The sequence below is a fragment of the Paraburkholderia sp. SIMBA_054 genome, assembly GCF_046534875.1.
Taxonomy (GTDB): Bacteria; Pseudomonadota; Gammaproteobacteria; order Burkholderiales; family Burkholderiaceae; genus Paraburkholderia; species Paraburkholderia hospita.
The window spans coordinates 114,748-172,418 of the sequence record NZ_JAWRXV010000020.1 but is presented as its reverse complement, the minus strand read 5'-3'; the positions used below and the strand labels follow the sequence as shown (position 1 = coordinate 172,418).

The 57,671-nt window shown below is 60.9% G+C and carries 51 protein-coding genes (2 of these 51 only partly in view); 22 read left to right on the top strand and 29 right to left on the bottom strand.

Annotated elements, in window-relative coordinates:
- Positions 1–643, top strand: partial view of a DeoR/GlpR family DNA-binding transcription regulator gene (locus tag SB822_RS24590; protein ID WP_007587535.1) — the 3' portion only. The gene continues 86 nt to the left of window position 1, outside the view; only the last 643 of its 729 coding nucleotides appear in the window; its start codon lies beyond the left edge, outside the window; the stop codon is at positions 641–643.
- Between the two features lie 798 nt (positions 644–1,441).
- On the opposite strand, the gene SB822_RS24585 is transcribed toward SB822_RS24590, so the two are convergent.
- The 10 genes from SB822_RS24585 to SB822_RS24540 form a co-directional block, all read right to left on the bottom strand.
- Positions 1,442–2,488, bottom strand: a complete 1,047-nt coding sequence (locus SB822_RS24585) for an ABC transporter permease (protein ID WP_079487162.1) — start codon at positions 2,486–2,488, stop codon at positions 1,442–1,444.
- Between the two features lies 1 nt (position 2,489).
- Complete coding sequence (locus SB822_RS24580) at positions 2,490–4,022, bottom strand: sugar ABC transporter ATP-binding protein (RefSeq protein ID WP_079487163.1); 1,533 nt, start codon at positions 4,020–4,022, stop codon at positions 2,490–2,492.
- A gap of 79 nt (positions 4,023–4,101) precedes the next feature.
- The gene (locus SB822_RS24575; protein ID WP_410855811.1) at positions 4,102–5,106 is read right to left on the bottom strand and encodes an autoinducer 2 ABC transporter substrate-binding protein; all 1,005 of its coding nucleotides are present in this window, start codon (positions 5,104–5,106) and stop codon (positions 4,102–4,104) included.
- Between the two features lie 109 nt (positions 5,107–5,215).
- A complete protein-coding gene (locus SB822_RS24570) occupies positions 5,216–6,235 on the bottom strand; it encodes an ABC transporter permease (RefSeq protein WP_007585637.1) in 1,020 nt (339 codons plus the stop codon).
- A gap of 50 nt (positions 6,236–6,285) precedes the next feature.
- On the bottom strand, positions 6,286–7,245 hold the full coding sequence (gene rbsK / locus SB822_RS24565) for a ribokinase (RefSeq protein WP_007585639.1): 960 nt from the start codon (positions 7,243–7,245) through the stop codon (positions 6,286–6,288).
- Positions 7,246–7,250: 5 nt separating this feature from the next.
- The gene (locus SB822_RS24560; protein ID WP_410855810.1) at positions 7,251–7,715 is read right to left on the bottom strand and encodes an RbsD/FucU family protein; all 465 of its coding nucleotides are present in this window, start codon (positions 7,713–7,715) and stop codon (positions 7,251–7,253) included.
- Positions 7,716–7,784: 69 nt separating this feature from the next.
- The gene (locus tag SB822_RS24555) at positions 7,785–10,184 is read right to left on the bottom strand and encodes an aldehyde dehydrogenase family protein (protein WP_410855809.1); all 2,400 of its coding nucleotides are present in this window, start codon (positions 10,182–10,184) and stop codon (positions 7,785–7,787) included.
- Between the two features lie 13 nt (positions 10,185–10,197).
- On the bottom strand, positions 10,198–11,208 hold the full coding sequence (gene deoC / locus SB822_RS24550; RefSeq protein WP_410855808.1) for a deoxyribose-phosphate aldolase: 1,011 nt from the start codon (positions 11,206–11,208) through the stop codon (positions 10,198–10,200).
- A 428-nt stretch (positions 11,209–11,636) separates the two neighbouring features.
- Positions 11,637–12,431: a 4-hydroxy-tetrahydrodipicolinate reductase gene (dapB, locus tag SB822_RS24545; RefSeq protein ID WP_410855807.1), complete on the bottom strand. Its 795-nt coding sequence runs from the start codon at positions 12,429–12,431 to the stop codon at positions 11,637–11,639.
- Between the two features lie 252 nt (positions 12,432–12,683).
- Positions 12,684–13,877: a fumarylacetoacetate hydrolase family protein gene (locus SB822_RS24540; RefSeq protein WP_410855806.1), complete on the bottom strand. Its 1,194-nt coding sequence runs from the start codon at positions 13,875–13,877 to the stop codon at positions 12,684–12,686.
- A gap of 131 nt (positions 13,878–14,008) precedes the next feature.
- On the opposite strand from SB822_RS24540, the gene SB822_RS24535 reads away from it, so the two are divergent.
- Positions 14,009–14,764 carry an IclR family transcriptional regulator gene (locus SB822_RS24535; protein WP_410855805.1) on the top strand — a complete coding sequence of 252 codons (756 nt, stop codon included), beginning with the start codon at positions 14,009–14,011 and terminating at the stop codon, positions 14,762–14,764.
- Between the two features lie 142 nt (positions 14,765–14,906).
- Here SB822_RS24535 and SB822_RS24530 read toward each other — a convergent pair whose 3' ends face one another.
- Entirely contained in the window at positions 14,907–16,007 is a 1,101-nt protein-coding gene (locus tag SB822_RS24530) for a LacI family DNA-binding transcriptional regulator (RefSeq protein WP_410855804.1), read from the bottom strand.
- 577 nt (positions 16,008–16,584) lie between these two features.
- On the opposite strand from SB822_RS24530, the gene SB822_RS24525 reads away from it, so the two are divergent.
- The 3 genes from SB822_RS24525 (at position 16,585) to SB822_RS24515 (ending at position 20,379) form a co-directional block, all read left to right on the top strand.
- Positions 16,585–17,787: a CaiB/BaiF CoA transferase family protein gene (locus tag SB822_RS24525; protein ID WP_410855803.1), complete on the top strand. Its 1,203-nt coding sequence runs from the start codon at positions 16,585–16,587 to the stop codon at positions 17,785–17,787.
- Between the two features lie 127 nt (positions 17,788–17,914).
- The gene (locus SB822_RS24520; RefSeq protein WP_007585655.1) at positions 17,915–19,276 is read left to right on the top strand and encodes an MFS transporter; all 1,362 of its coding nucleotides are present in this window, start codon (positions 17,915–17,917) and stop codon (positions 19,274–19,276) included.
- Between the two features lie 113 nt (positions 19,277–19,389).
- Complete coding sequence (locus SB822_RS24515) at positions 19,390–20,379, top strand: D-2-hydroxyacid dehydrogenase family protein (protein WP_410855802.1); 990 nt, start codon at positions 19,390–19,392, stop codon at positions 20,377–20,379.
- A 228-nt stretch (positions 20,380–20,607) separates the two neighbouring features.
- Here the strand turns inward: SB822_RS24515 and SB822_RS24510 are convergent, their stop codons facing one another.
- The 3 genes from SB822_RS24510 to SB822_RS24500 are packed head-to-tail and all read right to left on the bottom strand — an operon-like array spanning position 20,608 to position 25,575.
- Entirely contained in the window at positions 20,608–21,765 is a 1,158-nt protein-coding gene (locus tag SB822_RS24510; RefSeq protein ID WP_410855822.1) for a CaiB/BaiF CoA transferase family protein, read from the bottom strand.
- Between the two features lie 25 nt (positions 21,766–21,790).
- Positions 21,791–23,539, bottom strand: coding sequence for a hydantoinase B/oxoprolinase family protein (locus SB822_RS24505; RefSeq protein WP_410855801.1), 1,749 nt, complete (start codon positions 23,537–23,539; stop codon positions 21,791–21,793).
- Positions 23,536–25,575: a hydantoinase/oxoprolinase family protein gene (locus SB822_RS24500; protein WP_410855800.1), complete on the bottom strand. Its 2,040-nt coding sequence runs from the start codon at positions 25,573–25,575 to the stop codon at positions 23,536–23,538. Before SB822_RS24500 ends, SB822_RS24505 begins: the two co-directional genes overlap by 4 nt.
- 317 nt (positions 25,576–25,892) lie before the next feature.
- Here SB822_RS24500 and SB822_RS24495 point away from each other — a divergent pair, with 317 nt between their 5' ends.
- Entirely contained in the window at positions 25,893–26,828 is a 936-nt protein-coding gene (locus SB822_RS24495) for a LysR family transcriptional regulator (RefSeq protein ID WP_079487174.1), read from the top strand.
- 34 nt (positions 26,829–26,862) lie between these two features.
- Here the strand turns inward: SB822_RS24495 and SB822_RS24490 are convergent, their stop codons facing one another.
- The 4 genes from SB822_RS24490 to SB822_RS24475 all read right to left on the bottom strand — a co-directional run bounded on the left by SB822_RS24490 (position 26,863) and on the right by SB822_RS24475 (position 31,061).
- On the bottom strand, positions 26,863–27,762 hold the full coding sequence (locus tag SB822_RS24490; RefSeq protein WP_410855799.1) for an MBL fold metallo-hydrolase: 900 nt from the start codon (positions 27,760–27,762) through the stop codon (positions 26,863–26,865).
- Positions 27,763–27,812: 50 nt separating this feature from the next.
- Positions 27,813–28,760 (bottom strand): hydroxymethylglutaryl-CoA lyase, encoded by a 948-nt coding sequence (locus SB822_RS24485; protein ID WP_410855798.1) that lies wholly within the window; start codon positions 28,758–28,760, stop codon positions 27,813–27,815.
- A 43-nt stretch (positions 28,761–28,803) separates the two neighbouring features.
- Entirely contained in the window at positions 28,804–30,171 is a 1,368-nt protein-coding gene (locus tag SB822_RS24480) for an MFS transporter (protein WP_086914392.1), read from the bottom strand.
- A 74-nt stretch (positions 30,172–30,245) separates the two neighbouring features.
- Positions 30,246–31,061 (bottom strand): enoyl-CoA hydratase/isomerase family protein, encoded by an 816-nt coding sequence (locus tag SB822_RS24475; RefSeq protein WP_007585669.1) that lies wholly within the window; start codon positions 31,059–31,061, stop codon positions 30,246–30,248.
- 1,019 nt (positions 31,062–32,080) lie between these two features.
- Between SB822_RS24475 and SB822_RS24470 the strand changes: the two genes are divergently transcribed.
- Complete coding sequence (locus SB822_RS24470; protein WP_007585671.1) at positions 32,081–32,521, top strand: Hsp20/alpha crystallin family protein; 441 nt, start codon at positions 32,081–32,083, stop codon at positions 32,519–32,521.
- A gap of 16 nt (positions 32,522–32,537) precedes the next feature.
- Positions 32,538–32,945: an Hsp20/alpha crystallin family protein gene (locus SB822_RS24465; RefSeq protein ID WP_410855797.1), complete on the top strand. Its 408-nt coding sequence runs from the start codon at positions 32,538–32,540 to the stop codon at positions 32,943–32,945.
- Between the two features lie 73 nt (positions 32,946–33,018).
- Here the strand turns inward: SB822_RS24465 and SB822_RS24460 are convergent, their stop codons facing one another.
- The 5 genes from SB822_RS24460 to SB822_RS24440 form a co-directional block, all read right to left on the bottom strand.
- A complete protein-coding gene (locus SB822_RS24460; protein WP_410855796.1) occupies positions 33,019–34,581 on the bottom strand; it encodes a tetratricopeptide repeat protein in 1,563 nt (520 codons plus the stop codon).
- A gap of 126 nt (positions 34,582–34,707) precedes the next feature.
- Entirely contained in the window at positions 34,708–35,037 is a 330-nt protein-coding gene (locus tag SB822_RS24455; protein WP_236674161.1) for a hypothetical protein, read from the bottom strand.
- Between the two features lie 89 nt (positions 35,038–35,126).
- On the bottom strand, positions 35,127–35,366 hold the full coding sequence (locus SB822_RS24450) for a hypothetical protein (RefSeq protein ID WP_114222427.1): 240 nt from the start codon (positions 35,364–35,366) through the stop codon (positions 35,127–35,129).
- A 52-nt stretch (positions 35,367–35,418) separates the two neighbouring features.
- Positions 35,419–35,787, bottom strand: coding sequence for a nuclear transport factor 2 family protein (locus tag SB822_RS24445; RefSeq protein WP_007585679.1), 369 nt, complete (start codon positions 35,785–35,787; stop codon positions 35,419–35,421).
- Positions 35,788–35,983: 196 nt separating this feature from the next.
- Entirely contained in the window at positions 35,984–36,238 is a 255-nt protein-coding gene (locus tag SB822_RS24440; protein WP_007585681.1) for a hypothetical protein, read from the bottom strand.
- Positions 36,239–36,331: 93 nt separating this feature from the next.
- Between SB822_RS24440 and SB822_RS24435 the strand changes: the two genes are divergently transcribed.
- From SB822_RS24435 to SB822_RS24385, 11 genes are all read left to right on the top strand, one after another.
- A complete protein-coding gene (locus SB822_RS24435) occupies positions 36,332–37,237 on the top strand; it encodes a helix-turn-helix domain-containing protein (RefSeq protein ID WP_410855795.1) in 906 nt (301 codons plus the stop codon).
- Positions 37,238–37,246: 9 nt separating this feature from the next.
- Complete coding sequence (locus SB822_RS24430; RefSeq protein ID WP_086914396.1) at positions 37,247–37,774, top strand: GNAT family N-acetyltransferase; 528 nt, start codon at positions 37,247–37,249, stop codon at positions 37,772–37,774.
- A 380-nt stretch (positions 37,775–38,154) separates the two neighbouring features.
- A complete protein-coding gene (locus SB822_RS24425) occupies positions 38,155–38,490 on the top strand; it encodes a hypothetical protein (protein ID WP_007585686.1) in 336 nt (111 codons plus the stop codon).
- A 123-nt stretch (positions 38,491–38,613) separates the two neighbouring features.
- Entirely contained in the window at positions 38,614–38,994 is a 381-nt protein-coding gene (locus tag SB822_RS24420; RefSeq protein ID WP_007585688.1) for a hypothetical protein, read from the top strand.
- A gap of 4 nt (positions 38,995–38,998) precedes the next feature.
- Complete coding sequence (locus SB822_RS24415) at positions 38,999–39,139, top strand: hypothetical protein (protein WP_007748593.1); 141 nt, start codon at positions 38,999–39,001, stop codon at positions 39,137–39,139.
- Between the two features lie 36 nt (positions 39,140–39,175).
- Positions 39,176–40,567, top strand: a complete 1,392-nt coding sequence (locus SB822_RS24410; protein ID WP_007585690.1) for an APC family permease — start codon at positions 39,176–39,178, stop codon at positions 40,565–40,567.
- Positions 40,568–40,598: 31 nt separating this feature from the next.
- Positions 40,599–41,276 (top strand): hypothetical protein, encoded by a 678-nt coding sequence (locus tag SB822_RS24405; RefSeq protein WP_410855794.1) that lies wholly within the window; start codon positions 40,599–40,601, stop codon positions 41,274–41,276.
- A gap of 37 nt (positions 41,277–41,313) precedes the next feature.
- Positions 41,314–41,559: a hypothetical protein gene (locus SB822_RS24400; RefSeq protein WP_242683973.1), complete on the top strand. Its 246-nt coding sequence runs from the start codon at positions 41,314–41,316 to the stop codon at positions 41,557–41,559.
- A gap of 246 nt (positions 41,560–41,805) precedes the next feature.
- Positions 41,806–42,936, top strand: coding sequence for an aminomethyltransferase family protein (locus SB822_RS24395; RefSeq protein WP_410855793.1), 1,131 nt, complete (start codon positions 41,806–41,808; stop codon positions 42,934–42,936).
- A 106-nt stretch (positions 42,937–43,042) separates the two neighbouring features.
- Positions 43,043–44,683, top strand: a complete 1,641-nt coding sequence (locus SB822_RS24390; protein ID WP_410855792.1) for an APC family permease — start codon at positions 43,043–43,045, stop codon at positions 44,681–44,683.
- Positions 44,684–44,720: 37 nt separating this feature from the next.
- Entirely contained in the window at positions 44,721–45,209 is a 489-nt protein-coding gene (locus SB822_RS24385) for a hypothetical protein (protein ID WP_114222420.1), read from the top strand.
- A gap of 9 nt (positions 45,210–45,218) precedes the next feature.
- Here SB822_RS24385 and SB822_RS24380 read toward each other — a convergent pair whose 3' ends face one another.
- A complete protein-coding gene (locus SB822_RS24380; RefSeq protein ID WP_007585702.1) occupies positions 45,219–47,099 on the bottom strand; it encodes a PAS domain-containing protein in 1,881 nt (626 codons plus the stop codon).
- Positions 47,100–47,165: 66 nt separating this feature from the next.
- Between SB822_RS24380 and SB822_RS24375 the strand changes: the two genes are divergently transcribed.
- Entirely contained in the window at positions 47,166–48,977 is a 1,812-nt protein-coding gene (locus SB822_RS24375; RefSeq protein ID WP_007585703.1) for a histidine kinase, read from the top strand.
- Between the two features lie 12 nt (positions 48,978–48,989).
- Here the strand turns inward: SB822_RS24375 and SB822_RS24370 are convergent, their stop codons facing one another.
- From SB822_RS24370 to SB822_RS24350, 5 genes are all read right to left on the bottom strand, one after another.
- Positions 48,990–50,126: a porin gene (locus tag SB822_RS24370; RefSeq protein ID WP_079487187.1), complete on the bottom strand. Its 1,137-nt coding sequence runs from the start codon at positions 50,124–50,126 to the stop codon at positions 48,990–48,992.
- A gap of 125 nt (positions 50,127–50,251) precedes the next feature.
- Complete coding sequence (locus SB822_RS24365; RefSeq protein WP_410855791.1) at positions 50,252–50,845, bottom strand: dimethylamine monooxygenase subunit DmmA family protein; 594 nt, start codon at positions 50,843–50,845, stop codon at positions 50,252–50,254.
- Between the two features lie 27 nt (positions 50,846–50,872).
- Positions 50,873–52,552, bottom strand: coding sequence for an APC family permease (locus SB822_RS24360; RefSeq protein ID WP_410855790.1), 1,680 nt, complete (start codon positions 52,550–52,552; stop codon positions 50,873–50,875).
- A 155-nt stretch (positions 52,553–52,707) separates the two neighbouring features.
- Positions 52,708–53,778 carry a heme-dependent oxidative N-demethylase family protein gene (locus SB822_RS24355; RefSeq protein ID WP_079487188.1) on the bottom strand — a complete coding sequence of 357 codons (1,071 nt, stop codon included), beginning with the start codon at positions 53,776–53,778 and terminating at the stop codon, positions 52,708–52,710.
- Positions 53,779–53,791: 13 nt separating this feature from the next.
- Positions 53,792–54,748 carry a PDR/VanB family oxidoreductase gene (locus SB822_RS24350; RefSeq protein WP_410855789.1) on the bottom strand — a complete coding sequence of 319 codons (957 nt, stop codon included), beginning with the start codon at positions 54,746–54,748 and terminating at the stop codon, positions 53,792–53,794.
- Between the two features lie 513 nt (positions 54,749–55,261).
- On the opposite strand from SB822_RS24350, the gene SB822_RS24345 reads away from it, so the two are divergent.
- Both SB822_RS24345 and SB822_RS24340 read left to right on the top strand, forming a co-directional pair.
- A complete protein-coding gene (locus SB822_RS24345) occupies positions 55,262–56,374 on the top strand; it encodes an aminomethyltransferase family protein (RefSeq protein ID WP_410855788.1) in 1,113 nt (370 codons plus the stop codon).
- 161 nt (positions 56,375–56,535) lie between these two features.
- Positions 56,536–57,671: the 5' portion of an FAD-dependent oxidoreductase gene (locus SB822_RS24340; protein WP_410855787.1), read on the top strand. 1,057 nt of this gene lie beyond the right edge of the window; the window shows 1,136 of its 2,193 coding nt (coding positions 1–1,136); the start codon lies at positions 56,536–56,538; its stop codon lies off the right edge, out of view.

The window sequence follows — 57,671 nt, the reverse complement described above, 5'->3', positions numbered from 1 at the left end:
GGGCGTATCGGAGATGACGGTACGCCGGGACATTGCTGCGAGCCCGGGGCATTTCACGTATCTGGGCGGCTATATCGTCAGCGCGACGGACGTGCCGAACACGGCTGGCTATTCTCTGGAACAGGAAAAGGACCACTTCGCGCAGGCCAAGGCGGAGGCGTCGGCTGTGGCGGCGAAGCTGATCGGGAACAACGAGACGCTATTCATCGACTGCGGTACGACGCTTACTACGCTCGCGCGGCTGATCCCTAACGATCTGCATGTGACGATTGTCTGCTATTCGCTGAACGTTGCGGAGATTTTGCGGCGCAAGCCCAATGTGCGGATGATTCTTCTGGGCGGTGTTTATGTGCCGTCGTCGGATTCGTTTTCGGGCGAAGAAAGCATCGAGGTGCTTCGGCGCATGGGGATCAATAAGGCGTTTATTTCCGCCGGTGGCGTTGATGATGCGCACGGTGTGACGTGCTGGAATTTTCATGAAGTCGCTCTGAAACAGGCCGCGATGGCGGCGGCTGTCGAGAGTCATCTCGTGGTTGATAGTAGTAAGTTTGGTGTTGTTAAGGCGGTTCGGTTCTCGAAGATCGAGGAGTTTGCTTCGGTTATTACTGAGAAGGGGCAGCAGGTTACCGCGAGGCGGAAGTGAGTTTTTTGTCTGCGACGCAGGGTTGGGTTTTATGGCTTTGCGCTGGCATCCGCGAAGTGTGTTTGCTGCGCACGCTTTGATGTTGCAGGGTTTGGCTTTTTGCTGGCATCCGCGATTTGTTATCGTGCTTCAAGCGTCGCCCCTGTGCGGGGCGGCACCTACTTTTCTTTGCCGCCGCAAAGAAAAGTAGGCAAAAGAAAGCGGCTAACACCACCAATCCTTCTTCCTGCCTGAGGGCCCCCAACCGGTCCCGCACTTCACACGGCAACCACGTGAATCATGCTTGTTGCCAACGCTCTGGATGTGCGCCTCACCCGCTTCACGCGCCCGCGTCCCAGCATGCCGTTCCAGATAGTCCCCCGCCGCCAAGGTGGCAAACTGTGTGTAGGCCGTAGCGCTACACACGCTTCACTTCGAACCGATAGCACACGCGTGCCACCATGTAAGAGCGCTAACGTGTACGACGCGACAACCTGCACACAGTTTGCCACCTGGGCGGCGCCAACCATTCACTGCCGCTGGCCTGTGTACGGGTGTTTGAAGTGGGTGAGGCGCATATTCAAAGCGTTGGCAATGCACACAAACAGAAAGGCTGCCGTATGAAGCGTAAGACCCTGTAGGGGCCCTCAGGCAAACACAAGAACTGGCGGTGTGAGCCGCTTTCTTTTGCCTACTTTTCTTTGCGGCGGCAAAGAAAAGTAGGTGCCGCCCCGCACAGGGGCGACGCTTGAAGCACGATAACAAATCGCGGATGCCAGCAAAAACATAAAAGCACCGAACAGCGTCGCAGACGAAAAATCAACCCTTCCGCTGCAAAGCAAACAACGTCCCAGCAATCAAAATAAACGCCCCAATAATAACCTTCTGCCAGGTACTAGGCACCCCAACAAGAATAAGCACGCTATTAATAAGCGTAACAAGCACAACCCCAAGCAGTGTGCCAACAACAGTCCCAGTCCCCCCAGTAATCCGGGCCCCGCCCAAAATCACCGCAGCGATCACATCGAGCTCAGTCCCGACAAGATCAAAAGGATTCGCCAGCCGGTTATTCGACACATGCAGAATGCCGGCAATCCCCGCGAGCATCCCTGTATAACCAAACACGAAAAGATGAATAGCCCGCAGGTTATAACCAAGCCGCTCGGCAATGGCCAGACTGCCACCCATGGCATAAACACCACGCCCCATCATCGTGCGATTAAGCAGCCACCACGTGACAACGGCAGCAATCACGAGCGCCAACACAGACACAGGTAGCACCGCCCGCAGCCCATCCCCCGTGTGATAAAAGAACAGGGGAATACGCCCAAAATGATCCATGCTGTGCGGAATGTTCATAAAGAACGTCGTGCCGATAAACGTCAGCAAAATCCCGCGATACAAATACTGCGTGCCAATCGTCACAATCAGCGAAGGCGCTTTCAGCCGATGCACGAGCACGCCATTAATCACCCCAAGCACAATGCCGCCCAGCGCGCCAACAACAAGAATCAGCGCAAACGGCGCATCCGGCCACCAGGCAAACACAGCCTTGGTAATCGCATACATGGTGAGTGCGCCAATCGCCGTGAACGATACATCGATACCACCCGACGCGAGCACAACGAGCGTCCCAAGCGCGAACAGCGACATCGTCGTCGCCGAATGCAGCAGATCGAACAGCGTCGCTAGCTGAAAGAACCGCGGATTGATCGCGCCAACGATCACGCACGTCACGACGATCAGCGCCGCCGTGAACCACTCCGGGTTGCGCGAGAGCTTCGCGCGCCACGTGGGCGGCTTCACCTCGGGCGCGATTTCGACGACGTTGGGGGTAGTCACGGTCCGGTCCATGATTGACGACATCTTATGCAGCCTCTGACAGCAAAGCGTGATACAGCTCCGCTTCGTTCAACTGATCCGCGCGATACTGGCTCGCCACGCGGCCCTTCTTCATCATCAGAATGCGATCGCAGTTCTGCAGCAGTTCGGGCAAGTCATCGCTGATCAGAATGATGCCAATGCCGCGCTGCGACAGCTTTTGCATGATCCGATAAATGATGTCCTTCGAACCCACATCCACGCCGACAGTCGGCCCATGCAGGATCAGCACATGCGGATCGATCGCAAGCCAGCGGCCAATCAGCACGCGCTGCTGGTTGCCACCCGACAGCGACTGCACCGGCTTGTCGACGCCAGGCGTCGCAATCTGCAAGTCCTTCACCGTCTGCTCGGCAAGCTGCTGCGCACGAGCGCGGTCGATCTGTCCAAAGCGGTCGCGCAAGCTCGAAATCATCGCGGTGATCACGTTGTCGCGAATCGGCTTGTCGAGGAAAAGCCCTTCGTTCAGGCGGTCTTCGGGCACATAACCGATCCGATGGTCCTTCGCGTCCGACGGCGTGCGCAGCACAACGTGCTTGCCTTCGAGCGTGACCGTGCCGCTCTCAGCCGGAGCGACGCCCGCCAGCGCGCGCGCCAGTTCGTTACGGCCCGAATCGAGCAGTCCCGTCACGCCGAGAATTTCTCCGCGATGCAGCGCGAACGACACATCGCGGAACTGCGCGCCGCGCGTATAGCCCTTCACGTCGAGCACGACTTCCTTGCCGACTTCGCCTTCGCGATACCGCTCGCTCGACAGATGACGGCCTGTCATCAGCTCGCTGATCTGCGTTTTCGTGTAATCGGCAATCGGGCCTTGCGCCATCTTCTGGCCGTCACGCAATACGATCACTTCGCCGCCGATCGCATAGCACTCGTCGAGCTTGTGGCTCACGAACAGCACCGTCACGCCCTGCGCGCGCAGATTGCCGAGTACGGCGATCAGGTTGTCCACTTCTTTTTGCGTGAGCGAAGTGGTCGGCTCGTCCATGATGACGAACTTCGCTTCGCTCGCAATCGCTCGCGCAATCGCCACGAGTTGCCGCGTCGCGAGCGGCAACTGTTCGATCAGCGTCGACTGGAATTCGGCATCGCCTGGCAGGCCCACGGCTTCGAGTGCTTTCGCCGCAGTGCGCGCTAGCGCCTTGCGGTCGAACGTGCGCGTGAGGCGCCCGTTGTGCTCCGCAAGCTCCGACGTCAACGCGACGTTTTCGGCGACGCTCATGTTCGGCAGCAGCGACAGGTCCTGATAGACCGTCTCGATCCCTGCCGCCAGCGATTCGAGCGCCGAGAGCCGCGCGTGCGAAACGCCTTCGATAATCAGCTCGCCTTCATCGGGCGGCTGCGCACCGGAGATGATCTTGATGAGCGTGCTCTTGCCGCAGCCGTTTTCGCCGAGCAGGTGATAGATCTGCCCGCGCTCGAAAGACAGGCTCACGCCGCGCAACGCATGCACGCCCGTGAACCGCTTATGTACGCCGACCACCTGCAGGAACGGCGTGGAGGAAACGTTTTGATTCATGCTGAAAAGCCGTGCTCCAGATGAATGTCGAAGCGTGCGGGCGTTCGCTCGCGAAAGCCCGCACGCGGTGATGCCACGATCAGAAGTTGTATTGCTTGTAGTTCGTCTTGTCGACGTTCACCCAGCCCTGGCCGCGCACGATGATGCCCTTGCCCGGACCCTTCTCGACCGTCACCTTCGTATAGCCCGGAATGCCGAGATCAGCGCCGTTCTGCACGGTCTTGCCTTCGACCAGCATCTGCGCGACCTTGTTCATCGCGAGACCGGCCTGCTTCGGATCCCAGAACGCGATGCCGTTCACCGCGCCGCTTTCGAGGAACTTGCCTGCTTCCGTCGGCAGACCCGTGCCGTACACGCAGATCTTGCCTTGCATGCCCGCTTCTTCAACCGCGCGGCCAATACCGATCACGTCCAGCGACGACGAACCCTGGAAGCCCTTCAGGTCGGGATGCTTGCGCAGCACTTCCTTCGCGACTTCATACGCTTTCTCGCCGTCGTTGTTCGTTTCGAGCTTCGGCTCGACGAGATTCAACTTCGGGTACTTGGCCTTCGCGTTGTTGATGCCGCCGTCGGCCCATTGCACCTGCGAGCGGCTGCCGAGCGAGCCGACCAGCACGGCCCACTTGCCGTCCTGATGCATGCACGATGCGAGGCGCTCGTTCAGGCCCGCGCCGTACGCGGAGTTGTCGAAGGCCTCGATGTCGACCATCGTGTTCTTCGCGTTGTCCGCTTCATGCGTGACGACCTTGATGCCGCGATCCATCGCTTTCTTCAATGCGGGTTCGAGCGTCGGCGGATCGTACGGAACGACGGCGATGGCCGTCACTTTCTTCGCGATCAGGTCTTCGATGATCTTCAGCTGCTGCGCGGCGTCGGCACGGCCCGGGCCCGTCTGATACGCCTGCACGCCGGGGTTGTCCTTCGCGAACTCCTTGACGCCTTCGTCCATCCGGTTGAACCAGTTGATGCCCGTTACCTTGACGACCGTGACGATCGTTTCGTTGGTGGCGGCGTGCGCGGCGGCGATCACGCCGAGCGCGAGTGCGCCAGTCGCAAGGGCGGCGCTCAGTCGGGTCAGTTTCATGCGTTTGTCTCCGTTGCCTTTAGTGATTTAGTCATTGAGTGAGTGTCGCCCCTTCATATGCACGCGGAAATCCAGGGCCCCGATGTCCGCTGAAACTATCGCTACAACGCTAGCGCCGTTGATTCGGTTGCGCGAAACCGAAGATCGCGCGCACGCGCTCGCCGCCCGCAAATGCGAGTGACGCCAGCAGCAGGAAACCCCACGCGCAATCGCCGAAGAACTGCGACACGCCGAGCAGATTGAAGAAGCTCGACAGAAACTGCAGCACCGTCGCCGCGAAGAACACGCAAATGATGCGGCCATAACCGCCCGCAGGATTCACGCCGCCCATCACGGCAATCAGGATCGCGATCAGCAGATACGAATTGCCGTAGTCCCACTTCGCGCTCGACGTGTGCGTGACGCTGATCAGCCCCGCGAGCGACGCGAGAATGCCGCACATCATGTACGTGAGAACCAGCATCCGCACGCGCGGAATGCCCGCGTAGAACGCGGCTTTCGGGTTCGTGCCCATCAGGTACAGACGCAAGCCGAACGGGCTGCGCCGCAGCAGCCAGCCGAGCACGACGACAGCCGCGATGAAGATCACGAACGAAACAGGCACCTGGAACCACGTGCCATTACCGATATCCGACAGCGGCTCGACATAATCGACGTGAACCGACGCGCCGTTGCTCAACACGACGGCACAACCCGTGAACAGCAGCTGTGTGCCGAGCGTGCAGAGAATCGGCGTGAGGCGCAAGCGCGCGATCACGACGCCATTCACCAGCCCGCCAATGGCGCCCATGCACACGACGATCGCGCAGAACACGCTCGTATAGAGCATCGGCGAATCGTCGCCGCTGATGAACTTCGGCACGATCAGCGCCGCGACCATGCCCGACAGGTTCGCGAGCCCAACGCCCGACAGATCGATGCCGCCGTTGCCCGACACCATCGACAGCATAATGCCGAGCGCGAGCAGCCCGAGTTCGGGCAACTGGCCGCCCATCGACTGAAGGTTGTCGAGCGAGACGAACTGGCCGTGCGAGATCCAGGTCGCGGCGAGCACGACGAGCACGTTCACCGCTAGCAGAAAGTTCAGTTGCCGGTCGCGAAACAGGCCGGCGAAAAGCGAGGACTTCATGTCGAAACGAACTCCTTCATGCCGCGCGCCGCATCGGGCGGCGCACGCGCTCAATGCGTTGAAAGCGGATGACCGGCCTGTGCCAGCACCTCGTTGACTTCGGCGAGCGTCGGCATCGAAGGCGCGGTGCCGGGCCGCGTCACCGAAATGCCCGCCAGCGCGCAGCCGAAACGCGTCGCATCGACGGCATCCGCGCCGCGCGCGAGCGCCGCCGCGAAGCCGCCTGTGAAACCATCGCCCGCGCCTGCTGTTTCAACGACGCGTCCACACTGGAACGCGGGCACGAACACCGATTGCTCCGCCGAATGCAGCAGCGCGCCCGCTTCGCCGAGCGTCACGATCACATTGCGCACGCCTTTTTTCAGCAGCACGTCAGCGGCGCGGCGCGCATCGTCGACATTGCTGACCTCGATGCCCGTCAGCGCGGTCGTCTCCGTTTCGTTCGGCGTGATGTAGTCGCACAGCGGGAAAATGCTGTCGTCGAGCGGCAACGCGGGCGCGGGATTGAACACCGTCGTCACGCCATGCTTGCGCGCGACTTCGAGGCCGCGCTTCGCAGCGCCGACCGGCTGTTCGAGTTGCGTGACGAACACGCGCGCCGAGGCGATATCCGCTTCGATCGCGTCAACGTCGCCCGCATTCATCGTTGCTGCCGCGCCGGAAGCGACGATGATCGCGTTCTTGCCGGTGATGTCATCGACGAAGATATGCGCTGCGCCCGTCGATGCGCCGTCGATCACCGACGCGCGCGCCGTGATGCCTTCGGCGTCCCACGTCGCGCGGGCAATCTGGCCGAACGCATCGTTGCCGATACGCGTGCAGAACACCACGTCGGCGCCCGCGCGCGCCGCCGCGACGGCCTGGTTCGAGCCCTTGCCGCCGGGGCCCATCTTGAACGCATTGCCCGCGATCGTTTCGCCGATCAGTGGCATGCGGTCCGCGCGAAACGTGAGGTCCGTCACGAAGATGCCGAGAATGACGACGCGGCCTTCTTTCTGTTGCGTGGCCATCGTCGTCATTCCTTTGGTACGTTGGGCGCGAGCAGCACGCCCTTCTTGAAGATGAAGCAGCCGTAGCCGCGCGTTTCGCCCGTGGCGATCACGCAGTAGGCTTTCTTCGCGCGCGCATAGAACGCAAAGCGCTCGATGCCGACGAACGGTACATCGCGCCCTTCGGCCTCGTTCACTTCGGCTTGCGCTTCGCGCTGCACGGCGGGAATGGTGTTCGGCTCGCCGACCACTTCCATGCGCGAGGCAGGATCGTCGACGAATGTATCGAGCGGCAGCACCGACAGCAGCGCGCGAATCGCGCGCGGCGCATCGACGCCATCGAGCCGCAGCAACTTGCCCGTCACGGACTCCCGCGCGACCGAGTCGCCCGGAAAGTTCGCGTCGCAAATCACCACTTCGTCGCCGTGGCCCATCGCGCGCAGCGCGTGCAGCACATCGGCGTTCAACAGCGGGTCCAGATTCTTCAGCACGTTGTCTCCTCCGTTATTCGGTTGGCGCGCTAGCGTTCTGTCATGCCCTGTCAGGCGATCAGAAAGCGATCAGTCGCCATACGGTATCCAGATGTTCTTGACTTGTGTTGCATGGCGCAGAAACGCCGGGCCTTCGCTCGATGTGTCGAACCAGTCGAACGCGCGGCCATGATCGACGAACGTGCGCTTCAGGTTGCCGATCGACTCGCGTTCGGCAAGCGCCGAATCTTTCGCAGAGCCGAAGCACCACAGCGCATCGACATCGTCATGCTTCGCGAGCGCCGGCAACAGCGCGCCGCGTTCGCCCGTCACGATGTTGAGCACGCCCGCGGGCACGTCCGACGTCTCCACAATCTGATAGAAGTCGGTCACTGTAAGCGGACTCGTCGAACTCGGCAAGGCAACGACGCGATTGCCCATCGCCAGCGCGGGCGCGATCAGCGAAATGAAAGACAGCAGCGGTGCTTCATCCGGGCACGCAATGCCGATCACGCCGAGCGGCTCGTTCATCGCGAGCGCGACGCCGCGCAGCGGCGGCGCATGCACCGCGCCGTCGAACTTGTCGGCCCAGGCGGCATACGTGAAGAGCCGCGTCACCGACGCGTCCACTTCGCGGCGCGCTTCGGCAACGCTCGCGCCCGTGCGCTTCACCAGTTGATGCACGAATTCATGCGCGCGCACCGCGAGATTCTCAGCGAGGTAATAGAGCACCTGCGCGCGGTTGTGCGCGGTAGCCTGCGACCACTTCTGCGCGCCGCGTGCCGCCGCGACGGCATTGCGGATGTCCTTGCGGTTGCCCTCACCCACTTCGCCGACCAGCGCGCCATCGGCGCCATAAACAGGCAGCGTGTAGCCGCTATCCGGCCGCGCCTGCTTGCCGCCGATGAAGAGCTTCGCGGTGCGGTCGATCGCCAGTACATCGGCGGTTGGCTGAGTCTCTTGCGCTTGCAGCGACACATCGGTCACGCGATGCACCGGGCGACGCTCTCCGAGCGCGAGCCATGCCTTCGGCTTCACGTATTCGTAGATGCCTTCGCGGCCGCCTTCGCGTCCGTAGCCCGACTCGCGATAGCCGCCGAAGCCGACCGCCGCGTCGAACAGGTTCGTCGCGTTGACCCACACGACGCCGCACGCGAGGCGCGGCGCGATGTCGAGTGCGCGGCCGATCGTTTCGCTCCAGATGCTCGCGGCGAGTCCATAGCGCGTGTTGTTCGCGAGCGCGACGGCTTCATCGGGCGTGCGGAACGTCATCGTCACGAGCACGGGGCCGAAGATCTCTTCCTGCGCCAACGTCGAGGCGGGCGCAACGCCCGTGACGAGCGTCGGCGGATAGAAGCAGCCACCTGTGGGCACCGTCGTTTGCGTCGACTGATAGATCTCGCAACCTTCCAGACGGCCCGCTTCGACGAGCGAGTCGATGCGCTCCAGCTGCACCTTGTCGACGATCGCGCCGATATCGATGCTCTTGTCGAGCGACGGCCCGACGCGCAGCGTCGCCATGCGGCGCTTGAGCTTGTCGATGAAGCGCGTAGCGACGCCTTCCTGCACGAGCAGACGCGAGCCCGCGCAACACACCTGGCCCTGGTTGAACCAGATCGCGTCGACCACGCCTTCCACCGCGCCGTCGAGGTCCGCATCGTCGAACACGATGAACGGCGACTTGCCGCCCAATTCCAGCGTCAACGACTTGCCCGTGCCTGCCGTCGCCGCGCGGATCACGCGGCCCACTTCCGTCGAGCCCGTGAATGCGATCTTGTCGACGCCAGCATGTTCGACGAGCGCGGCGCCCGTGCGCCCATCGCCCGTTACGACATTCAGCACGCCCTTCGGCAAGCCCGCGCGCTGTGCGAGTTCGGCGAACAGCAGCGCCGTGAGCGGCGTGTATTCGGCCGGCTTCAGCACGACGCAGTTGCCCGTTGCGATGGCAGGCGCGATCTTCCACGCGAGCATCAGCAGCGGGAAATTCCACGGCACGATCTGGCCGATCACGCCGAGCGGCGCGAAGTCCTTGAATTCGCTGTCCTGCAGCTGCGCCCAGCCCGCGTGATGCAGAAAGTGCCTTGCTACAAGGGGAATATCGATGTCGCGCGTTTCGCGGATCGGCTTGCCGTTGTCGAGCGCTTCGAGCACGGCAAAGAGGCGACTGTGACGCTGCACCATCCGCGACAGCGCATACAGATGCCGCGCCCGTCCCGCGCCGCCCAGCGCCAGCCAGCCCGGCTGCGCGGCGCGCGCGGCGGCGACGGCAGCATCGACGTCCGCCGCATCGCCTTGCGCGATATGCGCGAGCAGCTCGCCCGTCGCGGGTTCGTGCGATGCGAAACGTTCGCCCGCTGCGGGCGCGCGCCATCCACCGTCGACGAAATGGCCGAACGTCGCGTCATGCTGCGCAAGCCACGCGCGCGCGGGCTGATCGTCCTCGGGTGCGGGACCGTACTCCATCGATGAAAAATACTCGGCTACGCTCATGGGATCGATCTGCTCAGGCAACAGGGTGACGGTTGAAGGCGGAATAACGGCCAGTCGCGTAATGCTCGAGCTGGCGTTCGATATCGGCGAGAAGACTGGATGCGCCGAAGCGGAACAGTTCGGGCTCGAGCCACGCGCGGCCCAGTTCTTCTTTCATCAGGATCTGAAACAACAGCGCCGTCTTCGCGTTCGACACGCCGCCCGCCGGCTTGAAGCCGATCAGGATGCCCGTGCGCGCGTGGTATTCGCGGATCATGCGCGCCATCACGAGCGACACGTCGAGCGTCGCGTTGACGCCCTCCTTGCCCGTCGACGTCTTGATGAAATCGGCGCCCGCCATCATGCAGATCATCGATGCGCGCGCAACGTTCGACAGCGTCTGGATATCGCCCGTCGCGAGAATTGCTTTCAGATGCGCTTCGCCGCATGCGGCGCGGAACTCGCGCACTTCGTCGTAGAGTGCCTGCCAGTTGCCTGTCAGCACATATTCACGCGTGACGACGATGTCGATTTCCTGCGCGCCGTCGGCCACCGATGCCTCGATTTCCTTCAGCTTCAGCGGATGCGGAATCAGACCGGCGGGAAAGCCCGTCGAGACGGCCGCAACGGGAATGCCGCTGCCGGCTAGCGCATCGACGGCGGCCGCGACGTAGCGGTGATACACGCACACGGCGCCCGTCGTGATGGTGTGCGGCGGTACGCCGAGCGCCGCGAGAATGTCGGCGCGCACCGGCTGTCTCGCTTTCGCGCACAGACGCCGCACGCGGCCTTTCGTGTCGTCGCCGTTGAGCGTCGTAAGGTCGATGCAGGTGACGGCTTTCAACAGCCATGCGGCCTGCGCATCCTTCTTGACGGTGCGGCGCGTGCCGAGCGTCGCCGTGCGGCGTTCTACGGCCGACTGGTTGACGCGCAACCCGTCGAGCCACGCGAGATCGAAAGGCACACCCGGATTACGGGCGGGATGAACGTGGGCCGCGCGCCGCAGCGCGACAACCGACGAGGACTGGGTAGGAGCTTCAGGCATAGACATCCGCAAGTTTGTGCAATGCACCGCAACGGCTGATGGTTTATTTGCATGTATCGTACATCGCTTGAGAGGATTCTAACAAGCTTCGTTACGATCGTTTCCAGCGTTCACGGACGCGGAAGACCTTGTGCGTATGGGCGGAAGGCTTGTCCCGCAAGGCTTTGGGCATAGCCGACGGCGGGCATTGGTGTTTTCACCAGGGTGTGATCGGAAGCGCTTGGGGGTAGCGATGTCACATGGTTCTTCGCAAACAAACCAGTACGGCCAGCAGCCTGAAGGGCCCCCTTTGCAAACAACTCCGTACTGCGCCCATCCCACTATGGATTTGCTCACAGGAGACTACGGCTCGATGCCGTCTGGTACGCGAAATAGCTGAACCTTGCCGGCTCCGGCCCCCAAGTGGGCCTATCGGCGTCTGAGAACGGTCATCGCCGCAACACGTCCTGCATATCAAACAGGCCACTTTCCTGCTTCATCAGGAAGCGCGCGGCTCGTAACGCGCCATTGACGTAGGGCAACCTGTTGAGCGTCTTGTGGGTAATTTCGATTCGCTCCCCTTCCCCGATGAACAGGACCGTGTGCTCTCCAACGATGTCGCCTCCACGAATTGAGGAAAACCCAATCGTCGAGGAGTCCCGTGCGCCAGTCATCCCTTCACGCGCGAACACTGCACAATCGGCCAGATTGCGGCCAAGTGCATCTGCGATGGTCTCTCCAATCGTCAGTGCGGTCCCCGACGGCGCGTCCACCTTGTGTCGATGGTGCGCTTCGACAACTTCAATGTCATAGCCTTTGGAGAAGTTCTTTGCAGCCAATTCGATAAGCTGAAGCGTCACGTTGAGGCTGACACTCGTACTGGATGCGAACACTATCGCGGTGCTCCTGGCTGTCTCTTCTATCAACCGCAATTGCTCAGCGTCGAAGCCCGTTGTTCCGATAACCATTTTCACCCCGTGCCGCTTCGCTGCCTCGAGATAAGCGAGCGTGCCTGACGGCCGGGTGAAATCGAGCAGGACATCCGACGCTGACAGTACGGTATCGATATCGGCTGTGATTGCAACTCCCGTGGCCTTACCGATAAACGCGCCCGCGTCCTGACCCAAAGCGTAGCCACCGTCCTTGCTCAATGCGCCGACGAGTGTCGTATGGTCCGCTGCCAACACCGCCTCAATCAACATCCGGCCCATTCGGCCGGTTGCGCCTGCTACCGCAATTCTCATCTGTTTCTCCGTAAAGCTCCATCAGACAAGTCGGTCACGCGTATGGACGACGCCAGCGAAACGACCGGCTAATGCAATGCATGGTCTGCCGAAACACGACATCCAGCGCGGTCAGGCGCCGCGACCGACGGCCGCCGCCGGCCCCTGATAGCAAAAGGGCATTTTGACCCAGCACGCGCAGGCTCGCATGTCGACGGCACAAAAGGAGATGACGATTCCGGGCGACGTCAGGCAGTCTGCACGCACGATCGGTCAAGCCCCCGATGCATTTCTGTTCAGCAGACCACGCGCCGCCAGATTGCCGTACAGGGCACGTACGCCGAACGTCCAGGGAGTGATCTCGTCGGAGCGCCGCACGATGTTGACCAACGCGCCCAGCGAGGGCGCCGAGATAGTCACGACGTCACCAAGGTGATGGGTGAACCCCGCACTTTTCGCGTCCCGGTCCTTGATTGGCGAAAACATTGTGCCGAGGAAAAGCATGAAGCCATCGGGATATTGATGGTGCGGACCATAGGTCTGGTTCACCAGGTCGACCGGGTCGCGGCTAATCTCGCTCATATGACTGACGCCTTCGAGCACGAAACCGTCGTCGATGCCGTCAATCTTCAGCGACACACTTTCCTTCCGGACGGAATCAAGCGTGAAATGCTCGTCAAAGAGGCGAACGAACGGGCCAATGGAGCACGAAGCGTTGTTGTCCTTCGCCTTCCCGAGCAGCAATGCACTGCGACCTTCGATATCTCTCAGATTGACGTCGTTTCCGAGCGTCGCACCTACGATGTGACCGGCGCTGTTCACTGCAAGCACAATCTCCGGTTCCGGGTTATTCCAGACTGACGTTTTGTAGAGGCCGATATTCGCGCCAAGCCCCACTGCCGACATTGGCTGCGACTTCGAAAACACCTCCGCGTCTGGGCCGATGCCGACCTCCATGTACTGCGACCAGGCGCCCCGTCGCTCCATTTCAGCCTTCAATTTCTGCGCGCTTTCCGAGCCCGGTTTAATCCTGGAGAGGTCCGCACCAATCAGTGTGTTAATCGTCTCCCGGATTTCCAATGCTTTGCTTGCATCACCGCCCGCCTGCTCCTCAATCACGCGCTCGAGCAGGCTAACCGCAAACGTCACGCCGCAAGCCTTGATGGCTTGAACGTCGCAAGGCGCGAGCAACCTGAGTCCGGTCGCATTGGGGTCGAGACTCCTGGCTATCAGTGCGTCCACGCCCCCGAGTGACTCACCCGGCGCGTTACGAGCAATTTCCAGTGCGTCCGCGCGGTCGAACAGGTCTGCCGTCGTGACAACGGCTTCTGTGATGTCGAAGACCTCATCGTTTCGAACGACTACGACTGACGGGCCGTTGTGCGGCGCTGGCCGCCATACGCGACCAATGAGTACCGCTCGCTCTGAATCTGCAGGAAGGTATGAATGTGCCGGGGAAATAGCCATTTACGCTGATCGCCTATCAAGGAGATGGAAGCGCAAATCCTATTGTTGCGGCGAGGGGGTGTCCATTATGTTGAAAATATGTCCAACTGGTTGGACAATCCTTCTTCAAATTCCCCGCGAATCTGGTTGCTATGGAAAAGGTCTACGAGGTACCGGCTCTGAAGCGAGCACAAGACATCCTCGACGTTCTGTCTGGGGCGCGGGAGCCCGTGCGCGTGTCGGCGTTGCGCGAGGCAACCGGCCTGTCGCGCAGTACGCTCTATCTGCTGCTGGACTCACTGCAGCGGCAGCATTGGGTTGAAAAACACGGCGACGGCTACCTCATCGGCGTGAAGCTTTTCGAGTTGGGGAACGCGTATGTGCGGCACGACGGCTATCAGTCTGTGTTCCGTGCGTTGGCAGCGTCCTTCGTGGCCGCACATGACGAAGTGGTGCAGTTGGCGACGCTCGACGGAACTGACGTTGTCTACATCGCCCGAGAAGATTCGCGACGACCGGTGCGACTCGTATCGGACCTTGGCTCCCGGCTGCCGGCACATTGCTCAGCGTTGGGGAAAGCGCTGCTTGCAACGCTTTCTGAGGCAGAGTTGATCGAACTGCTCCCGGAAAAGCTCACCGCAGTGACGCCAAGGACAATCACGCGACGCGCTGTCCTGCTACGTGAGCTCGCAGTTGTCCGGGAAAATGGCCAGGCGAGCGAGTTCGAGGAATCTGCCGCTGGACTGGCCTGTTTTGCTGCCTATGTCGGGCAGACAGCCTATGGGAAAAGACTTGCCGTCAGCACGAGCATCCCCATCGGTCGCATCGACCAGAAGCGAGAGAAGCAGATTCGCCTTGCTATAGCGAAGATGGCGTTGCAAATCGGCGCTCGCCTGGGAAATGTCTGACTCGCTTCAACCGCATGCCGATAGAGCAGTACTGCTCAAATTCTTGCGAGATCGATGTCGATCAGGCTCACTGGAAAGGCGCTGGCGAATGCCTGGCTAGTTGTCTGGGATTGGACCGGGGCAGAGTCGGCCAGCGATAGCTTCAACCCCTCAGGGTCACCGTCCGACGCGGTGACGCGCACGAACCTCGCATCACCAGTTCAGCGTCCACCGTCAATCTCCTTCGGGGCAGTTTCGGGTTGTCCAAACGCTCCATCAGGAATCGCCCTGCCGCCTTCCCCAGTTGGTCATGGTTCCATCGAACCACAGTGAACGCAGGCGTCGCGAGAAGCGCGACGTCACTGTCCGCTCCGGCGACAACCGATAAGTCTTGCGGTATCACGAGTCCACGTTCCCGCGTTGCTTGCATTACGCCAGGAAGCAATGACGTTCCGCCGGCAACGATAGCCGTAGGTGGTTTGTCGAGCTCCAACAAATGCCTCGTTTCGGTGTAGCCGGCGTCCCGCGCGAACGTCGCGTGCCGGATCAGCTCTGGCTCCAGCGTCAGGCCACGCTCTTTGAATGCATCGGCGAAACCCTTCAACCGGCTTTGCGTCGGATGCACTCCCGGTTCACCAGAAATGATTGCAATGCGGCGATGTCCCAGGTCGGCGAGGTGAAGCACCGCTTGCCGCACACCTGCGGCGTGATTCACGGAGACGGAATCAAGCTCGGCAGGCAACTCACGGTCCAGCAACACGATTGGAAATTGTGCTTCCCGCAGCATCGTCAGAAGCGCTGGGTCCTCCTCCGACGACGTGGCGATTACCAGCCCGTCTATCCGTCGCTGCTGGAAGCCAAGCAGCAGTTCTCGTTCGCGCTTGAGGTCGTGGTAGCTGGATGCGACCATCAGCGAGAAGCCGAAACCTTCAATCTCCTTTTGCATCGAGTCGACGAACAAGCTGAGCACAGGGACGGTGAAGTCGCGCATTACGCATGCGAACGTCATCGACCTGTTGCTGCGCATGCTCTGGGCCACCATATTCGGCACATAACCCAGTTCGACGATGGCAGCCTTCACGCGCTTGCGTGTGTCCTCGCGCACGTTGGGATGCGCGTTGATTACCCGCGAGACCGTGCCCAGACTGACGTCCGCCAGTTGCGCGACGTCCCGGATTGACGGCTTGCGTTCATCGTCAGGTGATGCGACGTCAGCTGCGGCCGAAGTTCGGCGTGTCATATTGCCTTTGGATTCGATACTCATTCTGTCGGCAAAGCCTGCGTCAGGCCGTAAGCAAAACTGCTGCGTACCGCCCTCGGTGAGCCCAGCTCTTGCGAGCGCTACGGCTGCGAAAACGGAACACCCGGGAGAGCCGACGCCCCGCATCGACCCCGCGTTCAAATCTGGCCTCGCCTCCTGGCTGGGCGACGAGGACGTCGCACTCGCGCTGCCTTCCATTCGACGACGCAGTGGAAACGTTCCCAATTTTCCCTGCTGCGCCTACTTTGTCAAGCAAGGTGAACGGGTTCCCCTTCGAGACTTGCTTTCCGCCGGTGGAAGGTCCTCCGCGGAACATCCCTAAAAAGCGACGGTACATCCGCCAGGGAACTACCGCCTTGACAAAGACGCCCTTCGATCTATCATTGGAAACGTTTCATCAAGCACCAAACCACGTAGACGAGAGAGCTTCTAGTCATACGTTAAATTTTGGAAACGTTTCATCAATTACATCTGCGAGATACCGTGACCCGCCTCAGAAGCGCTACTGGAGGAAGATACCCGCACACCGTGCGAACGGACGAATTGCGGAGCACAGCCAATCCTGGCAAGGGGATGCGCCATGGCTGAGGGACAAATGAGGCGACCGCTCCCGCTGGACGGCATTTGCGTCGTGGAGATTGGACACAGCCTTGCGGCACCGTACGCGGGCATCATCTTCGCGCACCTCGGCGCCCGCGTCGTGAAGATTGAGAACGCAGCCCAGGGGGACTACGCCCGCGGATGGGGGCCGCCCTTCATCGACGGAGCCTCCGCGCTCTTTCATGCAATGAACCACGGCAAGGAAAGCATCAGCGCCGATTTCAGCGACCCGGTCTGCACCAAACTCATTCGAGAGTTCATCGTCGCTAATGCCGATGTGGTCCTGCAGAACCTGAAGCCCGGCAATCTCGACCGTTACGGCCTCGGGGCAAAGGATCTGACGGAACTGTGCCCGTCGCTCGTCTATTGCAATCTCGGAGCCTTTGGCGCCACAGGCCCTTTGCGAAGCAAGCCCGGCTACGACCCGTTGGTACAGGCCTACAGCGGGATGATGAGCATCGTGGGGCATGCCGACGACGCGCCCAGCCGCGTTCCCGTCTCGATCAATGACATGGGCACAGGCATGTGGGCCGTCATTGGCGTCCTCGCCGCGCTGCGGGGCAACGACCGTGGAGACCGTGAGCGCGGCCAGGTCATCGACGTGTCGCTCTACGAGACCGCCCTGGCCTGGATGACGGTGCCCCTTTCGGATTGCCTTGCCGGCGGCCCAGAACCCGCCCGCATAGGGTCGGGTAGCCCAAACATCGTGCCCTATCAGGTATTCGACTGCTCAGATGGCGAAATCCTTGTCGCCGCAGGTAACGACACGCTTTATCGCCGCCTCTGCAATGTGATGGACCTGCCCTCACTGGCTGACGACCCACGGTTTGCGACCAATGGTGACCGTGTCTTGAACCGAAAGGCCTTGATTGCACTTCTCGAAGTCAGGTTCAAGCAGAAGACCGCTAGCGATTGGCTTGAGGGTCTTGAAGCGGAATCGATTCCCTGCGGCCCCTTGCAGACGGTCGACCGCGTGGTCATGGACGAACAGACGGTGTCACTCGACATCCTTCGCGAGACGCCCGATGGACGAACGAGGACCGTCGCGCTGCCTGTCTCCTTCGACGGCCAACGCCCGCCCTTGCCCGGCAATACACCCGGCCTTGGTGAACACAACCATTTGCTGACCAGGCCGCCAGCGCGCAACCGCGAAGACGACCTTTTGCAACAGGAGTGCGATTGAGACGTGAGTTGTATCCGTCGCGAATTCATTTCAAGAATTCATTTCAAGTTTCACCCACACTTCCATTAAGCGTTCTCGGACGTTGGCCTCAATTGCCAGACGAATCGGGACAATCAGGAGACAGCAATTGAGCCAGACCTTTCTTGAACCGACTCCGACATCATCGGACGAACCGCCGTCCGTCGCGGCCGTGAGCGCGGAGGAGCGCAGGCTTTACCTGCGCGTCGCGCTTCGCATCGTGCCGCTGCTCTTCGTTTGCTATGTCGTCGCCTTTCTCGACCGCATCAACGTCGGATTTGCGAAGTTGCAAATGCAGGACGCCCTTGGTTTCAGCGATGCTGTGTACGGCCTGGGCGCGGGCATCTTTTTCCTCTCGTACTGTCTGCTCGAGGTGCCAAGCGCCCTGCTTCTGAAGCGCATGGGAGCGAAGAAGACCATCGCTCGAATCATGATTTGCTGGGGAATCGTCGGGACCTTAACGGCGTTTGTCTCCAACGTGACCGAGTTCTACCTCGTCCGATTACTGCTCGGCGTATTCGAGGCTGGCTTCTTTCCCGGCGTGATTTTCTATCTCAGCTCCTGGTTCCCTGAGAACAGGCGCGGCGTCATCATTTCATGCTTCATGGTCGGCTTTCCCGTTGCCGGCCTGGTCGGCGGCCCCATCTCCGGATGGGCGATGACAGCGCTTGCAAACGTCGCCAACATGGCTGGGTGGCAGTGGCTCTACATCGTGGAGGCGCTGCCTGCCGTCGCACTTGGCATCCTTACGCTGTTCGTCCTGGATGACAACATCGACAAAGCGAAATGGCTGACTGACGCAGAAAAGAACACACTGCGGGAAGGGTTTCGAGCCGAAACGGAACGCAAACGCAAGAACAACCAGAACGGGCACGGAACGCTCGCGCAAGCGCTCGCGGACCCCAAGGTCTACATGCTTGCGTTCATCGACTTCGCCTTCGTTTGCGGAACCTATTCGGTCACGTTCTGGCTTCCTACCGTCATGAAGAGTTCGGGCATATCGAACCTCGCGCAACTTGGATGGCTGTCGGCCATTCCCTACGGTATTGGCGCCATAGGGATGGTCGCAATTAGCCGAAACTCGGACCGCACGCTTGAGCGGCGCTGGCATGCGACCATTGCCGGCGTCATCGGTGCGATAGCGCTTCTTCTTGTGTCGCAGTCGATGAGCTCAGCTGTGGTGACAATCGCTTTGCTGACCGTCGCGTGTGTCGGCATCTTCTCGATAAACGTGCTGATCTGGTCAATGGCTTCCGGCTATCTCCACGGCTCGCCTGCTGCAGCTGGAAGCATTGCGTTCGTGAACTGCATCGGTCTGCTCAGTGGATTCTGCAGCCCTTTCATCATCGGATGGTTGAAGACAATGACCGGGTCGCTCAATAGTGGCCTTTACGTGATGACCGCCGTCCTCTTTCTCGGAATCATCGTCATGTTCGTAGGATTCAAGCCGAAAGCGACCCAACCAGCGTGAACGCCAGCGAGGTTCCATCGAAACGGTAATCAGCAGCAGCTAACTTCTTCTTTGAACGACCCGCCGGGTGTGCGGTCGATACGCCCATCCGGCATCAACCAGTAAAGAAACTCATGCACAAAATCGCCATCCTCGACGACTTCCAGAACACCTCGATGAAGTTCGGAAACTGGGACAGCCTGCGCAAGCATGCCGAAATCACCATCTTCACTGACCATATCGACAATGAGGATGCCCTGGTCGAACGGCTCCAACCCTATGACGTCCTGTGCGTGATGCGGGAACGAACCTGGTTCCCGAGGAGCGTCCTGTCGAGGCTCAAGAACCTCAAAATGCTTGCAAGCACGGGCCCGTGGAACGCTGCCATTGACATTGAAGCCGCGGACGAACTGGGTATCACTGTCTGCGGGACGGCATCGTCGCTGACGGCAGCGGCTGAACACACGTGGGCACTCATTCTCGCGGCCGCGCGTCATATCCCCGCCGAGGTCAATTCGTTCAGAAATGGTGGATGGCAAGTCTCCGTCGGCAGAGACCTGAGCGGCAAGACCATCGGTCTGCTTGGTTTAGGCTACTCCGGCAGCGTGACAGCACGCGTCGCACAGGCCTTTGGCATGAAGACAATCGCCTGGAGCCAGAACATGACAGCAGAATCCGCTGCCATGCATGGTGCTCAGTACGTATCAAAAGACGAATTGCTTGCGTCCAGCGACATCCTGTCAATCCACGTTCGCCTGTCCGAACGTACGAGAGGTCTGATCGGCGCTCGTGAACTCTCTCTGATGCAGCCACATGCGTTACTTGTGAACACAGCACGTGGGCCGATCGTGGACGAGAACGCATTGATTGCGGCTCTATCGCGCAAACAGATTGCTGGCGCCGCGCTGGACGTATTTGATATCGAACCGCTCCCGGTCACCCACCCGTTCCGGACGATGGACAACGTCATTGCGACGGCACACCTCGGCTATGTCACCGAGGGTTCGTATGAGTTCTACTATGGCGAATCCGTTGAAAACATTCGCGCCTGGATTAAAGGCGAGCCGATTCGTACGTTGACTGCAGCGAGACGCGAAATCAGTTACCAGACCATTACTTCGTAGTCGCGCGGTCAGCCTTCGAATGATCCGGGTGGCGACCAGGTCGTCGTCGTCGCCCGGATGGAACCTCGCTGTAGTCGCTCACGTATCGATTCCCGTAGCCTATCCGGTATATCGTGCTCGACGCGATGTTTTGTCCGGGATGCGCGGCGTTGCACTCATGGTCGGCGTCTTGTCTTTTGTTCGGCGGAGCGCAATCCGCGAGACAGGACAACCGGCCGCCATGCGAACTCAGGAGGTCTCTTGAAGTGCGTCAGTGAGCAGATGGTTATGCTCACCGAGCTTCGGTGTGGACCCGGTATCGGCAGGCCGCTTTCCGCCAAACGAGACGGGAAGCCCCACAAACGTCGCGGCGCCGTCCTCAGTCTTCTGCAGGATATCCAACGCTTTCGTCTGCTCATGGACGACAACCTGGTCGACAGTCTGAATCGGTCCGCAGGGAATCCCCACCTTGTCGAGGCGCTCAAGCCAATGTGCAGCCGTGTTCTTGCCGAACTCGTGCTGCAGAAGCGCAATCAGCTCCACCCGATTGCTGACTCGCGCTCCATTGGCTGCAAAGCGGCTGTCGTCCGCCAACTCGTTGACTGACAGAACCTCGCAGAGCCGACGGAAGAGCCGGTCGTTACCTGCTGCGACCATAATAGTCGAATCGGCGCACTCAAACGCCTGGTGCGGCACGATGGCTGCCGTGCCGGAACCCCACCGTCCCGGAAGCGCTCCACACGCAAGGTAGTCGGCAATCTGCATCCCGCCCCACGAGAGCGCGGTTTCGTAAAGCGACACAGAAACGACTTCACCGACGCCCGTGGTTTGCCGGCGGAACAGCGCGGATAGCACGCCGATCGCTGCCCACAGACCCGTGCCCATGTCGTTCACCGAGATGGGAATCCGGCTCAATGCCTCATCGGGTTGACCCATGAAGCTCATCAGGCCGCTGAACGCCTGGGCGAGCGGGTCGTATCCAGGCTTGTCGCGCAGCGGCCCGACCGTCCCGAAGGCGCCGAGATTGCAGTACACCAGCGAGGGCTTGGCTTTCAACATCTGCCCGGCGCCAAGCCCATACTTCTCCGTACCGCCTGCTTTCAGGTTCTGCAACACAACATCTGCGCGTCGCGCGATGAGGTCCCTCAACAGGTCCGCCTGCTGGGGGTCCGACAGCGACATTGCGATGCTCGATTTTCCGTGGTTCACCGCGTGAAAAAGTGCCGCAGCACCATCGATGAAAGGAGGACCCCAGTCTCTCGCATAGTCCCCGCCTTCCGCACTTTCAATCTTGATGACTTCCGCGCCTAGTGCCCGCAATACCATGCCAGCATAAGGTGCAGCGAGACTGTGGCCTATCTCGACAACGCAAACGCCATCGAGTGGAAGCTGCTTCGTCATTTCCATACTCCGTTTGTTTCCAGTCACCGGCTTACGTTGCCTCCGCGGCGACTTCAATCTGCTCCGACTGAATCAGTTCGCGGTCAAGCTGATAGAGGCGAACGGCTGCGTCCCGACTGATGTAGCCGTCGGCGACGTCCGCCAGGACCAATGCGCGCTCGCGCTCCAGCGGCTCACCAAATCCACCGCTACCCGCCGGCTGCACAACGACGCGGTCATTCCGATACACGACTGTCTGGCCACCTTTCGCGGGTACAACCATGTCGTGCCCGTCAGCTCGCTGCACCTTGCAAACGAACGGGCTGCCGGCGAGTCCGCCGAAATGGCCTTCCGGCGCCGTGTGCCCACGCTCTCCCGAGACCGTGAACGTGGCTTCGTCATATTCGACGCGGTACACACGGCGGGAAGTCAGGCCCCCACGTTGCCGGCCAGCGCCACCCGTATCGGGTACGAGCGACCACTCTTCAACCAGCAACGGCGAAGTTCGTTCAATCATTTCAATCGACTGGCTGCCGGCATTGCCGACATAGACCCGGATGCCGCTTACCCCATCCCTGGCTGCCCGCGCGCCCATCCCGCCAGCATGCACGTCGTGCATCGTGACGAATTTTTCGCCAGTCTCCGCAACACGAGCCTGATTCGTATCGCGTCCGCTAAAGATGCCCGCGCACGCCGCGCAGTTGCTTTGTCCGAGAATGCGATTGGGAACTGCGGGCGCGAGGGCCTTCAGGAGAAGGTCAATGACCCGTGGCGATGTTTCGGTGTTGCCAGATACGACCGACGCCGGATATTCGCAATTGAGAACGCTGCCCTGCGGGGCAATGATGGTTACCGGCCGATAGCAACCCTGGTTGATCGGGATGCTAAGGTCCGTCAACGCCTTGACTGTGAACCAGGTGCTGTTGCAGGTGACGGAGAACGGACAGTTGATTCCGCCTCGCACCTGAGCGCCTGTGCCTGTGAAGTCGAACGTGATGTGGTCATCCTTCACGATGACCTTGACCTTCAGCAGCGGGCGCTCGTGTTTCCAGCCCGGCGCCTCGATGGGATCGAGATATTCCTCCGCCTCGTAGACACCGTCCGGAATCTTCGCAATCTCTGCGCGGATGAGCTTCTCCGAGTGGTCGAGACTCTGGCTCATCACGTCACGCAACGCGTTGGCGCCATACTTTGCAACCAGGTCCACGATGCGGCGGTCACCCACGAAGGTGCCCGCATATTGCGCCTGAATGTCCAGGCGCAGCTCATGCGAGTTTCGGCTATTGCGCGTCAGGATTTCCAGTACGTCGCGCACTGGCTCGTCGTTCCGATAGAGAAGGACGGGTGGAATCCGGATGCCCTCGGCGAACACGTCCCACGTGGCAATTGCATAGCTGCCAGGTGACTGCCCACCGATGTCTGTCCAGTGCCCACGTGTCATCACGAAGGCAACGATTTCACCGTCAACGAAGACCGGGCGCGTGAACTGGACGTCCGGCTGGTGATTGCCGCCGCCGACGTAAGCGTCGTTGCTGACAATGACGTCGCCGGGCAGCAGGTTTTCGCGACCAATGGCCTCGACCGAGACACGGGTGGAAATGACTGCCGAGCCCAACATCGTAGGGATGTCGTTGCCTTGAGCAACGAGTTGCATGTCAGCGTCGAAGATAGCGGCAGATGAGTCGCCACTCGCGTGCATCAGCGGGCTTCCCGCTGTCCGCATCATGGCAATCTTCATTTCCCGCGCAACCGCAAACAGACTGCTACGGATGATTTCGTATGTAACGATGTCCATGTTCATGCCGCCAGTTCAATCACGAGGTTCAGGTCGTCGTCGACGCGCGCTGTGTGCGATGCCTTCAAGACCGCGCAGCTACTGTGCTCTTCGATAACAGCAGGTCCTTCAATCCGGGCACCCACCGGGAGCCGGCTTCGAGCAAAGACCGGCAAGGCTCGGACATTGCCATCGATGTAGACGTCACGGGTTCGAACGGGAGCAACGGCCGCTTCGTCGTCCGAGTGCGCCACGCCGCCTCGCCAACCGCTCGTCGCGATGAGCTGCAAACGCAAATTCGCGACCACAATCGGCTTGTCCTTGCTGACAAAGTTCCAGAGCCGCTGATGTGCCGCTTCAAACTCGCTCGCCAGCGCAGCGCATGATGCGTCGTCGGATACCTCGACCGTGATGACATCTGGCTGACCGGCATAACGGCAATCCGCCAGCCGCACAGCGCGGGTCTGATTTGCCTCCACGCCGTGACGCTCCGCTTCGCTTCGACCGAGCGCGAGCAGTTCGTCAAACTCCGAATGCAACCTTTCATCGCCGAGCCTGGCAAGGTCACATTCAACCGGACGTTGATAGTCATACTGCTGGTCGGCGACCATCATGCCGAACGCGCTGAAGAGCCCAGGCAATGGCGGAATCACAACGCGGCGAATCCCCATTTCGTGGGCAAGGTCGACTGCGTGGACGGGACCTGCGCCGCCGTAGCAAATGTACGAAAATTCACGCGGGTCGTAACCCCGCTCTACCGTCATGATGCGAATCGCCTGTGCCATCAACGCGTTCGCGACAGAGCGCACAGCCTGCGCCGCCTCGGGCACACTCATTCCCAAGGGCTTTGCGATAACCTCTTCGACGACTCGCCATGCCGCCTTCGCGTCCAGCTGGAATTCGCCGCCAAGGAAATTGTCCGGGTCGATGTAGCCGAGCACGAGGTTGCAGTCAGTGACCGTTGGTCGCTTGCCACCACGGCCGTAGCATGCCGGTCCCGGGTCAGCCGCGGCGCTTTCAGGGCCGATTCGAACGCCGCCGCCCGCGTCAATCCAGACAATGGAGCCGCCACCCGCGCCCACGGAGTCGATGTCGATGCTGGGCGAACGCACGGTGTAGCTATGCAACAGGCTCTTGTTCCGGATTTCGGGTCGGAAATCCCGGATTAGCGAAACGTCAAACGTGGTGCCGCCCATATCGCCGAGAATGGCATTGCGCAAATCGCTACGCTCGCAATTGCGGATCGCAGCGCTGACACCACCTGCGGGGCCCGATTCCAGAAGCACGATCGGACGGTCCGCAACGCGTGCAGGGCTTGCGAGGCCACCGTTTGACTGCATGAAGAGAAACTTGCCGGCAAAGCCCAGTTGTGCAAGTGCATCGACCAGACGACCGATGTAGCGGCCACAGACCGGCCCGAGCATCGCGTTGATGACCGTCGAGCTGGTCCGCTCATACTCCATGGCTTCAGGATTGACCTCGTGGGAGGCACTCACGAACCGGTCGGGCAGCATTTCACGCAGCGCCGCGACGGCAGCCTTCTCGTGCTCCGGGTTGACATGCGCGTGCAGGAAACACACCGCGACTGCTTCCACGTCGGACTCACGGATGCGTGCAGCAATCCCGCTCAGCTCTTCGTGCGCGAGCGGCGTCTCAACCCTTCCGTCAAAACGTAGACGCTCCGTCACCTCGAGCCGCCAACGGCGCTCCACCAGCGCCCGAGGGTTGTCGAACAGCAGGTCATAGAGGTCAGCACGGTCATGGCGGGACGCGCGCCGTAGTTCGAGGATGTCGCGGAAGCCGCGGGTGGTGACCAGAGCAGTTTTGGCGCCCGTGCCCTCTACGACCATGTTCGTGGCCATCGTCGTACCGTGGCCAAGAAAGGAAATATCGGCACTTTTCGAGCCCGAGATTTCAAGAATCCTTCGGAAACCTTCGACCGTTCCTACGACCCGGTCTTGAGGCGTTGTAGGCACCTTGGTCGACCACACCGCACCCGTCGAGTCGTCCACCATCACAACGTCGGTGAAGGTGCCGCCGACGTCAATCCCTATCCGTTTCACGCTTGTTTGTCTCCGTTGACAGGTATGAGCCTTCTGGAAATGCCGGTCGGACGCTGATACGCGTTGCCCATCACAGCGCGGACGTAGATGCAGTCCACATGCATCGAGGCAGAAATCGCGGTTACACTGCGCGGCAGTGATTCGTGCGAGTTATCACCTACCGCCAAACGCCTCGCGCCGTATCGTCAGGCGTCCTGCTTTGGCGGGCATTACCGCCCGAATCGCGCATGCGTCCATCGACAAGTCCAGTGTACTGACGCCCCTTCCCATGCAGATAATGAAAGGTTTGAATCAGGTGAACGTCTGGGGTTATATCCGTGATAACCAGTAACGATGCGATTCTGCGGCGCCTTCGCGGGGCCCATATTGCGCTGCTCATCGCGCTCGACGACCACGGGTCGCTGCGCAAGGCAGCCCACCAGATCTCGCTGTCGCAGCCGGCGATAACCAAATCGCTGCAAGAGCTCGAAGCCATCTTCGGTGTCGAACTGTTTTCCCGATCGCCTCGCGGGATTGTTCCCAACGACCTTGGCAGGTGCGTCATCCGTCACGCCAGAACCCTTCGGGCGGACGTTGGAACGATGCGCGATGAACTGGCCGCAATCCTGCGAGGTGGCGGGGGCACCCTGGCGATTGGCGCCGTAATGGGCTCGCTGCCAGTATGGCTGGCGCCCACCGTGAAAGCGTTGCGTGAGGCCCAACCTGATACCTCGATCGAGGTCTGGGAAGACAACAGTGCGCGCTTGCTCGCAATGCTCGACCAGCGCTTGCTGGATCTCGTTATCGGGCGACCGAGTGTCAGCGTCCACCCAGAAGCCTACGATTTCATTCCACTGGAGGTCGAAGAAATCTGCCTCGTCGTTGACGGCGCCGACCCGCTTGGTGACAAAACCGAGGTGCAACTGGCAGACATCATCGGCAACCCCTGGATTGTTCCGCAGGCAACGCTTCCGATGCGCTCGCTTTTCGAGCAATTGCTTGACGATGAGGGCCTGAGCTTTCCACGCTACGCGATGGAGACGTCTTCAACCTTCGCCACGCTCGCGCTGCTTCAGACGGGAAGCGGCACGGTCGGCCTGATACCCCGCAAGGTTGCCGAGTATTTCGCAACAGGTGGCCTGGTCAAGATACTCCCCTTCTATATCGAGCGAAGAGGCGCTCCCTACGGCATCGCGACACGACGAGGCGCAACACTGACGCAGCCTGTTCAGAAGTTCATCGAACTTTGCCAGAGCCGCATCGCGGAAATGTGACCTTTGAGACACGTGTGCGCCTGCACCGCGACCGCTATGCCTTGTCGAAAGCGAAGCGGAACGCGTCGCCGTGACTCACTATCCGACCCGCCGTTGGCGACGGGAAGTGGGCCGTAAGAAGCTTTGTTGACGTGTCTGCGTACCGGCTCATCACGCCAAAGCGGGCCTCATGAGCCAGCTTTGCGTCGAAATCTGCAGCGTTGGCAAGCGAAGGGGCGACAAACTGGATTGGGTGGTGGATAACGTCACCAGTCATGACAGCATGCTCGCCATGCTCGTGCCCAATGTGTACCAGAACGTGGCCCGCCGTGTGGCCCACTGCCGGGGACAGCCATACGTCCTTGCCGAGCTCGTGTTCGAAAGAGTGGTCCATTTCCACGAACGTCGCCTGACCGTGTTCCACGATGGGCAGGACGCTGTCAACAAACGAGCCCCGGTTGACCGGCATCTCAGGGTTCGATTGATGCAGCTTCAGCAGATGGTCGTACTCGACGCGCGAAAAGATATATTTCGCACGCGGGAAGGTCGGAACCCAACGGCCATCTTCGAGACGGGTGTTCCAGCCGACGTGGTCAGTATGCAGGTGCGTGCACATGACGTAATCGATATCTTCCGGTCGGATGCCGATTGCGGCCAGATTCTCGATGTACGGTGTCTGCAGATTGCTCCACGAGGGCATCGACGGTCGCTGCTTGTGATTGCCATTGCACGTGTCCACGAGAATCGTGTGGTGACGGGTCTTGACGACGTAACTGTGGAAGCTGAGATACAGCTTGAGTTCTGTCGGCTCAATGAGATGCGGGCCGAGCCAACTCCGCTGTTCCTTCACAAAGTCGAGGTCAACGGTAGGAAAGAGCCAATTCGGCTCAAATTCCAGACTATCAATCTCACTCACTTTGCGAATCTCGATATCGCCAATCTTCTGGACGTGCACTGCGCGCTCCTTCTTTCAATTCAAAAATAGTGTTTCCCGGACGCAATGCACTAGGCCACCGCGACCTCGCGTAAATCGAATGTCTTCGGCAAGCCTGCATGCGCAATCGCACCCGTGAACGGTTCGCCCGGTAACCAGCCTGCAATCGTCTCTCGTATTGCAAGCAGCGCATTGATATCAATGCCCGTATCGAGACCTTCGGACTCCAGCAGGAATACCGTATCTTCAGTGTTGATGTTCCCAGTTGCATTTGGTGCGAACGGACATCCACCAAGGCCGCCAAGTGACGAGTCAAAGCTGCGCACCCCTGCGTCGAGCGCGGCGACGACATTTGCAAGACCAAGGCCACGCGTGTCGTGGAAATGGCAGGCGACCGGTACGTCTTTAGTGATGGCGAGAACTTTACGCATCAGTGCCCTGACCTGCCCGGGATTTGCATAGCCAACTGTGTCGGCAATCGTGATTTCGTCGGCGCCAGCTTCCAGAAGTGTCTCGACGAGACCAAGTACCGTACTTTCCTCGACCCGGCCGGAGATGGTGCACCCGAATGCTGTCGCTACGCCGGCGCCGAGCGTGACGCTGCGTGACGTGCTCCCGCCTGCATCACGCTCGACAACAATCCGTCGAAAATCTTCAACAGACTCCGCGGTGGTTCGACGAACGTTTTTAAGGTTGTGCTCGTTACTGGCTGACAGCACGTAGTGCACTTTTCGCAAGCCAACTTCTATCGCTCGCTGTGCGCCCTTGAGATTAGGCACGAGTGCAGCGGCGTGAAGGTTGGGTATCTCCAGCGCGCCACGTGCGACTTCGGCTGCATCGGCAAACTGCGGGACGATTTTGGGAGGCACAAACGATGTCACCTCAATCTCAACCGACCCTGCATCCACCATCCGTCGGCACCACTCAAGCTTCTGCTCGGTCGACAGAATCGTCTGGACCATTTGCAGACCATCGCGCAGACCTACCTCGCGCACTTGCACCTTTTCACGCGTCGTCATTCCAGAATCTCCGTCGTAACCAGATGACCCGTCCGGGCATCTGTCAAAGCATTGCGTTCGCCGCCACCGAGTCATCCAGCTTGTCAGCCGCAAGCTCGGCAACCGACCTGGCTCCCGTCGTTTTGGGCGCGAGCACAATCGCGGCAAGCGCACCAAGGACCATGAGCAAAGAGATGGCGCCAAGGCCTCCAACCATGCTGTTAGTCGCTGTCTTGATGGACCCGATGATCATCGGGCTAACGAAACCACCAAGCAGACCGATGCAGTTCACCAACGCCACGCCACCTGCAGCGCCACTACCGCGGATGTAATCCGTCGAAATCGCCCAGATAAGCGGATTGGGAGCAAGAATCCCGGCCGTCGCGACGGATAAAGCAACGATGGACCACGCAAGGCTGCCGTGAATCAGGCCTGCCGCGAACAATCCAATCGCTCCGATAATCATGGTGATGCCGCAGTGCCAGCGACGCTCCATTGTCCGGTCGGAGTTCCAGTTCATCCCAATGAGCGCAAGCCAGCTCACAAAGTACGGAATCGCCGAGTAGAGACCGATTTCCAGCGGACTGCTCAGCCCCGTACTCTTGATAAGCGTGGGCAACCAGAAGCCGATTGCGAACACACCCGCAATCTGTGCAAACCAGACGAACCCCATCACGTACACGCGTGGGTCAAGGAGTGCGCGCCCGAAAGTGTGTTCCGCATGCTTGTCACTCACGCCAGAGCTCTTGTTGATGTCAGCGAGCACCTGTGCCTTTTCCTCGACGCTCAACCATTTCGCTTTCTCGGGACCGTCATCCAGGAAGAAGAAGGCTACGACGCCCAGAAAGCTTGCCGGCAGTCCTTGAACGACGAACATCCACTGCCAGCCGTGCAGTGCTCGAACGCCTTCCATGTGGGTCATCAGCCAACCCGACATCGGTCCACCAAGCAAACCTGCGATACCTGTTGCACAGGTGAAGATTGCGATGGCCTTTGCGCGACGCTCCACGGGATACCAGCGCGTCAGGTAGAAAATGATGCCCGGATAGAGACCGGCCTCGGCAAGGCCGAGCAGGAAACGCACAGTGTAGAAATGCATCGGAAGCGTCACGAATGCGGTCGCTGCTGCCAGGATGCCCCACAGGACCATGATTCGCGAAAACGTGCGCTTGACGCCGATTTTTGTCAGCAGGAGGTTGCTCGGCACCTCCATAAGGACATAGCCAAGGAAGAAAATCCCTGCCCCGATGCTGTAAGTCAAGTCGCTGAAGCCAACGTCGTGCTTCATATCAAGCTGTGCGATGCCTACGTTCACGCGGTCCAGGAAAGCGAACACATAGCAAAGGAACAGAAAAGGAATCAGGCGCCTGGTGATTTTGCGGTACGTCTGCTCGGCTTGCGGGTTAGCTGCAGCGTCGATGGGCAAATTCATGCATGTCTCCTCCAGCCGTCGAGGCCGGTTAGCAGGCCGCCAGCATCGACTGACGGCTTTCCCTTGTTGTGCGACTAGCGACCCTTGAAGACGGGCTGTCGTTTTTCGTTATATGCACTGATACCTTCCAGACGGTCTTGCGTCGGAATAAGTCGGTTGTATGCTTCGATTTCGATGTAAAGACCCGTATTCAGGTCGCTCTGCATGCCGAGGTCAATTGCCTTCTTTGCTTGCGAAACCGAGAGCGGCGCGCTCGTGCAGATATCCCGGGCAGCTTCAATCGCGCGCGCCAGTACCTGGCCCGGCTCGTACAACTGGTTCACGACGCCCCAGGCAAGTGCTTCTTCCGCCGAAAACTTCGAACCGCGGAAAATCAGTTCTTTCGAGCGACGCGTACCAATCGTGCGCGGAAGTTGCTGGGTGCCACCGCCGCCCGGCATGATTCCGCGCTTCACTTCGGTAAATCCGAACACTGCATTCTTCGAGGCGTACGCGAAATCGCACGCCAGCAACAGTTCGAGCCCGCCTGCCACGGCTGACCCATTGACAGCACAGATAAGAGGAATCGGGCAGTGAGTGATTGCGCGAACCATTCTTTCAAACAGATAGTGCTGCGTGCTGAACTGCTCATCCGTCATACCTTCGCGCTGCTTCAGGTCGGCGCCGCCGCAGAAAGCTCGCTCGCCCGTTCCCGTGAGAATCGCGCAACGGTATTGCGTCGGGTCGACTTCCAGTGCCCCAAAGACCTTGATCAGCTCATGGCCCATTGGCGTACTGATTGCATTCGACACTTCGGGACGGTTCAACCGAATCACGAGAATCTGTCCGTCGATTTCTTCCAGCGCCAACGTGCTGATGGTGGCCGGGTCGAGATGTTGAGCTATCTTCAATGTCACTCCTGAGGCAGGTCTATCAATGAATAACCGCGCCGGTCGAGCTTCTGCTACCAGCGGCTGTGTCACTTGTGCTTTCAGGCACGCTAAGCAATCAGGCCTTTAACATCAGCCGGATTTCGAAGGGGTCCAGTCGTTTGTGCCAGTGTGAGGAGATGTATTGCCGAATTCACTGCCCCATTGGGTAATGGCATAGCGCACTGACACGCGGTCGCATTGTGAGCGCATCACCGACCTCGAATCGCTTCCGCCCGGCATTCGTGATTCGCAGCGCTGCCGATTCGAGGGTTGCAAGACGCGCCATCACACTGACAATTCGAGTGTACTGATGCGACCTGTGTACGGGTAATGAAACCTTCCAATCACGTGAACGCGATAGGTTATATCGGTGATAACCAGTAGCGTCGACAGAGCGAGGTTTGGCGGGCAGACGACGTCGCATTGACGTTCGCTGCAGTACAGCATGGGCGCATTATTTTTCGCCTGGTATCTGACCAGAACCCTTGTCGATTAAGCCTCAGCGTCGGGCCGACGCTGGCGAAGCACCTGCACAAAGTGGCGTGCCGCCGGCGAGAGATGCGCATCCTTACGCGTAACCACGCCAAAGGTTTATGTGAACGGGACTTCAGTTCTACAGGAAGAATACGCACCATCCGTTGCCGGGAAAACAGCTCCGCCACACTTGCCGGCCGAATCGATATCAAGTCCTTGCTTTGCTGCGGGAGAGTGAGGGTCACACATGTCGATGAACTCGAGATGGTGTTTTCAGGCATCGGAAACACGGGCCGCGCCCCGTGAACGCACTTAATTGAGGTCGCCTCCAGCCCATTTCAAGGACTCGATTTTTTCAGAAATCGCACTTGAAAGTTTGCACAGACTTCCTATCTATCGAGTCATTAGGGCAGCCGCTGCATCGACATGACGGCGCTGCATGTATCCATTCGTTCGTCGCGGCATGACAGGCAAACCGGCACACTCAGGCCGGCGCGCCTCGCCGCTCAGAGGAGAGAGCGACCATGAGTGACTTGTATTTCGGAACCGATGTGTTCAGCGAACTCGACCGCTTGCAGCGGCACATGTCGAGCGTGTTCAACGGCTTCCCTTCGAGCCTGCGTTCGAGCCGTGCCGGCACATTCCCGAGCCTCAACATCGGCACGACCGACGAAGCAATCGAGATCGTCGCCTTCGCGCCCGGCATCGATCCGTCAAAGCTGGAGCTGTCGATCGACAAGGGCCTGCTGACCATCGCAGGCGAGCGCGCAGCGGCACGCCCCGCGCAGGAAGAAGGCGCTCGCGCCTATGCGCAGGAGCGCTTCAACGGCGCGTTCCGCCGTGTCGTCGAACTGCCGCAACAGGCCGATCCCGACAATGTGCAGGCGCGTTATGTGGACGGCTGTCTGGTGATCACGGTCGGCAAGCGCGAAGCGTCGAAGCCGCGCGCAATCACGGTTCAATAAGGGCGAGGAAAACATCATGAGCGACAACACTCAAGTGACCCAGCGCGACGAGAGCGCGGTGAGCCGCAACGGCGCGCGCCAGCAGGAACGTCGCGTGACCTTGACGCCGCCCGTCGATATCGTCGAGGACAGTAAGGCGGTGACGCTATGGGCCGATCTGCCTGGCGTATCGAAGGACAAGCTCGACATTCGCGTGCACGACGGCAGCCTGACGATCGAAGGTGAATCCGTGGTCCCGGCTTCATCGAATGTGCGGCTCTCGCATACCGAAGTGCGCGCGCCCTTCTTCACGCGGCGCTTTTCGATCAGCGACGACTTCGACACGTCGAAGATCGAAGCCAACCTGAAGGATGGCGTGCTGAAGCTCGTCATTCCGCGCCGCGAGCAGGCGCAGCCGCGGCGAATCGAAGTGAAACTCGGCTAAGCGTTTTATCGATGTGAAAAAGGAGCACCTGTCAGTGCTCCTTTTTGTCTGCGCAAAACAAGGCTGCGTTGCGCTATGCCTGCAAATCCAGTGCGGTTCGCAAATTCTCCATGACGTCGCTCCAGTCATTGCGCTTCGACTGACGGAACAGGCGCATTTGCGGATACCAAGGACTGTCGTCGCGCTTCAGTTGCCAGCGCCAGTCGGGTGTGAACGGCAACGCGATCCATACGGGCTTGCCGAGCGCGCCGGCAACATGTGCAACGGCCGTATCGACGGTGATCACGAGATCGAGTTGCGCGACAAGCGCCGCCGTCTCGGCGAAAGTCGTCAGCCGGTCGGACACATCGCGCAACGCGCCGCGCGCAACGCATTCATCGAGACACGCGCGATCGCTTTCGCGCACGTCCTTCACCAGCGAAACGAACTGCGCGTTCGCATCGAACAGCGGCAGGGACTGCGCGAGCGGAATCGACCGGTTGCGGTCGTTCAGATGCGTGCGGCTGCCCGACCATACGATGCCCACACGCGGCGTTGCATCGTCTCGCGAGAATACGTCGGCCCATTGCGCGGCCAGTTGCGAATCCGCATGAATATAGGGGCTTGCAGCGCTCAGATCGGTTTCGCGCAGCTTCAGCGCGAATGCGAGACTGAGCATCGGAATGTGGTAGTCGAATGCGGGCAGCGGCGCGGTTTCGCCGATCACATCGGCCGCGCCGGGATAGCCGCGCAACAGCGGCAATAACGCATCCTGAACCCGCACGACGACACGTGCGCCCATCGCACTCAGACGACCAATGAAACGGATGAACTGCACCGTGTCGCCGAAACCCTGCTCGCCATGCACGAGCACCGTCTTGCCATTGAGCGGCTGCTTGCCCGTCCACAGCGTCGCGTCGGGCAAACCGTGACTCATCGTGCCGTCGAGCCAGCGCCATTCGTATTCGCGCCAGCCATGTTCGAACTCGCCTAGCAGCAGATTGGTCTGCGCGCGGTTGGTGCGCGCGCCGGCATCATTCGCATCGATCGATACGGCCTTCTTGAACTGCTGCAACGCTTCATCGAAACGATGCAGATCGCGCAACGCGACGCCCAGGTTCACATACGCGCGCACGAAATTGGGCTTCAGCGCAATCGCCTGGCGATACGCGGCGAGTTCTTCGTCATAGCGCTCCATCTGCCCAAGCAGCGTGCCGCGGTTGTAGTGCACTTCGGCCGATTGCGGATAGCGCTGCGTCAGGCGCGCGAGACGTTGCAGCGCGCGTTCGTGCTCGCCCGTCGCGACGAGCGACATCGCCGCGCCATGCAGCGATTCCGCGTGATCGGGATACGCGGCAAGCACGCGCTCGTAAAGCGCGATGGCGTCGGCATGACGCCCCGCGAGCTGACAGATATGAGCGGCGAAATGAAGCTGCTGCGGGTTCGTCGATGCGGGCTGCGCGGCGCGCATCGCATAGTCGGCTGCGCGCGCGAAATCACCCTGCTTCGCCGCGACGTAGCCGAGCGCTTCGAGTGTTTCGCTGTGGTCTGGATCGATCGACAGAATGCCGTGCAGCAGCGCTGCCGCTTCGTCGTATTGGCCGGCGGTGAACTTCTGCTGCGCGTCAGCGAGGCTTTGGGCGATATCGTGATTCATGATGCAGCGGTTCGGCGCAACGCCGCGTCGCGCACGAGGACGGAGGGGTCGATTGTACGCGAGCCCCTCGCCTTGCCTGTGCTTTACGGTCTTTCCGCTGCTGTCACGTCGACCGGTTTCGCGTCATCAAACTGACACGCGGATCTTGTGGTCCTTCTGCATTTCCTCGAGCTGCTTCTGCGCTTCGAGTTCTTTCTTCATCATGTCGCGGACTTTCTGCATGACCTTTTCGCGCTCTTCGGGCGACATCTTCTTCAGGTCTTCTTCCGTGATGCCGAGCTTCGCGAGAATCATCTTCTCGATTCGCTCGCCCGTGGTGCCTTTCGTGTAATCGGTCAACTGATCGAGCAGTTCCTTGAAGCTCGGCTTGTTGCCCGCTTGCGTGCCGGAACTGCTGCCAACCGCGCTATTCGTGCTGCCCGTGCCCATCGTTCCGATGTTGTTCGTCGTTTGCATGGTCTTGCGTTCCCCGAGGTCTTGTTGAAATTCAAATCTGACATCTGCATTACGCTTGCGCAGCACTTTAGTCAGGACGAACAACGGCGTCAACGGTTCTGAGATGACATATTCGGACACAAACACAATCTGAGCCAGCCGACCAGCGCGAGCAGCATGAGCCCCGCGCCGCCGAGCACCGGCTCACGCCACGCGACGAGCGCGATGAACGTGAACGCGCGGGCGCCCGCGAGCAGCGCGAATCCGGCGATGGCACCCGATGCCGCATCGATTGTGTCCTGCACGCGTGCATACGCGTCGGCGTTCAAGGTGACGGCGGGCTCATGCATGATCGCTCTCCTGTCTTGGTATGTGGGATGGCTGGTTATTGCTGGCTATGCGTCAGGCTGCGCCGGGCGCTTCGTCGAGAAAGCCGGTGACGGACTGCAGCCGGCCGCCCGACTCGACGACGCCGAAGTCGGAGCCCTTCACGATCGAAGCGCCCGAGGGCGTCAGCAATTCCCACGAGAAGCGCAGGCGATCCGCGAAGCCGTCGACCTCCGTCGTGCGGCGAAACGTGTGGTGCGGAAAGCGCTCATGGACGGCGTGGATCATCGCGTCGATGCCGTCGTGCCCGTTGCCGGACAGAAGCGGATCGAGGTAAGCGGCATCGTTCGCCCAGGTCGCCGAAATCAGCTCGCGGCGGCGGCCGGTATCGGTTTCGTTCCAGGCGTCGAAGTAACGGTCGATCAGTGCGGTATGCGCGTTCATCATGGATTCCTTCAGTCGATGGAGGGTCGAGAAGTCCGCCGCGTGCTGCGTGTTTGCGGCGGCCTCGGACTGAAGATTCGTCGATGAACGTACGTGAGTCGATTACGCGGGAGGTAATGATCCGGCAGCACCCGCCGCTTCACAGCGGGCAGGTGCCGGAGAGAAAATCATGCGGAGTGGATTCAGCGAACGCGTGCTATGCGTTCGCGGTGCTGATCTGATCGGCGAGCCGCCGGCCTGCGTCATACCCGGCTTCGCGCGCTTCCTCTTCGCTGTGGAACGTCGCGACGAGTTCCTGGAAGCGGCGGCTTTGTCCTGCAAGATGCGCGTCGGCGCCGTGATGGCACACATAACCGACGTAGTGCCACAAGGTCTCCGGCACGGGCGGCCCATAGGCCGTGACGGGAAGCACCCAGACTTCCTGGCCGTTGTGCTCGATCTTGTCCCACATGTTCGCCTCCGGAACGGTCGCTAGGGACTTCAGTATGAGCGCGTTTGGCTGCGCCGGCGACTGTGCGCGCGGCGACGCATTACCTCGGAGGTAATGGAATTGCTCCCGGGTTTGGCTATCATCGACGCCATGAACACGCTCACTGCCACCTTGTCCGCGCCCTCGGGCGCCCCTTCGATGAGCCGCACGGTCGGCGACATGCTGCGCGACTGGCGCCAGCGGCGCCGGATGAGCCAGTTGCTGCTCGCCTCCGAAGCCGAGATTTCGACGCGCCACCTGAGCTTTGTCGAATCGGGCCGTGCGCTGCCGAGCCGCGAAATGGTCATGCATCTGGCCGAACGGCTGGACGTACCGCTGCGGGCGCGCAATGCGCTGCTTGTCGCGGCGGGCTATGCGCCGCTCTACCGCGAGCGGCAACTGAGCGACCCGCAACTGGACGCGGCGCGCGCAGCGATCGATCTCGTGCTCAAGGGCCACGAGCCGTATCCCGCCGTCGCCATCGACCGGCACTGGACGATCGTCGCCGCGAACAACGCGCTCGCGCCGCTGCTGACGGCCGCGAAGCCCGCGCTGCTCGAAGCGCCCGTCAACGCGCTGCGTCTGTCGATGCATCCGGACGGCATCGCGTCGCAGATCGCCAACTGGCATGCCTGGCGCGCGCATCTGCTGTCGCGTCTGCAGCGCCAGGTCGACGTCAGCGCCGACCCGACGCTCGCCGCGCTCTACGACGAGCTGGCCGCCTACCCGACGCCGCCCGACGCCGAACCCGCCGACGAGAGCCCCGCCTCGCCGCTCGAACAGATTGCCGTGCCGCTGCGCCTGCGCACCGAAATCGGCGTGCTGTCGTTCTTCAGCACGACGACCGTGTTCGGCACGCCCGTCGACGTCACGCTGTCGGAACTCGCGATCGAAACCTTCTTCCCCGCCGATCCGCAGACGGCCGACGCGCTGCGCAGGTTCGCGGATACGCGCGCGTCGTCGGACGCTGTGGGCGACTGAGGGACGCGCATGCACGAAAACATTTCGATCCGCCAGCTGGAGCCCGCCGACCGCGACGCGTTTTTTGCGCTGCGGCTGCGCGGCCTGAAAACGCACCCCGCCGCGTTTGGGCAAAGCTATGAAGATGCCGTCGAGCGCGGCCCTTCGCAACACGATGCGATGCTGGACGGCACGCATGCCGCGTCCGGCAACTTCCTGCTGGGCGCGTTTTCATCGATAGATGGCGCGCTCGTCGGTACGGTCGGGCTGCTGCGCGAGACACGGTACAAGGAGCGCCACAAGGGCCATGTGATCGGCATGTACGTCGCAGCTGAAGCGGCGGGACGCGGCGCCGGGCGCGCGCTGCTGACGGAACTGCTCGCGCGCGCCGCGCAGATCGACGGATTGCGGCAGCTCGGTTTGCGGGTCACGAGCACGAACGGGTCGGCTCGCGCGCTGTACGAATCACTTGGGTTTCGCGTGTACGGAACGGAGCCGGACGCGCAGTGCATTGATGGCGTGTTTCACGACACCGATCTGATGGTGCGGTTCATCTGAACTCGCGACGAATCAGAAAGCAAATCCCGGCATGTGCGAGCGCCGCCTGCGTCGAGTGGGTGACATCGAAAGGACGGCATCGCACTGAATCACCGCCTCAGCGAACGTCTTGACCACGCCTGCCTGCCCCGTCGGCAGTTGTACGACTTCGATGCTGCCCGGCGACCTCAAGCCTCGATCGAATTTCCGCTGTCCTCGACTACCCGTATCGGGCACCGCAGCTCGGGGCTTCCAGCCATCTACCCCCTCAAACCATATTGACAACCGTGCATCAAAGCACAAATATTGTCAGGAAACTTTGTTGACGCACGGGAATCACGGAGAAACAGCCAGATCATTGACCACCGCCGGCGTCGCCGGCACGACAAGGAGTTGCCGAGATGGAACACGCAATCCGCAAGCGTATTGATCAAATGTTCCTGCGCGACCGGCGCATGGCGCAAATCGCTCTTCTGGCGCTCTGGGTCACTTTGGGCTACGTCTACTTCGCGATGACCGCCCAGACAACGGATACATCCGTACGCGTCGCGCTCACCATCGGCGTGGGCGCCGTGCTCGTTTTCAACTCCGCCTCGATCCTTGCCATGATCCGCCATTACGAGGAAGACAAGGATCACATCTACGGCCTCGACATACGCCACCTGGACGAAAACCGCGCCAGCAAGGCAGAACTCGCAAGACGCGACGACGAGTCGCTCAGTCCAGCCGTCAAGTAAGCGTTCGGGCCTTATTTTCACCGTGTTTCGACGCGCCCTCAGTTGCCACGCTGGCAACTGAGCGGTACCCGCATTGCCCTTGAACATGCAAACCCGACTCCGACCCGCGAGGAGCAACTCACTATGACAACCGATTACGTCCCGCCCGTTCAGAAAGGCTTCGGGCAGCTTGTAGATAGCGTCTTTCTCCTCTTGCTCGTGTACTGCAGCCTGCTTGCGCCGCTGTTGCTCAAGGCACCCGACAAGCCACCCGAAGCGCAAACCGCGAAAACGCAGGTGTCGTGGCGGGAACTCGGACAAAACCCGGCGATGGAAGCGCAATGGCGCAAGCTCGGCTACGACGCAGAGCAGGCCAAGCCCATCATTACCACCCGCTTTGACTATCAGATCGAACCCGTCTCGCTGATCGTGACGGCACTCGTGATCGTCGGTTATTTCGGCTTCGTGTTGCGCGTGTCGGACAGGCAATATCGGCAGGTGATCGCCGAAAAATTCGGGGAGTGACGCGATGAACTTCTGGCAATGGTCGAGCAATGCCGCGTGGTGCCTGTCGATCCTGATCTTCGCGTGGATCCTCATCGACGCATTCAAGGTCGGGCGCGACTACAACGACGACTTCCTGATGAGTTCCACGGAAGGCAAGGAATAAGAAAACCTTTGGCATCAACCCGCGGAGGAGCGGCTCATGAGTGACGCAACAGCAGGACAGACAGGCGAGCGCATCGCGTTGCTGAAAGTGTTGGGACCGATTCACGTATGGGCGCTCGGCGTCGGTATCGTGCTAGTCGGCGAGTTCATGGGATGGAACTTCTCCGTCGCCAAAGGCGGCGCATATGGATCACTGATCGCGTGCTGGATCATCGGCCTGCTCTATACGTGCGTGGCCATGATCGACTCGGAAGTGACGTCCACCGTCGCTGCGGCGGGCGGACAATACACGCAGGCAAAGCACATCATCGGGCCGCTCATGGCGTTCAACGTGGGGCTCTATCTCGTGATGGCGTACACGATGCTCGAGGCCGCGGATGCGCTCGTGGTAGGCGATCTGATCAAGGCCGTGGCCGCCGACTCAGGCTACGCCAACTTCGACTCGCGGCCGTTCACGCTCGTGACGATCGCGTTCCTCGCCCTCCTCAACTATCGCGGCGTGTTTGTGACGCTCACGGTCAACTTCGTGATCACGGCCGTCGCATTCATCGCGATCGTTGTGCTGTTCCTGGGTGTCGCGCCCTGGCATCCGGGGCAAACGCTGATTCATCACGAACTGCTCACGCAGTTGCCCTATGGATGGCTCGGCGTCGTCGCCGCCTTGCAGTTCGGCATGTGGTATTACCTGGGTATCGAAGGCACCTGTCAGGCGGCGGAGGAGGTTCGCTCGGCGGGCCGATCGATTCCGCTTGGGACCATGTGCGGCATGATTACGCTGCTCATCGCGGCAGCCATGACCTGGTATGTCGCCACAGGACTCATGCCGTGGGAGTACCTGGGCCAGGCGGTGACTCCGCTCTACGACGCCGCGCGTCTGTCGGGCAGCAAGTCCTTGCAGACGCTGCTGTTCGTGGGCACCCTGTTCTCGGCCGTCGCCTCCGCTAACGGCTGCATCAACGACGCGTCGCGAGCGTGGTTCTCGATGTCGCGCGACCGCTATATGCCGATGTGGTTTGGCGCCGTGCACCCGCGCTATCGCACGCCTTATCGCGCGATCATCTTTCTCGTGCCAATCGCCATTTCGTTCGCGTTCACGGGCCTGCTCGACCAGGTGATCACGTTCTCGATTCTCTCCGGCCTGCTCGGTTACACGTTCATGTCGATCAATATCGTCAAGTTCCGCCGGCAGTGGCCGCTTGGCAGCATCAATCGCGGCTACATCCATCCGTTTCATCCCATTCCAGCCATCGTGCTGGCGGTGCTGTGCACCGCCACTTACTTCGCGACTTATCTGGGCTATGGCGCTTCGCTGCTGTCGATCATGGCGTTCTATATCACGGCCTCGATCTGGTTCGCGCTGCATCGCTACAAGTACGTGAAGCGCGGCGATCAGTTCACGATGGACTGGCCACGTCCGAAGAATTATTGATGCGGCCCGCGCCAACATGGAGCGCTTCGACATGCAATTGATGGGCATCGCACTGGCCGTTCTATTTCTCGCCACGCTTGGCCTGATGCACTGGCGCGATCGCAACGCACTGCGAGCGGAGCGCGGCAAGCTGTTCGATGCGTGCCTCGCGCTCTTCGAGCAGCATCGGCTGACGCAGGACGCCGTCGCCTGGCCTGCGCTTGCCGGGCGCTATGGCGGGCATGAAGTGCACATCGAGCCGCTCGTCGACGACGTCGCCTTTCGCAAGGTGCCGTCGCTCTGGCTGCTCGTCACGGTGAAACGCAAACTGCCAATGACGGGTGCCGTCGATCTGCTCGTGCGCGCGCAGAACACGGAATTCTATTCACCCGCCGACGGTTTGCCTGTTCGGATCATGACGCCGCATGCGTGGCCTCGCCAAATGACGATCAAAGCCGACAGACCTGCAACGGAACTTCCGCTTGCCGTGCTCGATCCTCACGTGAAGCGGTTCTTTACCGACCCGCGCGCGAAGGAGATGCTCGTCACGCGCCAAGGCGTGAGGATGGTCTATCAGGCGCACGCTGCTGAGCGCGGCGATTATCTGGTGTTACGCCGGGCCGTGTTTCGCGAGGCACGGCTCCCCGCAGCGCTCGTCAAGTCGCTGATGGATCAGGCCATGCATGTGTGTACCGATGTGATGAAGGGAGGTGTCCATGGGAAAGCGTGAGGCCACACGCAGCAGACGGCCGCTGCACCCTTATCTCGTGCTGGTGGCGGCAGTCCTATTGCCCGGCGCGGGCCAGGTGATCAACCGGATGCCGACGCGCGCGCTGATCATGATGTTCTTCATGCTGTCGTTAGGGTTTGTCACGATGCAGCTCGCCGCGCCCGAACGGTCCTTTGCTGGACGGCATGCCGGCGGGCTTTTTGTCTACGCCATCGCGGTGATGGATGCGTATTTCATCGCGAGATTTCGGTGGGAAATGTTTCGAAATCGCGCTGTTGCCTGATCGCCTGCATCACGTCTACCTCGCTCTCCGCCTGAATCCAATTGCTTCGTGAGGGGTAAATGTACTCCCTTCACGACAGCCCTACCTCACCGGTTATACCCCGTCGACAGGATTGAGCATTTGTCCCAGATCGGAAACGATCTTACCTACGGAGACAATGCTGCGTAGCTTCAATTCGTCCTGTTCGCGAATTCCCACGATGCGCACTCCCCTCCAATTCATACCGTCCATTTCACGGAGTGTCATATGGCAAATTCATGGCGCATCTCAGCACTCGCGGACCGTCATCGCGCGTTGGGCTCTCAGCTGGAGGACTGGAACGGCATGGGCACCGCGTGGACCTACTCCACGGATCTCGCCGACCATCACGAAGCCATCCGCACCAGAGCGGGACTGATGGATGTCTCCGGCCTGAAGAAGGTGCACTACGTGGGGCCTCATGCCGAGTCCCTGCTCGATTGGGCGACGACACGCGACATCGGCAAGCTCTACCCAGGCAAGTCCGCCTACGCCGCCATCCTCAACGAGGAGGGCAAGTTCGTCGACGACTGCATCGTGTACCGCACGGGTCCCAACGCGTTCATGGTCGTGCACGGCGCGGGCACAGGCTACGAACGCCTGGTACGTTCCGCGCAAGGTCGTCAGGTCGCTGTGCTGTTCGACGATGACCTGCATGACCTGTCGTTGCAAGGACCACGTGCAGTCGAATTTCTGGCGGAACATGTGCCCGGCATACGCGATCTGCCGTACTTTCATCACGTGCAAACACGTCTTTTTGGCCGGCCCGTGATGATCTCGCGCACAGGCTACACGGGCGAGCGCGGCTACGAAATCTTCTGCAAGGCCGCCGACGCCCGGCTGATCTGGGACACCATCCTGCAAAAGGGCGCGGGATTCGGCATCGTTCCGTGTGCGTTCCTTGCGTTGGACTGGCTGCGCGTCGAGAGTTACCTGCTCTTCTTCCCCTACGATAACTCCGAGATGTACCCATTCGCAGACGAAAAAGCTGGCGATACCTTGTGGGAACTGGGTCTCGACTTTACTGTTTCGCCTGGCAAGACCGAATTCTGTGGCGCACGAGAACATTTCCGGCTCGCCGGAAAAGAGCGCTTCCGGATCTATGGCGTCGATTTAGCCGCCTCGCGCCCTGCGGCTGCTGGCGACACCCTGTGGCACAACGGCGAACAGGTCGGCGTCATCACCTGCGGCATGTACTCGCGGCTCACTGGCCGTTCACTCGCCATTGCGCGTCTGAACGTCGCCCAGGCCCGGGAAGGCGTTGCGCTCGAGGTAAAAGGCAGTCTCGAAGCCCACGCGAGCGCGGCAGCGCTGCCATTCGACGACCCCGACAAGAAAAAGCGCACGGCAGTTGGGTAAGCCGGTTGACAATAACCGTCACCCAGCCGCCCGCCGCAAACTGAATCTTCAAAACTAAAGAGCACTACCGTGACAACCGTCCGGTTTGTGCTCAAGGAGACGTAAATTGAGTGCAACCGAAGAAATTCACCGCCTGGAGGGACTGTCCGACGACGGCGTGCGGTCAACCCTCAAGCGTTCGCTGACGTGGAAGGACGCCTTCTGGGTAGCGAGCGGCTCGCCGGCCTTTGTTCTTTTTACGCTGGGCGCCATTGCCGCAACCGTCGGCCAGCCAGCGTGGATCATCTGGATCGCGTCCATCACCATCGGGTTCATTCAGTGCTTCACGTATGCGGAAATTTCCGGGCTCTTTCCTCATAAATCGGGTGGCGCGTCAATCTATGGCGCGATTGCATGGGTGCGCTATTCGAAGTTTCTCGCGCCCGTCTCCGTATGGTGCAACTGGTTTGCGTGGTCGCCCGTGCTCGCACTCGGTACGGGTCTCGGCGCAAGCTATGTTCTCTCGACACTCTTTCCCGCCGACGCCGCGATCAACACGTGGTCATTTACCCTGCTGAAGCTCGACTTCATCAAGGAGGGCCTGAATCTTCGCATCAACTCGACTTTCATTCTTGGTGCAGCACTATTGCTGCTGACATTCTTCGTTCAGCATCACGGCGCAGAACGCGCCGCCAAACTGCAAAAGTACATGGGCATTGCCGCCCTCGTTCCGTTGACCGTGTTCGGCCTCGAGCCGTTGATCACGGGCAGCGTGCATATGAGCAACTGGTTTCCGCTGCTGCCGCTTGCGCATGACGCCAAGGGCAACGTCGTGCCGGGAACATGGAATACGGCGGGCGTAACACTGATGATCGGCGGGCTCTTTGTGGCCGGCTGGTCGACTTATGGTTTCGAAACGGCCGTCTGCTATACGCGTGAATTCAAGAACCCTAAAACGGACACGTTCAAGGCGATCTTCTATTCCGGTTTGCTGTGCCTCGCGGTGTATATCCTCGTGCCGCTGTCGTTCCAGGGCGCCATGGGACTCAAGGGCCTGCTCGCACCCGACATCTATGACGGCACGGGCGTCGCGGCGGCCATGGCGAGAATCATCGGCGGCGGCGCGACGATCTTCTACCTGATCGTGGTCATGCTCGTGTTCACGCTCTTGCTGTCGGTGATGACGTCGATGATGGGCTCCTCCCGCACGCTGTATCAGGCATCGGTCGACGGCTGGCTGCCGCGCTACCTGTCGCACGTGAACGAACACGGCGCACCGACGCGCGCGATGTGGACCGACCTGTGTTTCAACCTGATCCTGCTGATGATGTCGGACAATGTCGCGATACTGGCCATGTCCAATGTCTGCTACTTCGGGTTTGTTTTTCTGAACCTTCAGGCCGGCTGGATTCACCGGCTCGATCGTCCGAACTGGGCACGTCCGTTCAAATGCCCGAACTGGCTGCTGGCGCTCGGCGCACTGTGCGGGTTCATCGATCTGGTGTGCATTGGCGCAGGCGCGGATATCTGGGGGCCGGGCACGTTGCGTAATGGTCTGGTGGCAATCGCGCTGATCATCCCCGTCTTCATCTTCCGGCACTATGTGCAGGACAAGGGCCGCTTCCCGGACGCGATGCTGGACGACATGGAACTGAAGTCCGACGACGGCACGACGAAACGGCGCGCCGGCATGCTGCCCTATCTGACGCTCGTCGTAGCCGTGCTCGTGGTCTGGCTGTCGCATCACTTCGCCGTGTTTCCGGCGTAATGGATGTCCCGTCCGGTGTCTACCTGTGAGGTCGTGCGTGAACAGAACCGAATATATAGCCAGAATCAAGGCGGCCTTCGAAGGCGAACTCTATGGAGAAGCATGGTTCGCCGCGATGGCCCGCGACGCAGTGGCCCCGGACAGACAGCGCAAGCTTGCCGTCATGGCACAGCTCGAATATCAGACGCGTATGCGCATGACGCCTCTGATCGCCCGTCTTGGCATCACGGGGATCGATGAAACGGCTCAACGTGAAAAGGGAATCCGGCTTGCCCGGCAACACGCCGGGCAGCCGTGGCCCGCGTTCATCGCGTGGTTTATCGTGGAGATCGGGCGATTCGTTACGCTTTACGACGAGATGGAACGCAACAGCACGGAAGAGGACGCCGCGATACTGACGGCACTGGCGCGTCATGAACGCGCGTTGCTTGAATTTGCCCGCCTTGAAGCGCAAGGCATGCCGGACCGTTCGCTCGAACCCGTGCTCGCGCTGTTGGGCGAGCGGGACTGTGCCAATCACCTCTGAATGCAGCGCTCACTTGTCCGCGCCCGCCTCGCCACCGACTTCCCAGCCTGAAGCGGCTAGTACGTGATCAAGCACTTTCTTCGGGTCGATCGTGCCGTCGCCAATCGATGCGCAGCCCACACGCGTTGAAACCCGGAACTCATGGCCCTCCACCCGAACGGGCGCCTCGATCAATCTCCGAAGATTGTCCCGGAGTTCGTCCAGCGCCGCGTCCGGGCTGGTCGTCATGCGCTGCGCCAATGGTTGCGCGTTGCCGCACCAGCCGAGCGCGTCCGCGCTGAAATCGACGACCAGCACCACGAACACGTGCGGGTCGAGCAGCGCTGCGCAGTTGAGTTGCCCTTGTGTCACCTCGAGCCGCCTGCCGAATTCGATCAGCACCCGATCGGCGTAGTCCTGACCAAAGCGCGTCGCCACCTGTTCGAGTTCGCCTACGTTGATCGCGAAAATTGCACAGGGCAGCGTGGTTCGCAACGAAATGGCCGCGGAAAACTCCATCCGGTCGATGAGCATCGACACGCTGGTGAGCCCCGTCGAGTGCTCGAACGTCAAGCGCCGGTTGGCGTTTTCTTCGACCATCTGCCTGCGCGCGACTTCAACAATGAACCCTTCCAGCCCCATCAGTTCGTCGCGTGCCGAATAGACACCGCAGCCCTGATCCCAAACCCATTTGGTCTGTCCCGAACGGTCCACGATCCGGTAGGTCAGCTCATACGGTTCGCGAGCCAGGACGCGAGCCCGCACCTCATTCCAGACGAACTCGCGGTCGTCCGGGTGAATCAGCGAGCGGAATGTGATCCGGCTTTCGTCGATCAGCTCGATCGCCTCATAGCCGGTCAGTTCAAAGCACCCTTCACTGACGAACTCCATCGACCAGTCGCGGTTGTTCTGGCCGCGATAGATCATCGCGCGCAGATTGGACAGCAGCGTGCGCAGGCTGCGCCGGCTTGCACGCAACGCATCTTCGTTGCGCCGCCGGTTCGAGATATCCGTCGCGAGACCGACGGCGCCGACCAGAATGCCTTCGTCATTGGTCACGGCGTGGCAGCGCAGTTCGACGTGCGCCGTCGTATTGTCAGCGCGGATGAGCCGCGCTTCCGTTACCAGTTCGCTCAGGTGACCATCGAGCAATACTTTCACGCGTGCGTTCAGTGTCTCGGCGTCTTCCGGGTGAAAATACGACGAGAACAGCTTGAGCTCCGCGTCGCTGCCAACGGCGCGCACGAGACTGCGCCACGCGGGATTAGAAAAGACCAGACGCAACTCGCGGTCGACACGAAACAGCGCTTGAGGCAATTGCAGAACGGCTTCCTGGCAGTGGTGCAGGAGTTGCACTTCGCTACGCTGCGCGTCCGCGCTCAAATACGGAGCGGGAAACTGCAGCAGCGTCATCCGCGATCCACGTGCGCGCAGCGCCGTGACGGGATGCAAACGAAAACTGCCGTCGCCATAGGCGATCCGCAGAGAACCCGAGGTGCGCTCTTCACCATCGCGCGATTGCGTGAGCAACGCGGTCAGATCGAGTAACGATTGCGGATGCACGAGATTGCTAAACGGCATGCCGACAATTTCGTCCGCGTACGACTCCCAGTGGGCATGTTTGAGAAACGCGCTGTTGACGAACACGAGCGCGTCGTTATCGAGCAGCACGGCGGGCGTGGAGAGGTTGGCGGCAAAAGCGCCCAGTTCGGGCGACTGGCGCGCGCGCGCGGCGCGCGGCGCTGTACGGCGTGCGCCATACGCCATGAAGAGCAGAAATGCCGCAAGCCCCCCTGCCAGCCCAATCGAGACATACAATAGATCACTGCTGCCGGGACTGTAGCCAAGTCTGGGAATCACCAATGCAGCTACCGCAGCCAACAAAACCGTGGCGAACAGATAAACCGACATGACGTTCTCGCTTCGAAAAACAGGATCACTGATCGTAAGCGCTGCGCTCTACTACTTCACCTGCCCATGACTACCGACCAGTCCGCGACCGTTCACCGCTATCCGCTCTACGCGAAGGTCTGCTCGCTGCTCGCCTGCATCGTCGCCCTGATTGCGCTGCTCTATGTGAGCGCGTTCATGCAGAAAGGAGGATATGAAGGCTTCCGGCAGACTTTGTTCTCACTCGACGAAGCCGTGAGATTGCGCACCACGGCAGCGACACTGCAGACACGCTCGCAAGACACGGCAAATGCGCTGACTGAGCTGGCCGATTCGCTTGTCCGCAACGATACGCTACTGAACGACTGGAGGCAACGCGGCGCGCCTACGCCTGAAATCGCGACGCTGTTGCCCGCCTCGACAGTACCGGCTGCGCCCGACACCGAGCCCGCCAAAACGCTCGCGGCACTCAAAGCACTGCGCGTCCAGGTCGCTTACCAGGCCCAGGTGCATTCGGCCGTACTCGGGTTGCTACAGGCCTGTACGGCTTTCCTGTTGATCTTCGGCGTGGTGTCGCTTGCATGGGGCGCGCGCCGCGCGCTCGTCACGCGGCCGCACGCGGCCTTGCGGGCGCTGGCGGAAACCGGGCAGACGGTACCGCAAGGTCGTGATGAAATTGACCGCCTGCTCAAGCTCCAGGCGCAGCTCGCCGTCCGGCTGCGCACCGAGCAGGATGAATCGACCCAGCTCAAACGGATCGTCGAAGACTACATTGCCTTCGCCGACCAGTCGCTCGAACTGCTCCATCACATCTGCGCACAGCTTGCCGAAGAAGAGCCCTCGGGCCGCACGCTCGAAGCCCTGCTGCAACGACTCGTCGGCGTCCTGCGGGTGAAGCGCATTGCGCTGGTGATGACGGAATCGACCGCCCAGCTACTCGATGTCGATTCCGTCGTTTCCCCGAACGGCGATGTGCCGTCCATCGTGCGCGCACGCGTCACGAGTGAACTGATGACGCTCGTCGGCACCCACACGTTTTCGCCCCTTGATGACGGCGAAGTACCACCGCGTGTGCTGGCCGCGCCAGTGCGCGTGCCGCTCGCCACCTATGGCGTGCTCATCGCGGAAGGCGAGCCGGACACGCACTTCGAGCAGCGCCACCTGTATCTGCTGGAAACGATTGCCAGCGTGCTGGCGCATGCGATCTCGAACGTCAGCCGCGACGTGCGCGACCGGCGCATGGCGCTCTTCGAGGAGCGCAATTCCATTGCGCGTGAACTGCATGACTCGCTCGCGCAATCGCTGTCGTATATGAAGATCCAGCTTGCCCGCCTGCAAGCCGTGCTGCCGCCCGAACTCTCGCAGAGTGACATCGCCGAAATCGCGCAAGGCATCCGCGAAGGCATCGACAGCGCTTATCGGCAGCTACGCGAACTGCTCACCACTTTCCGCTCGCCGATGCATGCGCACGGCCTCGCTTCCACGCTCGAAGATCTTGCCGAAGAATTCGGTTCGCGCAGCGAGGTACAAATCTCGATTGACAACCGTGTGCCGCGCATGCGCCTTACGGTCAATGAAGAGATGCACGTCGCGCAGATCGTGCGTGAGGCGCTGACCAACGTGATCCGCCATGCGCGCGCCACGACGGCCCAGGTGCAACTGATGTCGGACGGCCACTCGATGACCGTGTCGATCGACGACGACGGCCGGGGTATCGACCGCACCCAGGGCGATGAACATCACTACGGCCTCGCGATCATGCGGGAGCGCGCCCGCAGCCTCGGCGGTCGGCTCGAACTGAAGCCGGCCGAACAGGGCTCGCGTGTGGTATTGAACTTCGTGCCCGCCGCGCTGGCCGCTCATAAGGCACGCGGCGTCAGTGGCGCAACCAGTCGTTGAGCGGCTGCCAGGCTAGAACTTCTGCGACAAGCCGATTCGGGCGACCACCTGATTTCCCGACGAGGACAGGCCGTTCGAACCAATGATATGCGCGGCATCGAGATCCGTTCCCGTGCTTGCGTTGGTGTGTTGCCATGCGCCCTGGAGGTAAACCGAGGTTCGCTTGCTGAGGCTGTAGTTCAGCATGAGTGCGACCTGATGCCAGTTCGGACTGTCGCTTCCCGCGTCGGATTCAAGCCGTCCATGCGTGAACGTGTAGGCGCCCGTCAGCGAGAGGTCCGGCATGAAGTAATACTGCCCGTTGATCTCGACGTTATCGAATTTCCACGATGTCCACGTCTGCGTTCCGATATTCGGCGCATACGCGTTTGCGGCGGGTGAAGTCACGTCGACGTGCGAATACGCGAGCGAGACGTTGGCGTTTTCGGAGAACGTCCATTTCACGCCGGCATCGATATTCTGCTGCTTCGGCGCGACGAACACGGCGTCGGAGGAAACCGCCCCGTCCGCCGTAGTACCGACTCCGTTCAGATGCAGGTAGGCGACCGCAAGGGAAAGCGGGCCAGCGCTATAAGTCAGCCCTGCGCTGTAGGCGCGATTCGCGGAGAAGTTGGTCGTGTTGCTGAAGCCGTACACGCCTTCCAGCTGAAAACCATACAGTGTCGGGGAGACGTACTTGACGGAGTTGCCAAGCCGGAAATCGTAATCCGCATTGTCATTGTCGAACGGATGGGCCGCCAGATCGCCAATCGAGTTTCCTGCGGCGGTGAACGGGCTCCACATGTCGACGGTCGCATCGTACTGTCGGCCGAGCGTCAGCGTGCCCGCGGATGTCGAGGCGAGGCCAACGAATGCCTGTCTTCCGAACAGGCGGCCGCCTTCGTTAAGCTGACCGCTATTCAGATTGACGCCACTTTCGAGGGTAAAGATCGCACTGAGTCCCCCGCCCAGATCTTCGCTGCCCTTCAGGCCAAAACTGGTTTCCGCCGTATCGCCACTCACCATGGCGAAGGCATGGTGTCCACCCGCATTGCTCGTGTAATTCAAGCCGTCATCCAGCACGCCATAGAGCGTGACGGAACTTTGCGCATAACTATTTCCACAAAGGCACAACGCCGCACATGCGGCGCCGCGAAGCGCGGATTTCATTGGAGTCTCCTCTTGGCAAACAGGTAGCGGGACACCCGGCGTGCGGCTGTCCATGCGCGTACACATCGCGCCGTCAAAACGGCGCGATGAGCATCTCGATCAGACTGGGGAAGAACGACAGCGGACTACAGATACGGCTGAGAGATGGCGGGCAATTCGCCGGGCACTTCGGCATCCGCCTGTACACCCATGAACGCAGCAAGGCGCCGCGAAAAATGATCGCGCACAAGGAGCTGCCGCCCGCAACCGCAGCAGGCGACCACGTTCCGTGTGACGGGATCGTTGAACGCGTGGCAGTGAATGCAGTAGACGCGCCGCTGCAACGTGCCGCTGTGCTGCACCTGGACAGCTTCCGGCGCAAGCGCATGGTGCTGCGCGATGCGCCGGATCGACCAGATGAACGGCTCGCTGCCGAGCACATAGATGCGCAAGCCGATCGTCGCCGTCGTCGTATCGCGCAGCGCCAGGTCGAACGCGGCGTAAAGCGATGCTTCGTCGGCGAAGGTGCGTTCTTTCACACCGTGGAACGTGATACCCGCACCGTGCCTTGTGGGGTCACTCACCTCCCACATGCTCATCGGCGAGAGCCCCGCGAGCGCAAGGCTCACGCGCACGCGATCCTCGGCGCTCGCTCCGTTCGTCACGAGCCAGTGGCGCGTGCCGTGCAGGTCGGGCGCCAGCGGCCTGTATTCAGGCCGGCTTTTGTTGGTCGACGTCATGACTGTTCCATCCGTTGCGCAAGAGGTTTAGTAGATGGCGAGGCTATGCGTCACCACGATCACCACGATGCCGGCCGCCACGGTCACGTACGGCAGGATGCCTGCGCGCCGCGCCACGCGTTGTGAGCCGATGAGTTGCATGTCCTCTTTCATCGCCTCGGGGAAATGCCCCTTGTCGGTCACGTAGTGGCGGAAGAGGAACACAGGCACGATCAGCGCAGCGAAGCACAGTCCCGAGACGAGTGTGCCCGCGCCCCAGATATCCGCGCCCATGCCGAGCAGCGCAAGATTGACGAACGAGAACAGCGTACCGAGCGCGAGCAGCCAGTTTGGCGCACGGAACGGCCGGCTCCAGTCCGGGCGGTCCAGCCGGTGAATCCACGCGGAATTCAGGTTCAGGAAGTTGAAGATGATGTAGCCGACGTTCGACATCGCCAGCACGAACACATAGTCCGACATCAGCAGCAGGACCAGGTTGAAGCACAGGTCCGTCCACATGGCTCGCGTCGGCGCGCCGTGTTCGTTGACATGCGACAAGTACTTCGGCAACCAGCCATCGACGGATGCCTGGTAGAGCGTGCGCGAAGACCCCGCCATCGATGTCATGATCGCCAGCACGAGCGCCAGCACCAGCATCACGATCAGGACGCGCTCGACCAGCAGGCCGCCGTGAATCATCGGCGCCATGGCTTTCGCGACGCCCATGCCGCTATAGATATCGGGCGAGAGCATGCCGTCATAGATAGCGGGCGTGACGATATTGCCGGCGGCATCCTTGACGGCGGGCGTCACCATATGACCGAGACCCAGCACGCCCTGAAACGCCAGCGGCACGATGGTAAACACGAAGATGCACAAGAGGCCTGAATACAGAATGGCCTTGAACGTATCGACCTTCGGATTGCGGAATTCACGCGTGTAACACACGGCCGTTTCAAAGCCGTAGGTGGACCACGCCGCGATGAACAGCCCGCCCGCCATCAGCGTGATGCCCGCGCGATTCCAGCTGCCGTCGACGATCTGACCGGCGCTGTCCTTCGCAAACGGCACGAGCGGGAGCAGATTGTGCAGCGGCAGGTCGCCGCTAAAGAGCGGCACTGTGCCGACGAGGATCAGCGGAACCAGGGCGGCAATGCCCAGTATCGTCTGGATTCGCGCGGCGTTCAGAATGCCGCGGTGCTGGATGGCGAAGGTGATGAGCAGCACCACCGCGCCGAGTATGAAGGTCGAGTTGATCCGCAGGCTCAGGCCCGAACGGAGCCAGTCGAGACTCACCAGCGTGATCTGCCAGGTATTGATCGCCGCATCAGCTGGAAACAGCACGGAGAGGATATACCCCGCCGCAAGCCCTGAACCGATGGCCAGCACGGGCGACCACGCGAACCAGTTGCACCAGACCGACAGCGGCGCGAACAGCTTCGAATAGCGCACCCACGCAATCGCGCCATAGACCGAGGCGCCGCCCGACTTGTGAGGGAACAGCCCGGCGATCTCCGCATACGAGAAAGACTGAATAAAGCCAAGGCCAATCGAGACGATCCATACCGCCCACGACAGCTTGCCGACCGTCGCCGCGATCGAGCCGATTGAAAAGAGCACGAGCGCGGGCACGCCGCTCGCCACCCAGAATGCACCCGTCCAGCTGATCTTTCGATGTAAGGTACCGTCCGCCGTTTCGGCGGCATAGTCTTCGGAGACCGCGCTCATAACTGTCTTCCTTTTGGGGTGGAATGCCGATTGTGGGAATCGTTCCGCGTGAATGCGCCCGGCCGCGCCGTGGCGGCGCGAACGCGGGAAGGAAACACTGCAACAGCTTGTAGTTGAGTAAGACGTATAACCCCGTGACGCAGTACCCGCAGTACCTACACCAACTCCACCCCGAGACGGTCGACTTCGGGATGCGTGCCGCCCGACAATGCCGAGCCGTCGTCCAACGGTGCGAGCCAGTCGACGGCCGTCTGCCGGTAGCGTGTGATGCCCTTGTACTCCGCCAGTTCCGGCGGCAACGACGAGAGCACGCGATGCAGCCGCTTGCCCCACTTCGGCACGCGCGCCAGGTCGCCGAGCGCAATCAGATAGCAGCGCACGCCGAACAGAATCGCGTTACTGCGCGGAAGGCGGAACAGCGTTTGCAATTCCACCCGCAGATGCAGCTTGTCGCCGATGTTTTGCGGCGTCACGCTCGCCCGGTCCGGGCCCCATTCGGGGTAACTTTCGGGCGACGTATCCAGCCGCGGATTGACCGTCATCGTCCAGTTCAACCGGCGCACGGGCGCGCCCAGTTGCATGCGCAACAGAAACTTGAGCGCGCGCTCGAAGATGCCCGCCTGATGCGCAAGCGGCACAGGCCCATGCCATTCGACGAAGTTCATCCCCAGGTCGAAATCGAGCGACCAGTCGGCCTGTGTCGTGACCATGCCGCCGTCCATGAACAGGTTGTCGTCACGCTGGTCGATCAGAACGAAATCGCCTTGCGCCTGGCGCGTGATGTACTCGAATGGCGCGCAGGGCAACGTGCTGTCGTCACCGAATGTGAAGCTCTGCTCGAGCCCGAGCGGACGGTTAGTCCATTTCCATTGGTCGCCGTTGCGCTCCAGCAAGAAATGCCCGGGGTAGTCTTCGGCGAGGCTTTCCATGATCAGTTCGAGCGTGTCCCATTGCGCCGGACCCATGTGATCGAGCACCTGACAGCGCCGCGGATCGCGTTCGAGCATCAGCGCGCGTTCGCGGCATTCGGCGACATAGTGTTCGTCGATATCGAACGTGCTCCGGAACACGGGCGAGTTGCCGTCCTTCACATGCGGCTCGATATTGACCGAGTACATGTACTTGTCCTCGGGAAACGGAAACGGAAAGCGCAGGATCGCTTCGTCGCTGTTCCGGAACGTGAAGGTATCGCGGAAGGTTTCGTCGGTCTTGAAATCGATTGCCATGATGCCCCCTTGCCTAGATGTTCAGCACGAGACGCTCGCCCCGCGCGCGTGACACGCACGGCAGCATCTGGCCTCCCGTGGCCCGCTCGGTTTCGCCGAGGCAGAAATCCCGATGATCCGGTTCACCGTCGAGCACCTCCAGCGCGCACGTGCCGCATGCGCCGCCACGGCACATGTAGGGCGCGTCGACGCCCTCGCGTTCCAGCGCCTCCAGCAAACTCTCGTCGCTGCGCACGCGAATCGCGCGGCCGCTTTGCGCCAGCACGGCGACAAAAGGCTCGCCATGCGAGCCGCCGCCAAAGCTCTCCTGGTGAAAATGGCTGGCAGGCCAGCCCAACTCACGCGCCGTGCGCGCCACACCATTCATCAGGCCTTCGGGCCCGCAGGTATAGAGATGCGTGCCGGCCGGTTGCGCAGCGAGCATGTCGCCAAAGCGTTCTCTCGCATCGCACAAATCGGTGTAGACAGCGACGCCTCCCGTGGTGCGCTTCGCGACTATCTCCGTGAACACCGCTTCGTCTTCCGGGCGGCAGCACAGGTGCATCTCGACACGGGCACGCGCCTGCGCCAGCTCGGGCAGCATCGACAGAAACGGTGTGAGGCCAATGCCGCCTGCAATCATCACGTGCTTGGCGCCGCATCGTGCGATCGGAAAGAAATTCGACGGCATCGAGATTTCGAGTTCGCTGCCTTCATGCACTTCGCTGTGCATGAAGGCCGAGCCGCCGCGCGACTGAGGCACGCGCCGCACCATGATCTGATACGCGTCGCGTGCGCCGGCGGGTGTCGTCAGCGAATAGGCGTTGCGCCAGATGCGCTCCTTGCCGCGCATCGTCACGACGACGTGGCTGCCTGCCGAATACGCCGGCAGGCGGCTTTGATTGGCGCTCTCGAGCGTAAAGCGTCGCACGTCTTGCGTCACCGGCTCGACGTGCGTGACACGCACGGGGATCGTTCTCGATGCATTCATGCCGTCGACACCTCCATAGGTCCGGGTGGATGGATGCGGGTGGACGCGAGCGGCAAGCCATGCCGTGCCTTCGCGTCGTTGCATTCATGGAAGAAGCATCGGCCGGCAATAAACCGTTATCAATGATTCAGTGGGGGTAGTCCCTGCGCAGTAATGGTTGCCTCCCGCTACCCTGCCCGGCGCGTCAAAAGCATCGCGGCGAGATCCCGGTGTGTCGCTGCGCAAGCCGCGCCAGCATTGGCTTTCCCGCCTTCTTTACCAACCTCTTTCGGTAACGTTGCAGTCTCATATCGACGCTGCACGCCCTCTTTCCCTGATTGCACCGGCGCATCCGGAGTAGCACGCACTACCCCCCGGGAGGTAGTGCCACCGGGCGATTGTGGGTCGAAATTGAACAGCAGAGACTTGCGGTCATCGATACGGGCGTAGTCACGCCGTCCGATACCACCGCCTTCGCAACACGACACGCGTGCAGTCATCCCCAGAAACGGGTTCCACTTTCGGGAAAACATCATGACAAGGCAATCCATTCTCAACGTCCGTCATCGTGAGCTTGGCTCGAAGCTCGATGGCGATTCCTGGAACGACATGCCGATTCCCTGGTACTACTCGGGTGATCCGTATGACGACGTCGTCGCTGTGCGTACGGCAGCCGGCCTCTACGACATCAGCGCACTGAACATCGTGCGCGTGACGGGCCCCGATGCCGCCGCCGTGATCGACAGCCTCTGCGCGATCGACGTGAGCCGCATGAAGCCCGGCACGGCCCGGCTCGCCGCTGAAGTCGACGAACACGGCGGCCTCTGCGACGACCTGATGGTGATCTACGATGCTCCGCAGCATTTCCGTCTCTCGCACGGCGGCGGCACGACGCAGACGCAGCTCGAGCGCGCCGCGCACAAGCGCAACGTCGAATGGCGTCAGGATTTCGATGTCCATATGCTGTCGCTGCAGGGTCCGCGCTCGACCGACATCCTGCAAGCGCACATCGGCATCGAACTGAACAAGCTGCCTTATTTCGCACACGTCGAAACCCAACTCTTCGGCCGCAAGATCATCGTCTCGCGCGGCGGCTATTCAGGCGAACAGGGCTTCGAAGTATCGTGCGCGTCGACTGACGCCGTCGCGCTGTGGGACGCCATTCTCGACGCAGGCAAGCCGTACGGCGCCGTGCCCGCTTCGTGGATGTCGCTTGAAATCGCGCGTGTCGAAGCCGCCCTGCTCTTCTATCCGTTCGACATGCCCGAAGGCGACACCACGCCGTGGGAAGTTAATCTCGACTGGATGGTCGATCTCGACAAGGCGGGCGACTACGTCGGCAAGACCGCCCTGCTCGCGGCGCGCGGCAAGGAGCGCGTCAAGCAGGCGGGTGTCGTCGTCAAGCACGATGCGGCCGTGAGCGCCGGCTCGCCGATCTATATCGGCGACGAGCAGGTGGGCGTCGTGACCAGCGCGATTTTCAGCCGCTATCTGATGCAGTCGCTTGCGATGGTGCACCTGAAGCCGAACCACACGGCGCTCGGCACGAAGCTCGAGATTCGCGATGCGGCGGGCAAGTTCAGCGGCGTCGTCAGCAAGACACCGTTCTACGACCCGATGCGCCTGCGCACCCGCGTCGCCGCCTGACCCGCAGTACCCACGATACGGCGGCGGGCGCCATACGACGCACGGCGTTCCGCCACCCAACGAGAAAGACAGAGGCAGAGCGAAGTACAACAACTGTCCAGGGCACCCAACCGGGGCCCCGCCTTTGTCTCATGTAGTCCAATTTAAAGGAGACACAATCCATGCCCCGCGATCCCCGTCATGACGTGCTGTTCGAGCCGATCCAGATTGGCCCCAAGACCCTGCGCAACCGCTTCTATCAGGTTCCGCACTGTATCGGCGCAGGCAGCAACCTGCCGGGCTTTCAGGCAGCGCACCGCTCGATGAAGGCTGAAGGCGGCTGGGCCGCGATGAACACCGAATACTGCTCGATCCACCCGGAGTCGGATGACACGCACCGTCTGTCGGCACGCATCTGGGACGAAGGCGACGTGCGCAATCTGCGCGCGATGACGGAAGAGGTTCACAAATACGGCGCGCTGGCGGGCATCGAGATGTGGTATGGCGGCGCGCACGCCCCCTGCATGGAAAGCCGCGCGACACCGCGCGGTCCGAGCCAGTACGCGTCCGAGTTCGAGACGCTGACGTACTGCAAGGAGATGGATCTCGACGACATCCGCGACGTCCAGCAGTTCTACGTCGATGCGGCGCTGCGCGCCCGCGATGCCGGCTTCGATATCGTCTATGTGTACGGCGCGCACTCGTACCTGCCGCTGCAATTCCTTTCGCCGTACTACAACAAGCGCACCGACGGCTACGGCGGCTCGCTCGAAAACCGCGCGCGCTTCTGGCTCGAAACGCTGGAGAAAGTGCGCCGCGCAGTAGGCAGCGACTGCGCGATCGCGACGCGGTTTGCCGTCGACTCGCTGTACGGCAGCGGCGGCATCGAAGTCGAGAAGGACGGCATGAAGTTCGTCGAGATGGCCGATTCGCTCGTCGACCTTTGGGACGTCGATGTGGGCGACATCGCCGAATGGGGCGAAGATGCCGGCCCGTCGCGCTTCAATTTGCAGGGCCACCAGATTCCGTGGACACGCTTTATCAAGCAGGTATCGAAGAAGCCCGTGCTCGGCGTCGGCCGTTTCACCGACCCTGAAAAGATGACCGAGATCGTCACCAAAGGCATCGCCGACATCATCGGCGCGGCCCGTCCGTCGATTGCCGATCCGTTCCTGCCGAAGAAAGTCGACGAAGGCCGTATCGACGATATCCGCGTCTGCATTGGCTGCAATGTGTGCATCTCGCGCTGGGAAATCGGCGGCCCGCCGATGATCTGCACGCAGAACGCGACGGCCGGCGAAGAGTACCGCCGCGGCTG

Excerpts from the sequence above, each read along its gene's own strand:
- SB822_RS24505 (WP_410855801.1), bottom strand. The coding sequence starts at position 23,539 with ATGAACATGGACATCGTTACATACGAAATCATCCGTAGCAGTCTGTTT.
- SB822_RS24370 (WP_079487187.1), bottom strand. The coding sequence starts at position 50,126 with ATGAAATCCGCGCTTCGCGGCGCCGCATGTGCGGCGTTGTGCCTTTGT.
- rbsK (WP_007585639.1), bottom strand. The coding sequence starts at position 7,245 with ATGGCCACGCAACAGAAAGAAGGCCGCGTCGTCATTCTCGGCATCTTC.
- SB822_RS24515 (WP_410855802.1), top strand. The coding sequence starts at position 19,390 with ATGCACAAAATCGCCATCCTCGACGACTTCCAGAACACCTCGATGAAG.
- SB822_RS24485 (WP_410855798.1), bottom strand. The coding sequence starts at position 28,760 with ATGACGACGCGTGAAAAGGTGCAAGTGCGCGAGGTAGGTCTGCGCGAT.
- SB822_RS24420 (WP_007585688.1), top strand. The coding sequence starts at position 38,614 with ATGACAACCGATTACGTCCCGCCCGTTCAGAAAGGCTTCGGGCAGCTT.
- SB822_RS24450 (WP_114222427.1), bottom strand. The coding sequence starts at position 35,366 with ATGCATGAGCCCGCCGTCACCTTGAACGCCGACGCGTATGCACGCGTG.
- SB822_RS24525 (WP_410855803.1), top strand. The coding sequence starts at position 16,585 with ATGGCTGAGGGACAAATGAGGCGACCGCTCCCGCTGGACGGCATTTGC.
- SB822_RS24355 (WP_079487188.1), bottom strand. The coding sequence starts at position 53,778 with ATGGCAATCGATTTCAAGACCGACGAAACCTTCCGCGATACCTTCACG.
- SB822_RS24380 (WP_007585702.1), bottom strand. The coding sequence starts at position 47,099 with ATGTCGGTTTATCTGTTCGCCACGGTTTTGTTGGCTGCGGTAGCTGCA.
- SB822_RS24445 (WP_007585679.1), bottom strand. The coding sequence starts at position 35,787 with ATGAACGCGCATACCGCACTGATCGACCGTTACTTCGACGCCTGGAAC.
- deoC (WP_410855808.1), bottom strand. The coding sequence starts at position 11,208 with ATGCCTGAAGCTCCTACCCAGTCCTCGTCGGTTGTCGCGCTGCGGCGC.
- SB822_RS24530 (WP_410855804.1), bottom strand. The coding sequence starts at position 16,007 with ATGAGTATCGAATCCAAAGGCAATATGACACGCCGAACTTCGGCCGCA.
- SB822_RS24455 (WP_236674161.1), bottom strand. The coding sequence starts at position 35,037 with ATGCAAACGACGAACAACATCGGAACGATGGGCACGGGCAGCACGAAT.
- SB822_RS24345 (WP_410855788.1), top strand. The coding sequence starts at position 55,262 with ATGACAAGGCAATCCATTCTCAACGTCCGTCATCGTGAGCTTGGCTCG.
- SB822_RS24570 (WP_007585637.1), bottom strand. The coding sequence starts at position 6,235 with ATGAAGTCCTCGCTTTTCGCCGGCCTGTTTCGCGACCGGCAACTGAAC.
- SB822_RS24535 (WP_410855805.1), top strand. The coding sequence starts at position 14,009 with ATGGAAAAGGTCTACGAGGTACCGGCTCTGAAGCGAGCACAAGACATC.
- SB822_RS24465 (WP_410855797.1), top strand. The coding sequence starts at position 32,538 with ATGAGCGACAACACTCAAGTGACCCAGCGCGACGAGAGCGCGGTGAGC.
- SB822_RS24510 (WP_410855822.1), bottom strand. The coding sequence starts at position 21,765 with ATGGAAATGACGAAGCAGCTTCCACTCGATGGCGTTTGCGTTGTCGAG.
- SB822_RS24580 (WP_079487163.1), bottom strand. The coding sequence starts at position 4,022 with ATGAATCAAAACGTTTCCTCCACGCCGTTCCTGCAGGTGGTCGGCGTA.
- SB822_RS24350 (WP_410855789.1), bottom strand. The coding sequence starts at position 54,748 with ATGAATGCATCGAGAACGATCCCCGTGCGTGTCACGCACGTCGAGCCG.
- SB822_RS24585 (WP_079487162.1), bottom strand. The coding sequence starts at position 2,488 with ATGTCGTCAATCATGGACCGGACCGTGACTACCCCCAACGTCGTCGAA.
- dapB (WP_410855807.1), bottom strand. The coding sequence starts at position 12,431 with ATGAGAATTGCGGTAGCAGGCGCAACCGGCCGAATGGGCCGGATGTTG.
- SB822_RS24395 (WP_410855793.1), top strand. The coding sequence starts at position 41,806 with ATGGCAAATTCATGGCGCATCTCAGCACTCGCGGACCGTCATCGCGCG.
- SB822_RS24365 (WP_410855791.1), bottom strand. The coding sequence starts at position 50,845 with ATGACGTCGACCAACAAAAGCCGGCCTGAATACAGGCCGCTGGCGCCC.
- SB822_RS24540 (WP_410855806.1), bottom strand. The coding sequence starts at position 13,877 with ATGGCTATTTCCCCGGCACATTCATACCTTCCTGCAGATTCAGAGCGA.
- SB822_RS24470 (WP_007585671.1), top strand. The coding sequence starts at position 32,081 with ATGAGTGACTTGTATTTCGGAACCGATGTGTTCAGCGAACTCGACCGC.
- SB822_RS24480 (WP_086914392.1), bottom strand. The coding sequence starts at position 30,171 with ATGAATTTGCCCATCGACGCTGCAGCTAACCCGCAAGCCGAGCAGACG.
- SB822_RS24435 (WP_410855795.1), top strand. The coding sequence starts at position 36,332 with ATGGAATTGCTCCCGGGTTTGGCTATCATCGACGCCATGAACACGCTC.
- SB822_RS24360 (WP_410855790.1), bottom strand. The coding sequence starts at position 52,552 with ATGAGCGCGGTCTCCGAAGACTATGCCGCCGAAACGGCGGACGGTACC.
- SB822_RS24375 (WP_007585703.1), top strand. The coding sequence starts at position 47,166 with ATGACTACCGACCAGTCCGCGACCGTTCACCGCTATCCGCTCTACGCG.
- SB822_RS24440 (WP_007585681.1), bottom strand. The coding sequence starts at position 36,238 with ATGTGGGACAAGATCGAGCACAACGGCCAGGAAGTCTGGGTGCTTCCC.
- SB822_RS24430 (WP_086914396.1), top strand. The coding sequence starts at position 37,247 with ATGCACGAAAACATTTCGATCCGCCAGCTGGAGCCCGCCGACCGCGAC.
- SB822_RS24575 (WP_410855811.1), bottom strand. The coding sequence starts at position 5,106 with ATGAAACTGACCCGACTGAGCGCCGCCCTTGCGACTGGCGCACTCGCG.
- SB822_RS24415 (WP_007748593.1), top strand. The coding sequence starts at position 38,999 with ATGAACTTCTGGCAATGGTCGAGCAATGCCGCGTGGTGCCTGTCGATC.
- SB822_RS24425 (WP_007585686.1), top strand. The coding sequence starts at position 38,155 with ATGGAACACGCAATCCGCAAGCGTATTGATCAAATGTTCCTGCGCGAC.
- SB822_RS24460 (WP_410855796.1), bottom strand. The coding sequence starts at position 34,581 with ATGAATCACGATATCGCCCAAAGCCTCGCTGACGCGCAGCAGAAGTTC.
- SB822_RS24410 (WP_007585690.1), top strand. The coding sequence starts at position 39,176 with ATGAGTGACGCAACAGCAGGACAGACAGGCGAGCGCATCGCGTTGCTG.
- SB822_RS24555 (WP_410855809.1), bottom strand. The coding sequence starts at position 10,184 with ATGAGCGTAGCCGAGTATTTTTCATCGATGGAGTACGGTCCCGCACCC.
- SB822_RS24405 (WP_410855794.1), top strand. The coding sequence starts at position 40,599 with ATGCAATTGATGGGCATCGCACTGGCCGTTCTATTTCTCGCCACGCTT.